Source organism: Pantoea sp., from assembly GCF_028283705.1.
In the GTDB taxonomy this organism is placed as follows: domain Bacteria; phylum Pseudomonadota; class Gammaproteobacteria; order Enterobacterales; family Enterobacteriaceae; genus Pantoea.
This window is the reverse complement of sequence record NZ_JAPWKD010000019.1, coordinates 230,069-286,770: the sequence shown is the minus strand read 5'-3', so window position 1 is coordinate 286,770 and position 56,702 is coordinate 230,069. Positions and strand designations below refer to the sequence as shown.

Annotated in this window: 58 protein-coding genes and 1 pseudogene (2 of these 59 running past the window's edge); 35 read left to right on the top strand and 24 right to left on the bottom strand. The window is 52.6% G+C overall.

Annotation, left to right across the window (positions count from 1 at the left end; translation table 11 throughout):
* Nucleotides 1–774, bottom strand: the start of a protein-coding gene (gene iolD / locus PW844_RS17580) for a 3D-(3,5/4)-trihydroxycyclohexane-1,2-dione acylhydrolase (decyclizing) (protein WP_299454497.1). It extends 1,071 nt beyond the left edge of the window; 774 of the gene's 1,845 nt are visible here — the first part of the coding sequence; its start codon is at nt 772–774; its stop codon lies beyond the left edge, outside the window.
* Nucleotides 775–921: 147 nt separating this feature from the next.
* The gene (locus PW844_RS17575; RefSeq protein WP_299454494.1) at nt 922–1,860 is read right to left on the bottom strand and encodes a MurR/RpiR family transcriptional regulator; all 939 of its coding nucleotides are present in this window, start codon (nt 1,858–1,860) and stop codon (nt 922–924) included.
* 426 nt (nt 1,861–2,286) lie between these two features.
* Here PW844_RS17575 and PW844_RS17570 point away from each other — a divergent pair, with 426 nt between their 5' ends.
* The 9 genes from PW844_RS17570 (at nt 2,287) to PW844_RS17530 (ending at nt 11,785) form a co-directional block, all read left to right on the top strand.
* The gene (locus PW844_RS17570; RefSeq protein WP_299454491.1) at nt 2,287–3,720 is read left to right on the top strand and encodes an NAD-dependent succinate-semialdehyde dehydrogenase; all 1,434 of its coding nucleotides are present in this window, start codon (nt 2,287–2,289) and stop codon (nt 3,718–3,720) included.
* 9 nt (nt 3,721–3,729) lie between these two features.
* Nucleotides 3,730–4,548: an aldolase/citrate lyase family protein gene (locus tag PW844_RS17565; protein WP_299454488.1), complete on the top strand. Its 819-nt coding sequence runs from the start codon at nt 3,730–3,732 to the stop codon at nt 4,546–4,548.
* Nucleotide 4,549: 1 nt separating this feature from the next.
* Complete coding sequence (locus PW844_RS17560) at nt 4,550–5,542, top strand: hydroxyacid dehydrogenase (protein ID WP_299454485.1); 993 nt, start codon at nt 4,550–4,552, stop codon at nt 5,540–5,542.
* 32 nt (nt 5,543–5,574) lie between these two features.
* Nucleotides 5,575–6,570 carry an inositol 2-dehydrogenase gene (iolG, locus tag PW844_RS17555; protein ID WP_299454483.1) on the top strand — a complete coding sequence of 332 codons (996 nt, stop codon included), beginning with the start codon at nt 5,575–5,577 and terminating at the stop codon, nt 6,568–6,570.
* Nucleotides 6,571–6,582: 12 nt separating this feature from the next.
* Entirely contained in the window at nt 6,583–7,698 is a 1,116-nt protein-coding gene (locus PW844_RS17550; protein ID WP_299454480.1) for a Gfo/Idh/MocA family oxidoreductase, read from the top strand.
* A 262-nt stretch (nt 7,699–7,960) separates the two neighbouring features.
* Nucleotides 7,961–8,887, top strand: coding sequence for a substrate-binding domain-containing protein (locus tag PW844_RS17545; RefSeq protein ID WP_299454477.1), 927 nt, complete (start codon nt 7,961–7,963; stop codon nt 8,885–8,887).
* A gap of 70 nt (nt 8,888–8,957) precedes the next feature.
* Nucleotides 8,958–10,010 (top strand): sugar phosphate isomerase/epimerase, encoded by a 1,053-nt coding sequence (locus tag PW844_RS17540; RefSeq protein WP_299454475.1) that lies wholly within the window; start codon nt 8,958–8,960, stop codon nt 10,008–10,010.
* A 10-nt stretch (nt 10,011–10,020) separates the two neighbouring features.
* The gene (locus tag PW844_RS17535; RefSeq protein WP_299454472.1) at nt 10,021–11,193 is read left to right on the top strand and encodes a Gfo/Idh/MocA family oxidoreductase; all 1,173 of its coding nucleotides are present in this window, start codon (nt 10,021–10,023) and stop codon (nt 11,191–11,193) included.
* A gap of 34 nt (nt 11,194–11,227) precedes the next feature.
* Nucleotides 11,228–11,785, top strand: coding sequence for a hypothetical protein (locus tag PW844_RS17530; protein WP_299454469.1), 558 nt, complete (start codon nt 11,228–11,230; stop codon nt 11,783–11,785).
* A gap of 52 nt (nt 11,786–11,837) precedes the next feature.
* Here the strand turns inward: PW844_RS17530 and PW844_RS17525 are convergent, their stop codons facing one another.
* Entirely contained in the window at nt 11,838–14,243 is a 2,406-nt protein-coding gene (locus tag PW844_RS17525) for a membrane-bound PQQ-dependent dehydrogenase, glucose/quinate/shikimate family (protein ID WP_299454467.1), read from the bottom strand.
* Between the two features lie 369 nt (nt 14,244–14,612).
* Between PW844_RS17525 and PW844_RS17520 the strand changes: the two genes are divergently transcribed.
* The 5 genes from PW844_RS17520 to PW844_RS17500 all read left to right on the top strand — a co-directional run bounded on the left by PW844_RS17520 (nt 14,613) and on the right by PW844_RS17500 (nt 20,275).
* On the top strand, nt 14,613–15,620 hold the full coding sequence (locus PW844_RS17520; protein ID WP_299454465.1) for a LacI family DNA-binding transcriptional regulator: 1,008 nt from the start codon (nt 14,613–14,615) through the stop codon (nt 15,618–15,620).
* 127 nt (nt 15,621–15,747) lie between these two features.
* Complete coding sequence (locus PW844_RS17515; protein WP_299454462.1) at nt 15,748–16,998, top strand: MFS transporter; 1,251 nt, start codon at nt 15,748–15,750, stop codon at nt 16,996–16,998.
* A 14-nt stretch (nt 16,999–17,012) separates the two neighbouring features.
* A complete protein-coding gene (locus PW844_RS17510) occupies nt 17,013–18,086 on the top strand; it encodes a sugar phosphate isomerase/epimerase (protein WP_299454619.1) in 1,074 nt (357 codons plus the stop codon).
* A complete protein-coding gene (locus PW844_RS17505) occupies nt 18,079–19,221 on the top strand; it encodes a Gfo/Idh/MocA family oxidoreductase (RefSeq protein WP_299454459.1) in 1,143 nt (380 codons plus the stop codon). Before PW844_RS17510 ends, PW844_RS17505 begins: the two co-directional genes overlap by 8 nt.
* A 73-nt stretch (nt 19,222–19,294) precedes the next feature.
* Entirely contained in the window at nt 19,295–20,275 is a 981-nt protein-coding gene (locus PW844_RS17500) for a LacI family DNA-binding transcriptional regulator (RefSeq protein ID WP_299454456.1), read from the top strand.
* On the opposite strand, the gene PW844_RS17495 is transcribed toward PW844_RS17500, so the two are convergent.
* Both PW844_RS17495 and PW844_RS17490 read right to left on the bottom strand, forming a co-directional pair.
* Nucleotides 20,276–21,127 (bottom strand): sugar phosphate isomerase/epimerase, encoded by an 852-nt coding sequence (locus PW844_RS17495; protein ID WP_299454453.1) that lies wholly within the window; start codon nt 21,125–21,127, stop codon nt 20,276–20,278.
* Between the two features lie 789 nt (nt 21,128–21,916).
* On the bottom strand, nt 21,917–22,975 hold the full coding sequence (locus tag PW844_RS17490) for a YeiH family protein (protein ID WP_299454451.1): 1,059 nt from the start codon (nt 22,973–22,975) through the stop codon (nt 21,917–21,919).
* 263 nt (nt 22,976–23,238) lie between these two features.
* On the opposite strand from PW844_RS17490, the gene PW844_RS17485 reads away from it, so the two are divergent.
* On the top strand, nt 23,239–23,985 hold the full coding sequence (locus PW844_RS17485) for a GntR family transcriptional regulator (RefSeq protein WP_299454448.1): 747 nt from the start codon (nt 23,239–23,241) through the stop codon (nt 23,983–23,985).
* On the opposite strand, the gene PW844_RS17480 is transcribed toward PW844_RS17485, so the two are convergent.
* From PW844_RS17480 to PW844_RS17465, 4 genes are all read right to left on the bottom strand, one after another.
* Nucleotides 23,972–24,967, bottom strand: a complete 996-nt coding sequence (locus PW844_RS17480; protein WP_299454446.1) for an Ldh family oxidoreductase — start codon at nt 24,965–24,967, stop codon at nt 23,972–23,974. The genes PW844_RS17485 and PW844_RS17480 overlap by 14 nt on opposite strands.
* Entirely contained in the window at nt 24,964–26,286 is a 1,323-nt protein-coding gene (gene dctA, locus PW844_RS17475) for a C4-dicarboxylate transporter DctA (RefSeq protein ID WP_299454443.1), read from the bottom strand. The genes PW844_RS17480 and dctA overlap by 4 nt, the downstream gene beginning before the upstream one ends.
* Before the next feature lie 98 nt (nt 26,287–26,384).
* Complete coding sequence (locus PW844_RS17470; RefSeq protein WP_084879402.1) at nt 26,385–27,554, bottom strand: UxaA family hydrolase; 1,170 nt, start codon at nt 27,552–27,554, stop codon at nt 26,385–26,387.
* A gap of 2 nt (nt 27,555–27,556) precedes the next feature.
* Complete coding sequence (locus tag PW844_RS17465; protein ID WP_084879401.1) at nt 27,557–27,841, bottom strand: UxaA family hydrolase; 285 nt, start codon at nt 27,839–27,841, stop codon at nt 27,557–27,559.
* A 390-nt stretch (nt 27,842–28,231) separates the two neighbouring features.
* On the opposite strand from PW844_RS17465, the gene hisD reads away from it, so the two are divergent.
* Genes hisD through PW844_RS17445 form a run of 4 tightly spaced genes read left to right on the top strand, consistent with a single transcriptional unit; the run spans nt 28,232 to nt 32,673 of the window.
* The gene (hisD, locus tag PW844_RS17460; protein WP_299454425.1) at nt 28,232–29,545 is read left to right on the top strand and encodes a histidinol dehydrogenase; all 1,314 of its coding nucleotides are present in this window, start codon (nt 28,232–28,234) and stop codon (nt 29,543–29,545) included.
* 9 nt (nt 29,546–29,554) lie between these two features.
* Entirely contained in the window at nt 29,555–30,301 is a 747-nt protein-coding gene (locus PW844_RS17455) for an SDR family oxidoreductase (protein ID WP_299454423.1), read from the top strand.
* A gap of 29 nt (nt 30,302–30,330) precedes the next feature.
* Nucleotides 30,331–31,659 (top strand): MFS transporter, encoded by a 1,329-nt coding sequence (locus tag PW844_RS17450; protein ID WP_299454422.1) that lies wholly within the window; start codon nt 30,331–30,333, stop codon nt 31,657–31,659.
* Nucleotides 31,660–31,665: 6 nt separating this feature from the next.
* Entirely contained in the window at nt 31,666–32,673 is a 1,008-nt protein-coding gene (locus PW844_RS17445; RefSeq protein WP_299454420.1) for an alcohol dehydrogenase catalytic domain-containing protein, read from the top strand.
* 100 nt (nt 32,674–32,773) lie between these two features.
* On the opposite strand, the gene PW844_RS17440 is transcribed toward PW844_RS17445, so the two are convergent.
* The 3 genes from PW844_RS17440 to PW844_RS17430 are packed head-to-tail and all read right to left on the bottom strand — an operon-like array spanning nt 32,774 to nt 35,091.
* Complete coding sequence (locus PW844_RS17440; RefSeq protein WP_299454418.1) at nt 32,774–33,418, bottom strand: isochorismatase family cysteine hydrolase; 645 nt, start codon at nt 33,416–33,418, stop codon at nt 32,774–32,776.
* A 3-nt stretch (nt 33,419–33,421) separates the two neighbouring features.
* A complete protein-coding gene (locus tag PW844_RS17435) occupies nt 33,422–34,213 on the bottom strand; it encodes an N-formylglutamate amidohydrolase (RefSeq protein WP_299454415.1) in 792 nt (263 codons plus the stop codon).
* A 26-nt stretch (nt 34,214–34,239) separates the two neighbouring features.
* Nucleotides 34,240–35,091: a MurR/RpiR family transcriptional regulator gene (locus PW844_RS17430; protein WP_299454413.1), complete on the bottom strand. Its 852-nt coding sequence runs from the start codon at nt 35,089–35,091 to the stop codon at nt 34,240–34,242.
* A 183-nt stretch (nt 35,092–35,274) separates the two neighbouring features.
* On the opposite strand from PW844_RS17430, the gene PW844_RS17425 reads away from it, so the two are divergent.
* The 3 genes from PW844_RS17425 (at nt 35,275) to PW844_RS17415 (ending at nt 39,525) form a co-directional block, all read left to right on the top strand.
* Nucleotides 35,275–36,639 (top strand): glutamine synthetase family protein, encoded by a 1,365-nt coding sequence (locus PW844_RS17425; protein WP_299454411.1) that lies wholly within the window; start codon nt 35,275–35,277, stop codon nt 36,637–36,639.
* 88 nt (nt 36,640–36,727) lie between these two features.
* On the top strand, nt 36,728–38,194 hold the full coding sequence (locus PW844_RS17420; RefSeq protein ID WP_299454409.1) for an APC family permease: 1,467 nt from the start codon (nt 36,728–36,730) through the stop codon (nt 38,192–38,194).
* Nucleotides 38,191–39,525 carry an aminotransferase class III-fold pyridoxal phosphate-dependent enzyme gene (locus tag PW844_RS17415; RefSeq protein WP_299454408.1) on the top strand — a complete coding sequence of 445 codons (1,335 nt, stop codon included), beginning with the start codon at nt 38,191–38,193 and terminating at the stop codon, nt 39,523–39,525. Before PW844_RS17420 ends, PW844_RS17415 begins: the two co-directional genes overlap by 4 nt.
* A 44-nt stretch (nt 39,526–39,569) precedes the next feature.
* Here PW844_RS17415 and PW844_RS17410 read toward each other — a convergent pair whose 3' ends face one another.
* Complete coding sequence (locus tag PW844_RS17410) at nt 39,570–41,618, bottom strand: helix-turn-helix domain-containing protein (RefSeq protein WP_299454407.1); 2,049 nt, start codon at nt 41,616–41,618, stop codon at nt 39,570–39,572.
* A gap of 105 nt (nt 41,619–41,723) precedes the next feature.
* On the opposite strand from PW844_RS17410, the gene PW844_RS17405 reads away from it, so the two are divergent.
* The 3 genes from PW844_RS17405 to PW844_RS17395 all read left to right on the top strand — a co-directional run bounded on the left by PW844_RS17405 (nt 41,724) and on the right by PW844_RS17395 (nt 45,523).
* Nucleotides 41,724–42,977 (top strand): MFS transporter, encoded by a 1,254-nt coding sequence (locus tag PW844_RS17405; protein WP_299454404.1) that lies wholly within the window; start codon nt 41,724–41,726, stop codon nt 42,975–42,977.
* 13 nt (nt 42,978–42,990) lie between these two features.
* Nucleotides 42,991–44,385: a M20 family metallopeptidase gene (locus tag PW844_RS17400; protein WP_299454402.1), complete on the top strand. Its 1,395-nt coding sequence runs from the start codon at nt 42,991–42,993 to the stop codon at nt 44,383–44,385.
* Between the two features lie 70 nt (nt 44,386–44,455).
* Entirely contained in the window at nt 44,456–45,523 is a 1,068-nt protein-coding gene (locus tag PW844_RS17395) for a porin (RefSeq protein ID WP_299454617.1), read from the top strand.
* 122 nt (nt 45,524–45,645) lie between these two features.
* Here the strand turns inward: PW844_RS17395 and PW844_RS17390 are convergent, their stop codons facing one another.
* From PW844_RS17390 to PW844_RS17340, 11 genes and pseudogenes are all read right to left on the bottom strand, one after another.
* Entirely contained in the window at nt 45,646–45,843 is a 198-nt protein-coding gene (locus PW844_RS17390) for a hypothetical protein (protein ID WP_299454399.1), read from the bottom strand.
* Between the two features lie 23 nt (nt 45,844–45,866).
* Nucleotides 45,867–47,159: a site-specific integrase gene (locus PW844_RS17385; protein ID WP_299454397.1), complete on the bottom strand. Its 1,293-nt coding sequence runs from the start codon at nt 47,157–47,159 to the stop codon at nt 45,867–45,869.
* A 47-nt stretch (nt 47,160–47,206) separates the two neighbouring features.
* Nucleotides 47,207–47,446 (bottom strand): excisionase family protein, encoded by a 240-nt coding sequence (locus PW844_RS17380; RefSeq protein WP_299454395.1) that lies wholly within the window; start codon nt 47,444–47,446, stop codon nt 47,207–47,209.
* Nucleotides 47,447–47,498: 52 nt separating this feature from the next.
* Nucleotides 47,499–47,843 carry a hypothetical protein gene (locus PW844_RS17375; RefSeq protein WP_299454392.1) on the bottom strand — a complete coding sequence of 115 codons (345 nt, stop codon included), beginning with the start codon at nt 47,841–47,843 and terminating at the stop codon, nt 47,499–47,501.
* Entirely contained in the window at nt 47,836–48,228 is a 393-nt protein-coding gene (locus tag PW844_RS17370; RefSeq protein WP_299454389.1) for a chromosome partitioning protein ParB, read from the bottom strand. Before PW844_RS17370 ends, PW844_RS17375 begins: the two co-directional genes overlap by 8 nt.
* Nucleotides 48,221–48,903, bottom strand: a pseudogene (locus PW844_RS17365) (hypothetical protein). Before PW844_RS17365 ends, PW844_RS17370 begins: the two are co-directional and overlap by 8 nt.
* Nucleotides 48,896–49,312, bottom strand: a complete 417-nt coding sequence (locus tag PW844_RS17360; RefSeq protein WP_299454386.1) for a hypothetical protein — start codon at nt 49,310–49,312, stop codon at nt 48,896–48,898. Before PW844_RS17360 ends, PW844_RS17365 begins: the two are co-directional and overlap by 8 nt.
* A complete protein-coding gene (locus PW844_RS17355; protein WP_299454384.1) occupies nt 49,312–49,791 on the bottom strand; it encodes a hypothetical protein in 480 nt (159 codons plus the stop codon). The genes PW844_RS17360 and PW844_RS17355 overlap by 1 nt, the downstream gene beginning before the upstream one ends.
* Before the next feature lie 10 nt (nt 49,792–49,801).
* On the bottom strand, nt 49,802–49,963 hold the full coding sequence (locus tag PW844_RS17350) for a DUF1317 family protein (protein WP_299454381.1): 162 nt from the start codon (nt 49,961–49,963) through the stop codon (nt 49,802–49,804).
* A gap of 1 nt (nt 49,964) precedes the next feature.
* Complete coding sequence (locus PW844_RS17345; RefSeq protein ID WP_299454378.1) at nt 49,965–50,768, bottom strand: hypothetical protein; 804 nt, start codon at nt 50,766–50,768, stop codon at nt 49,965–49,967.
* Nucleotides 50,769–51,431: 663 nt separating this feature from the next.
* The gene (locus PW844_RS17340) at nt 51,432–52,100 is read right to left on the bottom strand and encodes an XRE family transcriptional regulator (RefSeq protein ID WP_299454375.1); all 669 of its coding nucleotides are present in this window, start codon (nt 52,098–52,100) and stop codon (nt 51,432–51,434) included.
* A gap of 133 nt (nt 52,101–52,233) precedes the next feature.
* Between PW844_RS17340 and PW844_RS17335 the strand changes: the two genes are divergently transcribed.
* The 10 genes from PW844_RS17335 to PW844_RS17290 all read left to right on the top strand — a co-directional run.
* Complete coding sequence (locus PW844_RS17335; RefSeq protein ID WP_299454373.1) at nt 52,234–52,464, top strand: YdaS family helix-turn-helix protein; 231 nt, start codon at nt 52,234–52,236, stop codon at nt 52,462–52,464.
* Between the two features lie 31 nt (nt 52,465–52,495).
* Complete coding sequence (locus PW844_RS17330) at nt 52,496–53,032, top strand: YmfL family putative regulatory protein (protein ID WP_299454371.1); 537 nt, start codon at nt 52,496–52,498, stop codon at nt 53,030–53,032.
* Nucleotides 53,032–53,316 (top strand): hypothetical protein, encoded by a 285-nt coding sequence (locus PW844_RS17325; protein ID WP_299454369.1) that lies wholly within the window; start codon nt 53,032–53,034, stop codon nt 53,314–53,316. The genes PW844_RS17330 and PW844_RS17325 overlap by 1 nt, the downstream gene beginning before the upstream one ends.
* The gene (locus PW844_RS17320) at nt 53,316–53,498 is read left to right on the top strand and encodes a DUF4222 domain-containing protein (RefSeq protein WP_299454366.1); all 183 of its coding nucleotides are present in this window, start codon (nt 53,316–53,318) and stop codon (nt 53,496–53,498) included. The genes PW844_RS17325 and PW844_RS17320 overlap by 1 nt, the downstream gene beginning before the upstream one ends.
* A complete protein-coding gene (locus PW844_RS17315) occupies nt 53,495–54,382 on the top strand; it encodes a conserved phage C-terminal domain-containing protein (protein WP_299454363.1) in 888 nt (295 codons plus the stop codon). The genes PW844_RS17320 and PW844_RS17315 overlap by 4 nt, the downstream gene beginning before the upstream one ends.
* Nucleotides 54,379–54,792: a MarR family winged helix-turn-helix transcriptional regulator gene (locus PW844_RS17310; protein ID WP_299454360.1), complete on the top strand. Its 414-nt coding sequence runs from the start codon at nt 54,379–54,381 to the stop codon at nt 54,790–54,792. The genes PW844_RS17315 and PW844_RS17310 overlap by 4 nt, the downstream gene beginning before the upstream one ends.
* The gene (locus tag PW844_RS17305) at nt 54,789–54,911 is read left to right on the top strand and encodes a hypothetical protein (protein ID WP_299454357.1); all 123 of its coding nucleotides are present in this window, start codon (nt 54,789–54,791) and stop codon (nt 54,909–54,911) included. The genes PW844_RS17310 and PW844_RS17305 overlap by 4 nt, the downstream gene beginning before the upstream one ends.
* Nucleotides 54,908–55,738: a ParB N-terminal domain-containing protein gene (locus PW844_RS17300; RefSeq protein ID WP_299454354.1), complete on the top strand. Its 831-nt coding sequence runs from the start codon at nt 54,908–54,910 to the stop codon at nt 55,736–55,738. Before PW844_RS17305 ends, PW844_RS17300 begins: the two co-directional genes overlap by 4 nt.
* Entirely contained in the window at nt 55,738–56,373 is a 636-nt protein-coding gene (locus tag PW844_RS17295; RefSeq protein ID WP_299454351.1) for an MT-A70 family methyltransferase, read from the top strand. The genes PW844_RS17300 and PW844_RS17295 overlap by 1 nt, the downstream gene beginning before the upstream one ends.
* Before the next feature lie 202 nt (nt 56,374–56,575).
* Nucleotides 56,576–56,702, top strand: partial view of a hypothetical protein gene (locus tag PW844_RS17290; RefSeq protein WP_299454348.1) — the beginning only. The gene runs 137 nt beyond the window's last position; 127 of the gene's 264 nt are visible here — the first part of the coding sequence; the start codon lies at nt 56,576–56,578; its stop codon lies off the right edge, out of view.

The following is a 56,702-nucleotide window of genomic DNA, read 5'->3' as shown; positions in this document are numbered from 1 at the left end:
AATACCATGCGCCTGGGCAAATTTTTCCAGTGCGTTCTCTGCCTGAGAGTAACGAACGCCACCACCGGAGATGATTAACGGGCGTTTAGCGCGCAGCAGACACGCTTTCGCTCTGGCAAGTAATTCCAGGTCAGGACGCTGACGCGGCATGTGATGGACACGAGGTTTGAAGAACTCTTCAGGATAATCACAGGCCATTTCCTGCACATCCTGGCAAACGCCAATAAAAGCGGGGCCACAGTCACCCGGATCCAGCATGGTGGCAACCGCCTGTGGCAGTGAAGAGATGATTTGTTCGGGCCAGGTAATGCGATCCCAGTAACGAGTAACTGTTTTAAACGCATCATTCACGGTTTGAGTCGGGTCGGTAAAGTGTTCGACCTGCTGCATCACCGGATCCGGGACGCGGCGGGCAAAACTGTCACCACAAATCATCAGCACCGGCAGACGACTGGTGTGCGCCACGCCCGCTGCAGTCAACAGATTGGTAGTGCCCGGACCAATCGAGGCGGTGACAACCATGATCTGGCGACGCACCATCGCTTTGGCGAACCCCACTGCCGCGAATGCCATCGACTGTTCATTCTGCCCGCGCCAGGTGGGAAGGGTGTCCTGCACGGCTTCTAAGGCTTCACCGAGACAGGTCACGTTGCCGTGGCCAAAAATTCCATAGACCCCGGGGAACAGCGGCACGCGTTTCCCGTCAACTTCCGTAAACTGATTACTCAGGTAGCGAACTATTGCCTGAGCTGTCGTGCAACGAATCGTAGCCATAATGTCACTCACTCTCATTGGACGCCCGAACACAGCATCATGGTTGTAATCAACAACATTCTTTGCCTTTTTATTTAAGTGGCAATAAAAGTTGCAAAATCAGATCGTCATAAGTCCTTCCCATGAGGGCAAAAGAACAACATTTATTCAGGCGCGGGTGCGTTTGCGGCTGCTTTCGGTGCGCTGTTCCCGTTCTGTAATGGTTTCAATGCGTGGCTGCGATTTTTCCGGTTGCAGAGCCGCTGCCAACGCCATGGCGATACTTTGTGCCAGACAGACCGGGGCTGCCAGTGAACGCGAGAAGCTGTACTCCTCCTCGGGCACGGTAAACAGCACGCGCGCATCCTTTGCCAGCGGTGACAGATTGCTGTCCGTTATCGCCACCACGGGTATGCCACGGGTGAACACCTCATCTGCGATGGCAATAACCTCTTTGGCGTAATGACGAAACGCAATCGCCAGCAGAACGTCGTTGTCGCGCATATTTTTCGCCATTTGTGGCGCCAGGCCACCCGATGTATCCAGCAGGATCACCCGACGATTCAGCATGGTAAAAAGATAACGCAGCAACAGGGCGATCGGTTCCGAACGAAGCTGGCCGATGATGTAGATGGTTTCCGCGTCTTTCAGTAACCGGGCGGCATTATCCAGATCGGCTGCTGTCACGTTCTGGAGCAGTTCCTGCAAGGTGGCAATATCGCGAATCACCAGGCTCTGGAGAAAACCCAGGCTGCCTTTTTCTTCATTTTTTCTCAGGTCGGCTTCCAGCGCATTTATGCGCTCGTTATAACCGGGAGCAGCAGTCGCCAGCCGTGACTGGAAAACGCTTTGCATCTGTTTAAAGCCGCTGTAGCCAAATACCTGCGCAAACCGCACCAGTACCGAAGGGTGCAAACCACACTTTGCCGCCACGGCGTTGATGGATTCCAGTGCCACGGTATTGGGGTTCTGCGTGATGTAACGGGCAGCCTGCTTATGCCTTTCCGACAGCTTTGGATACTGCGCCGTTATTTCATTAACGATTTGCTCATAGGTTTCATGCGGTAACGAATTCGCGGTGGGCGGGTCTTTACGCACTTTGGTCATTTTTCGTTTTACCTCTAAGACTCGGCCTGTTTACGCGTCAGCATGGTCACGCAATAAAAATTGCAAGTGATGCTGGAATGCAATTAGTTCTAACGCATTCCCGGACGCGGTGGAAAATTTCTTCGTAAAATTTGTGATTCCACTCGAAAAAATCATTTTAATTTTTTCTGAATTCTGAACGTGTTTCATGATGTTTTTATATAACACCATGAAAATAAACATAAAAAATCACTTGCATTTACCGGCTGGTAAAGAATTTAACCATATTGCAATTTTTGTTGCCATGATTCTACTATTGCAACCATCAGTGCTGCGAGAGCGTCTTCAGCGAATTTTTGGAGATGGTCATCAGTCGTTGCAACGTCATTCAGGTACAACCCGGCGCACCTGCCAGGCCTGAATCAAATGCCGGAGGAAAGATAAATCATGTACGAACATTTTGGACAATTTATTAATGGCAAGTGGTGCAACGGTAACGGCAGGGAACCGGTCAGCGTTGTTGATCCGGGTAATGGCAAACTACTGGGTTCCATTCCTTCCGCATCAACAGAGGATACGCTGGCGGCGTTGAGCGCAGCGGAAATCGCGTTGGAGGGCTGGAAGCATACCCCGGCATGGACCAGAGCCGATCTCCTTGAGGCGGTGGCGCGCGAGATGACGGCAGCGGCAGCGGAAGCTGCCGTGGTGATTTCTAAAGAAAGCGGTAAACCGCTGGCGCAGGCAAAGCGCGAGTGGGAGCTCTCCATCGACCAGTTTGTCTGGTATGCCGGTGAAGCGCGTCGTATTTATGGCCGCGTGGTGGAAAGCCGGGTACCCGGCGGGCGCTGCGAAGTTTTGCATGAACCTGTCGGTGTGGTGGCCGCCTTTACCGCATGGAACTTCCCGGTGGTGCTGGTGGCACGCAAACTGGCTCCGGCCCTGGCGGCGGGTTGTACTGTGGTCCTGCGCCCTTCGAATGAAGTGCCCGGTTCCGCCATGATGATATTTGAGTGTCTGCGCAAAGCCGGTTTACCCGCTGGTGTAGCTAATCTGGTCGTCGGACCAACTGCGGATACCTACGAACCCCTGATTACTTCGCCGGTGGTGAAAAAAGTCTCGCTGACCGGTTCAACGCAGCTGGGCCAGCAGATGATTCGTGACTCTGCTGCCACCATCAAACGACTCAGCATGGAGCTGGGCGGGAATGCACCGGTTATTGTCTTTGACGATGCCGATTTGGAAAAAGCGCTCGATTTATCCGTGGCGACCAAGTTTGCCAACTGTGGTCAGGTGTGCGTGACCTGTGACCGCTTTTACGTGCATGAAAGTCTCTACAGCGCATTTGTTGAGGGATTTGCCAGCCGGGCCAGCAAACTGCAAGTGGGTTACGGCCGGGATGAAGGCACGGCGATGGGCCCACTGATTAACCCCCGTCGCTTACAGGCGATTGAAGCCATTGTTGCCGATGCGCGGCAGAAGGGGGCCAGTGTGGTGACCGGCGGACATCGTATTGAACTCAACGGCGGTTATTTCTATGCGCCAACAGTTATCGCCGATGTTCCTGACGATGCGTTGGCGATCGCCGAAGAGAACTTCGGTCCTATTGCCGCCATCACCTCTTTCAATGACAGCGAAGATCTGTGGGCACGCGTCAATAACTCCTCTTTTGCCCTCTCTGCTTATGCCTTTACCCGCGATCCGGCGCGTATTCGGGAAACCGTTGCGCGTCTGGAGTCGGGCATGGTCGGCATTAACAGTTATGCACTGGCGGCAGCAGAAGTCCCGTTCGGCGGGATCAAAGCCAGTGGTATGGGGCGTGAAGGCGGTTCTGAAGGTATTCACGACTATATGAACGTCAAACTGGCCCAGATCGTGGTGTAAGGAGCGGAAATGAAACTGAACAATATTAAAGCACGCTGGAGCGAAGGCAAAACCGTCCTTAACGGCTGGCTGAGTATGGCTAACGCCTTTTCTGCGGAGATCATGGCAGAGCAGGGTTATGACTCCCTGACTATCGACCTGCAACATGGTTTTATCGGCTATGAAGAAGCCAAACCGATGCTCCAGGCGATGCGCGCCAGTGGCGTTGCGCCGATGGTCCGGGTGCCGTGGCTGGAACCCGGCATCATTATGAAAGCGCTGGATGCCGGTGCATGGGGGGTGATCTGCCCGATGGTAAATACCGCTGAACAGGCGCAGTCGCTGGTGTCCTGTGTACGTTATCCACCTACCGGCAGTCGCAGCTTTGGGCCAACGCGCGTCTCAATCTCCGCAGGGGCCGATTACGGCCAGTATGCCGACGACCATGTGGTGTGCTTTGCCATGATCGAGACGGCAGAAGCGGTGAACAACCTTGAAGCGATTGTCGCGACTCCGGGACTTGATGGGATTTATATCGGTCCGGCTGATTTGACCCTCGGTCTGACGGGCCGGAAATATCGCACTGGCTTTGATCGCGAAGAGCCCGAAATTGTTGAGGCGATTAAGCACATCCTTGATGTTGCCCACCGCGCCGGGAAAAAGGCAGGTCTGCATAACGGCACCCCGGCTTATGCCGCCAGAGCGGCGGAGTGGGGCTTCGATCTGGTCACCGTCTCCAATGACGTACAACTGCTGCGTGCGTCCGTTGCGGCCAGTGTGCAGAAATTTCGTGAGCTGAATGAAGGCGCAGCACGGAATAGCCAACCAACCCAGCCTGGAGGCTATTGATATGCCACATGTATTGGTTGCCGGAAAAATTCATGAAGCCGGGTTGGATATTCTGCGTAAAGCACCGGGCATCACCCTGACGCTGGTGCCGCAAGTCAGTGTCGAAAGTTATGCACCTCACCTGCCACAGGCTGATGCGTTATTGATCCGTACTCAGCCTCTGACAGCGAAAGAGATTGCGCTGGCCAGTCAGCTGAAAATGGTTTCACGTCATGGTGTGGGTTATGACTCGGTTGATGTTAACGCGCTGACGGAGCGCAACATCCCGTTGGCGATTGTGGGTGACGTGAACTCCCTTTCCGTTGCGGAGCATACTTTGTCAATGCTGCTGGCGGTGGCAAAGCGGATCTGTTACTTCGACCGCAGCATTCGCGAAGGGCAGTGGAATCGTCGCAACAGCTTTTCCGCCGTGGAAATCGCGCATCGTACTCTGTTTATTCTGGGTTTTGGCCGCATTGGCCGTGAGGTGGCGCGGCTGGCAAAGAGCTTCCGCATGGAAGTAACGGCTTACGATCCTTATCTTTCCGACGAGGTGTTTGCTGAGCATGGTGTGAGGCGGGTGACTGAGGTCCATGCCGGGCTAAAAACCGCCGATGCCGTGACGGTGCACCTCCCGCTCAGCGGTGACAAACCGTTAATCGGGCGTGAGGAGCTGGCGATGATGAAAAGTGGCGCGATGCTGATTAACACCGCACGCGGCGGCATTGTCGATGAAGATGCGCTGGCGGATGCCTTGCAGCGTGAGCATCTGGCGGGTGCGGGGCTGGATGTTCTCAAAGAAGAACCCGCCAGCCTGAGTTCTGCGCTGTTGCAGCAAAGCGATCGGCTGATTCTCAGCCCCCATTCGGCGGGGTTAACCGAAGAAGCGGCGATGCGGATGTCGGTATCCGCCGCCACCAATATTGTGAATTACTTCAACGGGCAACTGGATAACCATCTGGTTGTAAATCAGCAGGTTCTGGCGTTACAGGACCTGATGAGTCAGTTGCCCTGATAACCCTAACTTCCCTCTCTCTGGAGAAATTCATGATCAGAATCGCGATCCTGGGTGCCGGTCGCATTGGCCAGGTCCATGCAGCGAATGTGGCCCGACATCAAGACGCAACACTTGCCGTGATTGCCGATCCCTTTATCGCCAATGCCCAGGCGCTGGCGGCAACGTGGGGCGGTGCGGCGATTTCCGACCCGCTGGCAGCGATTGCGGACCCGGACATTGACGCGGTGGTGATTGGCACACCGACTCACACCCATGTGGAGCTGATGCTGGCGGCCGCCAAAGCGGGTAAGGCGGTGCTGTGCGAAAAACCGGTCGATCTGGATATCAGCAAAGCACTGGCAGCAGATAAGGCGCTGGGTGAACGGCGCAATAAGGTGATGCTCGGCTTCAACCGGCGTTTTGACCCGGGATTCAGTGAAATCAGGCAGCGGATGCAGCAGGGGGAGATTGGTGACCTGCACCAGGTGATTATCACCAGTCGCGACCCAGGGCTGGCACCGATGGGTTACCTCGAAACCTCGGGTGGCATCTTCCGCGATATGGTGATCCATGACTTTGACCTGGCGCGCTGGATGCTGGGGGAAGAACCGACCGAAGTTTTTGCTGTCGGCAGCCGCCTGTTTGAACCGTCGCTGGAGAAACTGGGTGACTACGACACTGTGATGGTGCAGATGCGTACGGCCTCTGGCAAACAATGTCAGATCAACTGTAGCCGCCAGGCGGTTTATGGCTACGACCAGCGCATGGAGGTGTTTGGTTCCGCGGGCATGTTGCTGAATGACAACCTGCGTGAAACCACGGTGCGTCGCTACAGCGCAGACGAAACCGAAACGCGTGGCCCGCTGCTTAACTTTTTTATGCAGCGCTATACCGACGCCTATCGGCTGGAGATGGCCGCCTTTATCGCGTCAATCAAAGAAGGCTCGCCGCTGCCGACCTCGGTGTTTGATGGCTGTCAGGCACTGAAGTTGGCTGACGCGGCGCAGCTTTCCGCCGATACCCACGCTGTTGTCACGCTGAATTAAAAGGAGAGAACCATGCGCAAACTCGGAGTTGGTCTGATCGGGACCGGATTTATGGGCAAATCCCACGCCATGGCGTGGCGGGCTGCGGCGTCATTTTCCGGCGAGGTGCAGCCGGTGCTGGTAAGCGTGGCGGATATTGACGGGGCAGCGGCAGAGAAGGCGGCGCAGCAATATGGTTTTCAGCGCTGGACTACTCACTGGCAGGATCTGATTGATGATCCTGAGATTGATGTGATTTCCATTACCTCGCCCAATCGCTTCCATGCGGAGCAGTCGCTGGCAGCGATTGCTGCCGGTAAGCATGTGCACTGCGAAAAGCCACTGGCACCAAATAGCGAGATTGCAGAACAGATGTATCGTGCGGCGGAAAAGGCCGGTGTGGTCACGCAGGTCGGTTTTAACTACATCAAAAACCCGTTGCTAAAACTGGCGAAAAACATGATTGCGGCGGGTGAACTGGGGGATATCACCGGTTTTCGCGGTATTCACGCGGAAGACTTTATGACCAGCCCGCAAGTCCCCTGGTCCTGGCGTCTCGACCCGACCGGAGGAGCGGGAGCCGTTGCGGATTTAGGCAGCCATATTCTCGGCATGGCGCGCTTCCTGCTGGGGCCGATTACCGGGTTATTCGCCGATCTGGATACGGTGGTGAAATCCCGCCCGGAACATGCTGGTTCAAGCGTGATGAAAGCGGTTGAAGTGGATGATATCGCGCGTCTGACGGTGAAGTTCGCCCGTGGCTGTGCCGGACAGATTGAAGCCAACTGGGTTGCATCCGGGCACAAAATGCAGCTGGGTTTTGAAGTGACCGGTACGCGCGGCTCGCTGATTTTCAATCAGGAACGCTTCAACGAACTGCAATTCTTCCAGTTCGGTGGCAACGAAGCGCAGAACGGCTTCAGAACGCTGGTGGCGGGACCTGAACATGCACCTTATGGTTTGTTCTGTCCGGCGGCAGGGCATCAAATCGGTTTTAACGATCTGAAAACCATTGAGATGCTGGAGTTTATTCAGTCAATCAGTCAGGGCAATGCCATTGGCCCGGATTTTAAAGAGGCTTTTGAGATTCAGAAACTGGTAGACGCAGCGGTGGCGTCTTCACGCGAGCGCAGCTGGATTTCAATATAAGTCACGTAGAGGTGAGAAGGCAGGACGCTCAGGCGAGGCAGGATGCCTCATTTATTCTAATCAGGAGAACAGTTTTATTTCCTGAATATCTGGCCATTATGTGTATCTGATAAAAAATCAGTGTTCTTCTTTTTTATTTATATTTTTATGGGAGATGTGCTGAGAAATTTGCAGTAGAAGTAAACCCTACGTAATAGCAGTAAATAATAAAATCATCGCGTCAGTGAATAGCTGATATTAACGACTATTGTGGAAGGCTATCATGAAGAAAATCATCTTACTCTGTCTGACTCTACTCACTCTCAGCCCTTCTGTGTTTGCTTTACAGGTCGGCGTCAGTATCGCGCAAATGGACGATGTATTTCTCTCGCGGCTGAGAGGTTACATTATTGAGCACGCGAAAGAATATCCGGATATGAAATTACAATTCGAAGATGCGCAGGGTGCCGTCGATAAACAGCTCAGTCAGGTACAAAGTTTTATTAGTGCCAAAGTCGACGTGATTATTGTCAACCCGGTCGATACTCAGGGTACCAAAAATATGACGGATGCTGCCCGGGCAGCAAAAGTTCCTCTGATTTATCTCAACAGGATGCCAGCGGATTCAAAAATGGGTGATGGCATTAGTTATATAGGCAGTGACGAAATTGAAGCCGGTCGTCTGCAAATGGGCTACCTTGCCGAGATGGTTAAAGATCGTAAAAGCGTCAATGTAGCCATTATGAAAGGGCTGCTGAGTAATGATGCAACCCGCTTCCGCACCCAGGGCGCGAAAGAAGTCATTGCCAAACATCCCAACATGCATGTGGTGATGGAAGACACCGCCAAATGGATGCGCGAAGACGGCATGAACCTGATGAACAACTGGATTCTCACCGGCCAAAAGATCGACATCCTCTCAGCGAATGCCGATGAAATGGCCATCGGCGCGGCAATGGCGATTAAAAGCAATGGCCTGAACATCGGCAAAGACATTCTGGTGGGCGGTACCGACGGCGGCCCGAATGGTTTGCAGGCGATCAAAACCGGCTTGCTGACAGTGACGGTGTTCCAGGACGCGAAGTCACAGGCTTATGGTGCCGTGGATATGGCAGAGAAAGCAGCCAAAGGCGAAACCCTTAAAGACATCAACTTTATCCCGTTCCAGCTGGTGACACCGCAGAACTACCAGAAATTTATGACCCATTAATCGTTGTTCCTTTCTGTGTCCTTCGCACCTGTGAAGCCGGCAGGTGCATTTTTTTCAATCAGGAGTCGTTATGAAAACAATTAAGGGTCCTGGCGTTTTTCTGGCGCAGTTTGCCGGAGACAGTACGCCTTTTAATACGCTGGCGGGGATGGCTGCATGGGCCGCAGAAAAAGGATTTAAAGGCGTCGAGATTCCGAGCTGGGACACCCGCCTGATTGACCTGCGCAAGGCGGCTGAAAGCCAGACCTATGTTGATGAGATACTGGGAGTATTAAGCGAACACGGCTTAACCCTGACGGATTTGGCCAGCCATCTCCAGGGGCAGCTGGTGGCACTGCATCCGGCATTCGATCTGCCTGCCGATAGCTTTGCGCCGCAAGCACTGCGCAACAATCCACAGGAACGGCAGCAATGGGCGACTGAGCAGCTGTATCTGGCTGCGAAAGCCTCACGCCGTTTTGGTCTAACCAAACACGTTACCTTCTCTGGCACCCTGTTGTGGCCTTACCTCTATCCCTATCCCCAGTGGCCGGAAGGGTTGATTGAAGAAGGCTTCAGTGAGCTGGCGCGCCGCTGGATGCCGATCCTTAATGCCTTCGATGAACAGGGCATTGACCTGTGCTACGAAATTCACCCGACGGAAGATCTGCATGATGGCCTGACATTTGAGCGTTTCCTGGAGAAAACCGGCAATCATACGCGTTGCAACATCATGTACGACCCGAGTCATCTGGTGTTGCAGGGGATCGATTACCTCACTTACATCGACCACTACCACGAACGTATCAAAGCCTTTCACGTTAAGGATGCGGAATTCCGCCCGAGTGGCAAAACCGGGGCCTACGGTGGTTACCAGCCGTGGACCAGCCGCGCCGGACGCTTCCGATCGCCGGGCGACGGTCAGACCGATTTTGCAGGCATCTTCTCAAAACTCACCGGCTATGACTTTGATGGCTGGGCGGTGCTTGAGTGGGAGTGCTGCTTCAAAAACCCGGAAGATGGCGCGCGGGAAGGGGCGAAGTTTATTGATGAACACATTATCCGCGTCACCGACAAGTCCTTTGATGACTTCTGCAAATCCTATGCAGATCAGTCCCTGAATAAAAAAATCCTCGGCATTTAAGGAGCCTCTTATGAGTAAATCATCCCTGCAAGGCCGACGCATTCGTCTCGGTATGATTGGCGGTGGCGAAGGTGCCTATATTGGTGGGATCCATCGCTTTGCCTCCCGGCTGGATAATGAGTATGAGCTGGTGGCTGGCGCATTTGATGTCAATGCCGAACGTGGGCATGCTTTTGCGGCGCAGCATCATATCGTGGCAGATCGCTCCTATGACAACTACACCTCAATGATTGCCGCCGAAAAAGTGCGTGAAGACGGGGTTGATGTGGTGGCGATCTGCACCCCCAATTTTACCCATTTCCCGATTGCACGCGCTTTTCTTGAGGCGGGTATTGATGTCATTTGTGAAAAACCACTGACGACCACGCTCGATGATGCCGAAGCTCTGGCGGAGGTGGTGCGCACCACCGGCGGTTTTCTCGGCGTCACCTATACCTACTCCGGCTATCCGATGATTATGGAAGCCCGCCAGCGTGTGGCTCAGGGGCTGATTGGCAATGTGCGCACCGTGCAGGTGGAATATCCGCTGGAGTGGATGGCGACCGGGGTCGAACTGAAAAATAACCAGCAGGCGGCGTGGCGTGTTGATCCAAAGAAAAATGGTCGTGGCGGTTCAATTGGGGATATCGGTACCCATGCCTACCATCTCGCCGGTTATGTTACCGGGCTGAAGGCGGAGAGTGTGATTGCTGACCTGGCCACCTTTGTCGGAGGACGTGCGCTGGATGATAACGCCCATGTGATGATTCGGTACGAGGGTGGCGCGCGCGGGTTGTTGTGGTCGTCTCAGGTGGCGATTGGTTGTTCTAACGCATTGCGTCTGCGTGTCTTCGGCGAAACCGGCAGCCTGATGTGGTATCAGGAACAGCCCAATGAGCTGGTCTACACGCCGCTGGAAGGTTATACGCAGATTATCAAACGCGGTCGGGAAGATCTGGATGATCTGACCAAAGCCCGTACCCGCACGCCGCCCGGGCACCCGGAAGGTTACATTGAAGCTTTTACCAATCTCTACAGCGGGTTTGCTTCTGCTTTGCGCGCGCGCGATCAGCAGCAGGAGATTGAGGGTATCGGCGCCGCTGTGCCACAAATCTATGACGGGCTGAAAGGTGTGGCGTTTGTCGATGCCGTGGTCGATAGCCACGAACAAGGTACCGTTTGGGTGAAGCCCAAATATCGCTAAGCATCAGCAACTGACTGAAAACGGAGACTCCCCGATGCATACTTTACCTGTTCAGCATGGTGATCCTGATTCTGCTAAAAGGATTGAAGGGCGCTTCAGACAGTTGGCAAAGCATCAGGGAGTCAACGCGAATCAGCTAAAGCTGAATCTGATGGAGCACTATCTCAATCAATGGCGCTGTAAGCTCGCTCTGACAGCGATTAACGTCTGCGTTCTTGACGATGCCTTCCGGCGTAAAATGCGCAAACCTATCCCTGTCTATCTTAGTGTTTCCGGGCTGACGCTCATCACCAGTCATCAGGGCATCGCGGTTAGATTGCCCTGTTATGTCAGTCCCTATGAGCATTGCCGCATCATCTCGCTGGAAAAATACCGTGGTTGTCCTGATGCGAATGGTATGAATTTTAATGCAATGCTGTTACCGCAATCTTTGTTCGCGGAAGGGCTGGCGTGGGAAGGTTATGTGCAGATTTTTGACCCGATTTATCATCAGGAGATGCAGCGCAATCGCTTAATTGAAAGCGTGAAAGCTGACCTTTATCATCAGGTGCAACAGGGGCTGGAGCGCTATCAACGTGAACTGGAGCAATAAATAAGGCTGTTCCGGGGAACAGCCTTAGGTCTCACATCAGCGTAGTGATGAATTAATCCTTTTTATCCGGCAGGGCATAGGCAATCACATAATCACCCCGGTTGGCATTGGTGCCGGTGCGGGTTGCCCCTCCGGCGACCACTACGATGTACTGTTTGCCATCTTTACCCATATAGGTCATCGGCGCACCCTGACCACCGACGGGCAGACGTCCACGCCACAGCTCATGACCCGTGTTATTGTCAAACGCGCGGACATAGTAATCCAGAGAACCGTGGAAGAATGTCAGGCCTCCTTTAGTTACCAGCGGGCCACCCATGGTTGGCATACCCAACGGGATATTCACTCCTGGCGTGATGCCATGCACAGGCGCGTCCTGAATACTGCCTACCGGCACCTGCCAGCGGGTTTTTCCCGTGGTGAGGTCGATAGCTGTCATGCTACCAAATGGCGGTTTGAAACAAGGCACACCCAGCGGTGACATAAACATTGAGCGTTGCACACCCCAGGGCGTACCTAATTGCTCGGAGTATTCCCCTTCGGTACTGGCCTTCAGTCCTTTACGTTCAGCCTCTTCACGTTTAATGAACTGGCCCCATTGCGCCATGCGGATATCGTTAACAATCAACGTGCCGGTAGACATATCCAGTGCGCCGCCACCCCAGTTAAACCCGCCGTAATAGCCTGGATAAATCAGGGTACGCTGTTTATCGGACAACGGGGTAAACGGACCTTCCCAGCGCATTTGTTTGAACTGGATACGGCAATAAAGCTGGTCAAAAATCGATGCGCCCCACATATCGCTCTCTTTCAGCGGCGTAGCACCGACAGAGATGGCTGAGAAGGGTTGTGTGTCAGCAACTTTCATACCCGGCATGGCATCGGTCGCGACCTTGCGGTATTCAACTGGAACCACGGGTTTACCGGTGCGACGATCAAGAACGAAGACTTCGCCACGCTTGGTTAACTGAATAACCACCGGCGTAACCTGGCCATCTTTACCAGGTAGATCGTACAGAATCGGCTGGGAAGAAACGTCATAGTCGAACTGGTCAGCGTTGGCGGTGCGGAAGTGCCAGCGCTCTTTACCGGTTTTCATCTCAACCGCAACGATGGAGTCATTATATTCTTCAGAATAGCCATGGCGGTTGCCGTTCCAGAAGTCAGGCGTCTGGTTACCTGTCGGGAAGTAGGCGAGACCCAGTTTCGGATCGTAGGAGGCAGTACCCCAGAAGTTAGGTGACTCTTCGGCGTAAACTTCGCCATCTGGCAGCGGCGAGCTGTCTTTTGCGCCACGTGCCGGATCCCATGCCCATAACAGCTTGCCGCTACGAACATCATAGCCACGTACTACGCCAGAAGGCTCACCGGTTTCGAGGTTGTCATTCAGATGACCACCGACCATGATGATGCCATCAGCAACCAGCGGTGCAGAGGTCGGGAAGAAGTCTCCCGGCGCTCTCGGGCCAAGGCCTTTCAGCAGGTCGACGAAACCGTGGTCACCAAAATCGTCACACAGCTTACCGGTTTCAGCATCGACGGTAAAAATGCGCGCATCAATGGTGGTGCCGACGATGCGCTTGCGGCAGGCTACTGTTGCCACAGGCAGGCTGTGATCGTCAGCATTTATCGGCAATGTCGTCAGATCCGCATAACCAATACCACGACAGCGTTTCCAGGTGGCATTGGCACCGCCAATTTTAACCTGCGGGTCATAACGCCACTTTTCTTTACCGGTTTCAGGATCAATAGCGATGATCTTATTGAAAGGGGTACACATATACATTGTTTCACCCACCTTCAACGGTGTGGTCTGGTATTCAGCACCATCGATCGCCAGATCCCCGGTGCGATAAGTCCAGGCAACTTTCAGGTCTTTGACGTTGGTGGTGTTGATTTGCTGGAACTGAGCAAAACGCTGCCCCAGGGTGTTTCTTCCCCAGGCGCTCCAGTCGTTGCCACTGTTATCTTCTGCGGTTTTATCGATCACGGTAGGTGGCGGGGTGCCTGCTTCGACTTCGACCTCCGGATGTACCCGGAACATATTGGCAAACATCGTGATCAGCGCGACGAAAATGCTGAGCGACACCACGTAAGACACATATTTATTCAGGGCCGGTGAGCCACTGTTGTTCTTCAACAGCGGTGAGAACAGCGTTGCGAGTAAAGCAATAATCAGGAATGCAATGGTGCGCGGGACTAATTGCCAGAAATCGCTGCCGACTTCGGAGAAGGCCCAAATCAGGCTGACAATAAGCAGCGCCCAGGAGAGATAGACGGCCCAGGCTTTCGCGCGGAAAAAACCTAACCCTGAACCTGCCATGGCAATTCCTGCCGGAAGATAGAACCACGAACCACCCAGACTAATCAGATAAGCCCCACCTGCGGCTAAAGCCAGGCCGAGCAGGATCAGACCGATCCCCACCAGCCGGATTAAAATGCTAATACTACTCTTCATGTTTAAAAATACCCTTGCGTTTAAAATACACATCCTTAATAAGGATGTGATGAGAATTATGGTTAATGTTTATATTGCTCCCTGCTATATTTTAAAGACGCAGCGGCGCGCTCCTGTTGTCAAAGGCAACGGAGTTTCTGCGAAATAAATAAAATTGATTGTTGCCTTGCTAAGGTTGGATATCAGAGATGTAATTTATACATGGCTTTAACCCTGATCTTAAAGGCAGCAAACAAGGTTGTTCGCTGACTACAACTTAAGTCATCGTTTTCGTCTTAATAAAAATTTATTAAATTAAGTAACACGGCAAGACAATATCATGTACATTTAGGTAACAAAAGAACTTAAAGACCTCAAAAAAACCTCAAAATGAAGTTTACCATCAAACAAATTGCTGCTCAGGCGGGTGTGAGCAAAGCGACCGTCGATCGTGCACTTCACCAGCGTGGCGCAGTCCATGCGCAAACAGACCGCCGTATAAAACAGGCAATTAGAGATCTGGAAGTGCAGGAACGCACCAGTCTGGCGGCAGGCAGAACCATCCCTTTTGATGTCATTCTGCATACACCTGAACGCTTTAGCCGTCTGGTATGTGATGCACTGATTGATGAAATGAGTCGCTTCGCGCCGTTTCAATTAAAGTTACGCTTTCATTGTTTTGAAACCATCAGTACCAATGAAATGAAAAAACTGATGCTGCGCTGTGCGAATGACAGTTATGGCATCATATTAAAAGCAGAAAATAATAAGGTCATTTCCCGTACTATTGAGGAATTACAAAAACATCGTGTGCCTGTTGTTACCATGGTAACCGATGTACCGGAAAGTAAACGTCTCTGCTACGTAGGTATGGATAATATTTCCGCAGGTAAGACTGCGGCTTATTTAATGTCCCAGTGGGTAAAACAGGAAGCTTTTGATGTCGGTGTTGTATTAAGCAGCCAGAATTTCCTGGGAGAAGAAGAACGGGTTAATGGTTTTTGTCAGGGGCTGAAAGCGATGGCGCCGGAAATTAACCCGATACGCATCAGTGAAGGCTATGGCGTTGATGAGCCAACTTTTGCGGTGGTGTCTCAGGCGCTCGCTGAACATCCTCATCTGCGCGCTGTTTATTGCGTAGGAGGGGGTAACGCCGCCATATTACGCGCTTTTCAGAGCGCGAATCGTCCGATTGAAATCTACATTGGTCATGATGTGGATGAGGAAAACCGGGAATTGCTGTTGCAGGGTCAGCTTCATGCGGTCATCCAGCATGATCTCAGGCAGGATGCCCGACTGGTGTTCCAGACATTATTGATTTTTCATGGTTTCCTGCCAGCCAGCGAGCAAAATTTTGCCTTCTCAAAAGTCAATGTGGTCACGCCGTGGAATGTGTAGCCTGACCCGCGACAAAATCTCTTTGTGATGCATCTCGCAATTGGGCCGAAAAATCCTGATAAGTAGAAAAGTAATCGATTACATTTTGCAAACTGACTTTTGTAATCGATTACTTTATGAGGCTACCATGGTTTCATCAATCGCAGGTTCTGTTGCAGGCGCAACACAGCACAGGGCATTAGTTCCTCGCCTCGCGCTGATGATGTTTCTTCAGTTTTTCATCTGGGGTACCTGGTCCGTGACGCTCGGGCTGGTGATGACCCAGCACAATATGGCGGCGTTAATCGGTGATGCGTTCTCTGCACAACCCGTTGCCTCCATCCTGTCACCCTTCGTGCTCGGGATGCTGGTTGACCGCTTCTTTGCGTCGCAGAAAGTGATGGCGGTACTGAATCTGCTGGGGGCGGTCATCCTGTGGTTTGTGCCGCAGGCGCTGGAAAACCAGAGCGGGGGACAACTGATCTCATTGTTGTTCGTGTATACGCTGTGTTTTATGCCGACCCTGGCGGTGGCTAATAACATCGCCTTCCATAACCTGGCGAACAGTGAGAAAAGTTTTCCCGTGGTGCGCGTATTCGGCACCATTGGCTGGATTGTGGCGGGTATCTGCATCGGGGTAACGGGCATTGCGGCCAGCGCGGCCATTTTTAATCTGGCGGCGATTTGTTCACTGTTACTGGCGCTGTATAGCCTGACGTTGCCGCATACACCGGCTCCGGCGAAAGGCCAGCCGCTGGCCTTGCGCGACCTGTTGTGTGCCGACGCTTTTGCCTTGCTCAAAAAAAGCCACTTCCTGATCTTTGCCATCTGCGCCACGCTGATATCGGTTCCTCTCGGGACCTACTATGCCTACACTGCGTCCTTCCTGGCGGATCTTGGCATCAGCAATGTCAGTACGGCGATGTCGTTCGGTCAGATGTCAGAAATCTTCTTCATGCTGGTTATCCCGCTGCTGTTCCGCCGCCTCGGTGTCAAAGTCATGCTGCTGGTGGGGATGTTCGCCTGGTTTGTGCGTTATGCCTTGTTTGCCTTCGGCGTCAATGAAGAACTGCGCTGGGTGCTGTACCTCGGCATCCTGCTGCATGGTGTGTGTTACGACTTCTTCTTCGTGATTGGCTTTATCTACACCGACCGTGTGGCTGGCGACAAAGTGAAAGGCCAGGCGCAGAGCCTGATCGTGATGTTCACTTATGGCGTCGGCATGTTACTGGGCTCGCAGATCTCCGGTGCGTTGTATAACCGCCTGATCAATCAGGGCAGTGGTGACGTGGTGGCGAATTGGCCAACATTCTGGTGGATCCCGGCGATTGCCGCCGCGGTGATTGCCATCATTTTCCTGCTTTCCTTCCACTATAAAGATGCTGAAGTGGCTAAATAACCTGAGAGGTGATGATGAAAACATTAAAAGGGCCTGGCGTATTCCTTTCCCAGTTTATAAGAGACCAGCCACCTTTTAACTCCCTGCAGGGTCTGGCGGAATGGGCCGCCAGCCTGGGTTTCAGGGCAGTGCAGATTCCCTGTAACCACCCGGCAATCTTTGATTTAGCCACAGCCGCAGAAAGCCAGGTTTATTGTGATGAGGTGAAGGGTATCCTGGCGCAGCATGGTTTGGTGATTAGCGAGCTGTCAACGCATCTTGAAGGGCAGTTAGTTGCGGTGCATCCGGCGTATCAGCAGGCATTCAGTGATTTTGGTCCGGTGGAACTGCGTCAAAACGATAGCGCACGCCAGCAATGGGCGATGGCTCAGGTTAAACGCGCCGCCGTCGCGTCAGCGAAGCTGGGATTACATGCGCATGCTACCTTCTCGGGTTCGCTGGCATGGCCCTATTTTTATCCGTGGCCTCCCAGGAAAGCTGCGTTGATTGACGAGGCTTTTACGGAACTGGCGCGTCGCTGGCAGCCGATCCTCAATGTGTTTGACGAACAGGGCGTAGACCTGTGCTACGAATTGCATCCCTCCGAAGATTTACATGATGGCGTCAGCTTCGAACGTTTCCTCGATGCGGTGAACAATCATCCGCGCTGCCATATCCTTTATGATCCCAGCCATATGCTGCTGCAACATATGGATTATCTTGGCTTTATCGATATTTATCATCAACATATTCGTGCCTTCCACGTTAAGGACGCCGAGTTTACTCCCTCAGCCCGAAGTGGTGTCTATGGTGGTTATCAACCGTGGCTGGAAAGAGCCGGACGGTTCCGTTCACCGGGTGACGGGCAAATCAATTTTGCCGGGATTTTCAGCAAACTGGCGCAATACGATTATGCAGGCTGGGCGGTGCTGGAATGGGAGTGTTGCCTGAAAGATAGCGAAACCGGTGCCAGAGAAGGGGCTGAGTTTATTAAACGTAACATCATCCCGGTGGCGGACCGCGCCTTTGATGATTTTGCTGAGACTGCCTCGGATCGGGCAGAAATTAAAGCCATGCTGGGAATGGCGGGAGATGCCACACATGATTAAAGCCGCCATTATCGGGGCCGGTTTTATTGGGCCCGCGCACCTGGAAGCCATCCGTCGGCTTGGCGATGTGGACGTTGTGGCGATTTGTGATGCTTCTCTGGAAGAGGCACAGAAAAAAGCACAGCAACTGAACATCCCTTTTGCCTATGCCGATGTGGCTAAATTGTTGGAACACCCGGGATTGCAGGTAGTTCATAACTGCACCCCGAACCATCTGCATGCCAGCATTAACCGCCAGGTAATGCTGGCCGGGAAACATATCTTTTCTGAAAAACCACTGTGTATGACCAGCGTTGAAGCGCGGGAGCTGCTCGCTCTGGCAAACGAGAAAGGCGTGATCAATGGCGTCAGCTTCGTTTACCGACAGTTCGCCATGGTACAACAAGCGGCCAGTTTAGTCCGCTCTGGCAGCACCGGACGGGTGTTTGCCACCCATGGCAGCTATCTCCAGGACTGGATGGTGCAGCAGACAGATTTTAACTGGCGCACCGATGCTAAAATTGGCGGAATTTCCCGCGCGGTAGCCGACATCGGCTCACACTGGTGTGATACGGTGCAGTTTGTGACCGGGCAGCTGATTACGGAAGTGATGGCCGACTTCGCCATCGTCTGGCCGGTTCGTCATGCTCCACGGCAGCAGCAGGCGACTTTTGGCGCAAGCGGAACGGCGGAGTACGATGAAAAGCCGATTGATACCGAAGACTATGCCAATGTGCTGTTGCGTTTTGCCGATGGCAGCCGTGGCAGTCTGACGGTATCGCAGGTGAGTGCCGGTCGTAAAAACCGCTTGTATTTTGAACTGAACGGCAGTGATCACTCGGTGGCCTGGGATCAGGAAGTGCCACAACAGTTGTGGCTGGGATACCGGGCCAAACCCAACGCGATGTTGAGTGACGACCCGTCGCTGATGAGCCGTGATGTGGCTGCCAGTGCCCACTTCCCGGGCGGGCATATTGAAGGCTGGCCGGATGCGTTCAGAAATATGCTCAGTCGATTTTATGGCGCGGTGCGCAATGGATCGTCCGGGGGAGACAGCTATGCCACTTTCCGCGAAGGGGCACAGATCATGCTGGTGATTGAAGCCATGATTCAAAGCCATCGCGAACAACGTTGGGTGAAAGTCGCGCCGCTATAAATCAGGCATGATTGAGCCGGCCAGTTGTATGATATCCTGCGATTAATTGTGTTTTAACGAATATGTGGGCGTCATGTCGATTCAGAAAATTGCTCGCCTGGCCGGCGTTTCAGTGGCAACCGTATCACGGGTTTTGAATAATCAGGGCAGCGTGAAAGAGCGCAACCGGATCAAAGTCCTTGAGGCGATTGAGCAGAGCAATTACCAGCCAAATTTACTTGCCAGACAGCTGCGCACCGCCCGGAGCAGTATGCTGCTGGTCATGGTGTCCAATATCGCCAACCCATTTTGTGCGGATGTCGTTAAAGGCATCGAAGCCGAAGCCGAAAAAAATGGTTATCGCATCCTGCTGTGCAACTCCGGTTCCGATGTGGAACGTTCCCGTTCCAGTTTGCAGCTGCTCTCCGGCAAGATGGTTGATGGCGTGATCACCATGGATGCGCTTGCCAGCCTGACCGAGCTGACCACGCTAATCGGCGATGCGCCCTGGGTTCAGTGTGCTGAGTATGATGACGCCTCTGCGGTCTCCACCGTGGGTATCCATGATCGCGATGCTTCTGTCTATGTCGTGCAACAGTTTTTGCAGCGGAAATGCCAACGCGTTGCGATGATCAACCATGATTTAAGCTACAAATATGCCCGGCTGCGGGAAGAGGGCTATCGCCAGGCGCTGACGGATGCGGGTAGCGCCTGGCAGTCGGTGGTATATGCCGCCGATCTCAGTTATGAAGCGGGCAGAAACGCCATGCAGGCATTGCTGAGCCAGGGCGAACGCCCTGATGCGGTGTTCGCCGTTTCCGATACGCTGGCAGCCGGGGCATTGCGGGCCATCCAGGATGCCGGGTTGACGGTGCCTGACGATATCGCCGTTATTGGTTTCGATGGCACGGAATTAAGTGAGATGACTTACCCGAAATTAAGCACGGTCCTGCAACCGTCACGGGAAATTGGCCGGCAGGCAGTGCGTCTGCTGCTGCGGCGTATTGATGAACCCGGTAGCGCGGCGGAGAAAATCATTCTTGACTGGGAATTCCTGCACCGCGCATCGAGTTGATTATTTCACGCCCGCAGGGCTGAGTTGTTGCTGAAGGAATTTATTTGATTCGGTAATGATAGCTTCCGCTTCGTTGCCAGGTTTATCGTGCTCGACGATATACCATTGCACGCCTGCGGCTTTCGCTGCTGGCATGATCTCGTTCCAGGCCAGCAACCCTTCGCCCGCTGGCGCGAAATTCATCTGATCGTCGCGAATACCGATGGGCGCGTTATCTTTTGCATGGATCGCAAACACCCGACCTTTATAGCGTTGCAGTATCACTGCCGGATCCTGGCCGCCTCGCGAAGCCCATGCTGCATCCAGTTCAAGCTTAAGATGCTCTGGGTTGCTGGAAGACATCAGGATATCCAGCGCGGTCTGACCGTCGTACTTCTTCATTTCAAAATTATGGTTATGGTAAGCGAGGGTCATGCCCTGGGCTTTTAACTTTTTGCCAATGGCATCTAAGCGTTGCCCCATCTGTTGCCAGCTCTGCTTACTGTCCGGTCGAACGTCAGGTTTGATCCACGGCATCACCAGCGTGGTATTACCGATGGCTTTGTTAAAGGCCACGATAGTGGCGGAATGATTTTCCAGATCGTCCAGTTGCACATGATCGGCAATGGGCTGCAAATGATATTTGCTGAGCAGACGTTTCATTTCATGGGCCGTCACACCCTGATCGCTCACCAGTTCAACAGCATGGAAGCCAGCACGTTGTGCCAGCGCAAACTGCTGTTCCAGCGTGCCATTGTTACGCACCGTATACATCTGCAGTGCGATCGGTAAATCCGTGGTGGCTGCGGTGCAGCTTGCGGCAATGATCAATGAAAGCGAGATAACGGCAGTTCCGGTCAATGTGTTCTTCATAAGTAATCCATCCCATAAATTTAAAGTAATCGATTACATTTTTGATTGATATGAAAAGTAATCGATTACAAATCGTACCAGCGTTGCGTGCTTTTACAAAGTGGGGCAAGGGAAAGCTATTGATTTAGCGCCGATTTTGTGGGTCTTGTCACAAATTTTCGCGTTTGATTGCAGGTATGCGAACCGCTTTGCCGTTCTATGCCGGACGGGATGCGATTGTCAGGTAGACCGATGCCCTAATTAAATTAACTTATCTCAAATCTTTTGCGAGAAATATGTCTACCGTTGCTCATTATTGATAAGAAACTCTATTCTTTTCAGTAGAAAAATAAGTCATGATTACCAGATTAGCGAAATTGAGATGTTTTTCTTACGAAAACTTTACACTGATGCACACTAAAATCGGTGAACTTATAAAGAAATAAGTGGACCAACGTTTGGGTTCTGGGAATTATTATTTCTAATAAACAAAATGTTTTACTAATAACGTAATGGCATGGATTTTTTTATTTTTTAAATGAGGAAGCATATGGAGTATTTGGGATTACCTCCGGAGAATGGACTGAATGCAGCATTTATAATACTGGTTTGTATCATTCTCTTATGGATACTCTTTTGGTGAACAAGGGCATTAGGGTGACTGAGACTTCCTGATTAGTTTTTGTTTAACAATCAGATATGCTGGCCAGTTAAGGCCAGCGTTGTTGGTTAACATCCGGGAATAAGGCGAGGGGAATGGCCGAAAATGTTTATGGCGTGATTAACTATCATCTTTACTGAGAATATCGATTAACTCATAAATTGATGAACCAACAGGTTGATGGCACCACCGCCTAATACTAACCACACAAACAAGATTAAACCCAACATAAACGGTCTTGCACCGGCATTGATCAGCTGACGTGCGCTGGTGCTTAATCCGAGTGCCGCCATCGCCATTGCCAGTAACACATTATCCAGCGTATTGATGCCTGCAACCATCGGCGCGGGCAAAAAATGAAACGAATTAAATAGCGCCACCAGAATAAAAATCAGGGCAAACCAGGGGAAAATAATGGGTTGTTTTGCCGTGCGGGATTCCCCGCTATCCCGGCTGATAAACACACTCAGCAGCAGCAGGAAAGGGGCCAGCATCATGACACGCAGCATCTTGGCGATTACTGCGGCGTTCTCGGTTTCCGGGCTGACTGCGTGCCCTGCGGCAACCACCTGCGCCACTTCATGCATGGTGGAACCGGTATAAATGCCAAACTGGGTCAGCGAAATGCCTGGGATATATTGCGCAAATTCATGCCAGATAAGCGGATAAAGAAAAATGCCCAGCGTACCGAAAATCACCACGGTAGCGACCGCCACGGCAACTTTGGCAGGCTCAGCCTTTACTACCGGGGCGGCTGCCAACACCGCTGCGGCACCACAAATGCTGCTCCCTGCACCAATCAACCAGGCAGTTTTGCGATCAATACCCAGCAACCGCGAACCGATCACACTGGCAAAGATGAAAGTACTGCTTAACATCAACACATCGATGATGACGCCACTCAATCCCACGTCCATCACCTGCTGAAATGTCAGGCGGAAGCCATAGAGGATAATCCCCAGTCGCAGCAATTTCTGTTTAGCAAATTGCACACCCTCATCACATTGCGGATGCAATGCGGGATAAAAGGTATTCCCCACCACGATACCGACGATGATTGCCAGCGTCAGCGCCCCCAGCCCCAGGCCCGACATCACCGGCTGGTTACCCAGCCATGCAGTGGTGAAGGCAATCACCGCCGTGAGTGCCAGCCCGGGAATGAAGCGTTTAAGATCCTGTTGATAACGAGCTACTGATAATTCGGCCATGTTGTCCTCCTCTCCTCTACAGGACTAAGGATGAGACCTTTCCAGCCGAATGAAAAATTGATTATATCGTTATAACCAATCTGAATATCAGGTAATCAACGTACGCAGCGGGTTTGTTAATTTATTAAAATAACAAGATAGTAAATTTGATCGCCAATTCTGTTCCCCGATCACTTTTTTACAGCACCAGGATGGTGCTAACTCCTGTATATGTCATAGTAATCCTACAGGCATTCGCTGTGCCGGATTGTGGAGGAAGGTAAATGAATCAGGACATCTCATCATCCGCTGAAGTGAAAGCGGCGATTTTTCAGCCGCTATATCTGCAAATCAGCCAGCTGCTGCTGGAAAGAATCGCCTCCGGCGAATGGCCCGCAGGTACCTATATTCCCAGCGAAGCGAGTCTGGCGGAAACCTACAACGTCAGCATTGGTACACTCCGCAAAGCGCTCAATGAACTGGTCAGTAACAATGTGGTGATTCGTTATCAGGGCAAAGGCACCGTGGTGGCGGCCCATGATTCAGACAGCGCGTTGTTCCGCTTCTTCAATGTTCTCAGGGCAAATGGCGAGCGTTCGCTGCCGTTGTCACGTGTGCTGGCGCGCCATTTACGTACCGCTTCTGAGGAAGAAGCTACCGCGCTGGCTATTACGCCCGGCAGTAAAGTGATTCATATCTGGCGTGTGCGCGATCTGGATGGCGCTCCTGCCATCCTCGAGCATGTTTATATTGATGCCGCACGCTTTCCCCATCTGGATCGGGAACCGGAAATCCTGCCCAACACGCTGTACCAACTGTATCAGCAGAAATTTGCCTGCACGGTGGCTAACGCCCATGAACAGATAAAAGCGGTGAATGCGGGACCGGATGAGGTCCTGCATCTTGAGGCGACAGAAGGGGAAGCATTGTTGCGTATCTACCGCGTTGCGCTGGATTTTCAGGATAGGCCGGTTGAGTACCGTGTCTCCACTGTACTCACCCGCCACCATGCCTATTTCAACCAGCTCTGATGCGCAGTTGTTCCAGCAGCGACACTGGCAAACTCAGCGTGTCGCTATTTTGCCGCGCAGCGGCCTGGCGTCGCTCCCCGGGCAATCTCACGTGGGGCTGCGTCAGCATCGCACTGAACAACATTTCCGTATGCTGAACATAGCCAGCGGAAAAGAAAGCCGGATTCAGCAGTAACAGCAGCTGTGCGATATGCGGGGAGCCACCCTCCGTATTAAAGAACGAACTGGCCTGAAAACCGTAATGGCTGCCCGTCAGTCCGGCGGTGAGCAATTCAACCATCAACGCCAGCGCCGCACCTTTGGCACCGCCTGCGGGGGCCATACTGCCCGCCAGTGCCGCATCAGCGTCAGTTGTTGGATTGCCGTCACGGTCGATCGCCCAGCCTGTGGGGATGGCTTCCTTTTTCTGACTCGCCAGCATGATCTTGCCGCGTGCTACTTCGGACAGGGAGAGGTCAATCACCAGCGGTTCGCCGCTGGTGCGTGGTGAGGCGAAAGCGATGGGGTTGGTGCCATACAGTGGCACATTGCCGCCCCAGGGGGCCATTGCTGCCGGACCGTTACTTAACGCCATGCACACCAATCCCTGGCGGGCCGCCTGTTCGGCGTAATAACCGGCCATACCAAAATGGTGAGAATCACCGATAGCCACCGCGACCACACCAAACTCCTGCGCCAGCACCATTCCCCGGTCCAGACCGAGCTGCACGGCGGGAAACGCCAGGCCGGAATCCGCATTGACATTGACCACGGCGCCGCGTTGCGTGATCGCCGGGACAGCGCGGGGGTTCAATTTGCCGCTCTCCAGCTGGTCGAGGTAATAGGGCAGCCGGGCGAAACCGTGTGACGCGATTCCGGCACGTTCCGCCGCCATCAGTGCGGCGCAGGTGGCATCAGCCGACTGGCGGTCAACGCCTGACTGACATAACGCGCGTCGGGCAAGTGCTTCCAGCTCGGTCAGCGCCAGGGTTTCATGGCTCATCGCATCGTACTCCTGTCTATCTGTGTGGTTGACAATGGTTCCTCTGCCGGGGAATCCACTGGCATGATCATTTTTTCCGGCCCCAGACGCAGCTGCTCCTGCGCCTGAGCCAAATCCAGTTTTTGTTCCCAGCGGGCGATCACCAACGTAGCGACCACGTTGCCGATCATGTTGGTCACGGCGCGCATTTCATTCAAAATCCGGTCAATACCCAGCACCAGAGTAATCCCCGCCAGCGGGATGATGTTATGGGTTGCCAGGGTGGCGGTGAGTGCAATCAATGCCGCGCCAGCCACCCCTGCGCCACCTTTCGACGTCAGCAGCAGGATCAACAGCAAGCCAATTTGCTGCCATAGTGTCAAATCGGTATTGGTAGCCTGCGCAATAAACAACGAAGTCATCGTGAGATAAATCGCCGCGCCGTCAAGATTAAATGAATATCCGGTCGGTAGCACCAGGCCGACAATGGCGCGATCGCAACCCAGTTTCTCCATCTTGATCATCAGACGCGGCAGGACAGACTCGGTGGTGGAGGTGCCCAGCACAATCAGTAACTCTTCGCGAAAATAGAGAATTAACCGCCATAGACTCACGCCCACCAGTTTACAAATCAGCCCGAGGACTCCGCCAATAAACAGGAAACTGGTGATGTAGAGGCAGATTATCAGCATGCCGAGATGTTGCAGCGAAGTCAGACCATATTTGCCGACGGTAAAGGCGATGGCACCAAAAGCGCCGATCGGCGCGAGCCGCATAATCAGTTCGACAATGCGCATCAGGACTTCACCGCACTGTTCAATGGTTTTGGTGATAAAGGCGCTGCGTTGTGAAACCAGCGACAACGCGATACCGAACAGCACCGAGAACAACAACACCTGCAACAGATTGCCCTGCGCAAAGGCGCCTATCACCGAGTCCGGAATGATTTGTTCGAGAAAGCCTTTGCTGTGTTCACTAACGTTAACGTAGTGACTTACCGCACTGCCATCCAGCTTGCTGGCATCGACATTCATACCGGCACCGGGTTTCATGACGTCCGCCACCACCATGCCAATGACCAGTGCCAGCGTGGTTACCACCTCAAAGTAGATCAGCGTTTTGCCGCCAACCTTACCGACCTGCTTCAGGCTTTCCATGCGCGCAATGCCAATCGCCACGGTACAGAAAATAACTAATGTCACGATCATCTTGATCAGACGGATAAAGGTGTCACCGAGGGGCTTCATCTGAACGGCAAAATCAGGAAAGGCGTACCCCACAGCAACCCCGGCGACCAGGCCTATCAGGACCTGGACATAAAGGTGCTTGAGCAATCGCATCTGGTTGTCCTCGCGAAGCCTGGCGGCTGCAAACCGGCGTCCGGCAGGCCGCCGCAGGCGAGTGGAAATCACGCCCGCCAGAGAAGGCGGGCAGGGGGTTAAGCACTTTCGAAAATACGGGTAAGCACAAACTCCCGATGTCCCAGCGCTTCAGCCGCCGTCAGGCGACCATTCGCCGTGCGCAGCAGACACTCCAGCAACGCATCGCCAGCACCGTCGAGGTTCATTTCGCGTCGCAACACGGCTGAGACATCGACATCAATATGTTCAGACATGGTGCGCACCGTACGCGGGTTGGCGCAGACTTTGATCACCGGCAGGATCGGATTGCCAATAACGTTGCCCTGGCCGGTCGGGAAGAAATGCGCCACGTAGCCACCGGCAGCACAGAGCGTCACCATCTCCGCGGCAGCCGAGGAGGAATCCATAAACCACAATCCTGGCCCGGTGGGGGTTTCCGCTTTATCCAGCACCCCATCCACGCGGCACTTTTTCCCGATCTTCTGAATATTGCCCAGCGCTTTTTCTTCGATGGTGGTCAGGCCGCCTTCGATATTGCCTTTGGTTGGCTGTGACTCAGACAGGTCACTGGTTTTCCAGCGATCGATCATCGCGCTGTAGCGATCAAACATGAACTGAAACTTCTGACGCACATCGGCATTGGCGCAGCGTGCCGCCACCAGATGTTCGCCGCCGGTCAGCTCGGAGGTTTCACCAAACAGCAGGGTGTTGCCGTTTTCATACAGACGATCAAACAAATTGCCAACGGAAGGATTCGCGCCGCAGCCGGAGGTGGTATCCGATTCACCGCATTTAGTCGAGACCCATAACTCGCTGATGTCGCAGGTTTCGCGTTGCAGCTCCGAGGCATATTGCGAGAATTCACGCGCTTTGCGGGAAGCCGCGCAGATGGTGTTGTGATCGCCGTTTTGCTCGATCCAGAATCCGGCGACGGGTTTGCCCGTGGCCTGGATGCCGTCCACCACTCGCTTTGTCCAACCCGGCTCGATCCCAATCACGATAACGGCGGCAACGTTGGGATTGCAGCCGGTGCCGATCAGGGTGCGAAAGTGCAACTCCAGGTCTTCACCAAACTGCAAGCGTCCATAGGGATGCGGCAGGGCGATGGTACCTTTAATGTTATTCGCCACCGCTTCTGCCGCTGCATTGGAGATATCATCCACCGGCAGCACAATGACATGGTTGCGAATGCCAACGCGACCATTGGCGCGACGATAACCTGCAAACTGGCGTCCTGTGATTTCCATAATTACCACCTTTTGGTTTTGACGTTATGTACGTGGAGATGCTCGCCCTGCTTAATCGCCGCAACGACCCGGCCAATGTCTTCGCCATATTTAATGACGGTGTCATTCACCGCCAGATCGCGAATTGCCAGCTTATGGCCGATGGGAATGGCATCCTTAACCGCAAACTCAATGGTTTTGTTTTGATCCATGATCCATCCGGTCAGGGTCTGGCCCGCCTCGATACCTTCCACCACTACCACCCCGACAGAATCACCATCATCGTGTACGACAAAATCGATACTCATAACTGCCTCCGTTAGTGCACAACAAATGAACTCATATATATGACATATATTAAATGACCTGACGGAGCAAAAATTATCTTCTCCCGACATCTGTTTTTGGGAGGCGCTTCACGAATAGCGGCTGAACATCGCGGGAAGAGAAAGGAGAGAAGGAGGTAATCAATTAAATCGATGATTGATAATGCTTTATTTTCTATGCATCGAACGATGTGACTAAAATGTGATCACGCCTGAACTTCCGGCGACTGAAGCCGATCGTGATCACTTTTTGTTCACATGCCTTTTGCAGTTACCGGCATAGCTCACTATAGATAGTTCTAGTCATATATATGACAAAGGAGTCCGCACCTTCGCCTATTGTCGGAAACCTATCAATCTCTGGAGACGCGTATGTCAGTTACCTGGTTAAAAAAAGCAAGTAAAACGCCGGAATCTAATACTTTTGAAGCCCGCCGCGTGGTGGAGGAGATGCTTGCCACCATTAAAGAACAGGGTGAAGAGGCGGTTCGCCACTACGCCAGCAAACTCGATAACTGGTCTGGTGACATCATTCTGACGCGGGAGAATATTGCTACGCAGATCCGTGCCGTCCCTGCTGACGTGCGTCGCGACATCGATTACGCCATCGATCAGGTTTACACCTTTGCCTGCGCGCAACGCGCTTCGGTGCAAGACTTTGACGTTCGCCTGCCCTCCGGGCTGGTGGCGGGACAGAAAGTGTTGCCGGTGACAACGGTCGGTTGTTATGCCCCGGCAGGACGCTATGCGCATATCGCTTCTGCTTATATGAGTGTGGCAACGGCGAAAGCCGCCGGGGTGAAAAATATCATCGCCTGTTCAGGTCCTTACCTGGGACAGTCGATCCATCCCTGCGTTCTCTACGCTTTTCAGCGGGCTGGAGCTGACACCATTATGACGCTGGGCGGAGTGCAGGCGATTGCTTCGATGGCGTGGGGATTATTTACCGGCAAAGCGGCGGATGTGGTGGTAGGGCCGGGGAATAAGTTTGTAGCTGAAGCCAAACGCACGCTGTTCGGTCAGGTCGGTATTGATGTGTTTGCTGGTCCCTCCGAGGTGGCGGTGATTGCTGATGACAGCGCGGATGCCGATATCGTTGCCAGCGATCTGGTGGGACAAGCCGAGCATGGTCATGAGTCCCCTGCATGGCTGTTCACCACTTCACGCCCGCTGGCGGAAGCGGTGATGCAGAAGGTGCCGCAGCTGATTGATCAACTGCCACCGGTGGCCCGTGATGCGGCCAGCTGCGCCTGGCGCGACTACGGCGAAGTGATTTTATGTGACAGCTGCGCAGAGATGGTCGACATTTCCGATCGCTACGCCTCGGAACACCTTGAAGTGCATACCCGCGACCTGGACTGGTGGCGCGATTCCCTTAGCTGCTATGGCTCGTTGTTTCTCGGTGAAGAAACCACTGTCGCCTTTGGCGATAAATGCAGCGGACCCAACCATGTTTTGCCGACCAAAGGTGCCGCGCGCTATTCCGGTGGGTTGTCGGTACACAAATTCCTCAAGACGCTGACCTGGCAACAGATGGCGCGCGAAGCGGTGCCGCAGATCGCCGAGACCACTGCGCGTATCTCCCGGCTGGAAGGGATGGAAGCGCATGCGCGCACGGCGGAAGTGCGGCTGGAGAAATACTTCCCCAGCGATACCTTCCAGCTCGGCATGCCGGTGACGCGCTAAGGAGATCCTATGCATCCTGCAACGTTATTCGATTTACAGGGCAAAACCGCGCTGGTGACGGGCGGGGGGAGTGGCATCGGTGCCGCGATGGCCGAGGCGCTGGTGGCCGTTGGTGCACGGGTGATTCTGGCGGCGCGGCGTGAGGCGCAGCTGGCTGACGTCGCCCAGCGGCTGGGTAGTTCAGCACGTTATCTGTGCGCCGATATCACCCGGCAGGCCGAACTGAGCGAGCTGGCTGCGGATTGCGGCGCGGTGGACATCCTGGTGAACGCCGCCGGGGTGAATCTGCGTCAGCCGTTTGAAGAGGTGAGCGAGTCCGCCTGGGATCAGCAACTGGCGCTGCATCTCAAAGCGCCTTTCTTTCTGACGCAGGCTCTGGCACCCGGCATGGCACAGCGTGGCTGGGGGCGCATTATCAATATCGCTTCGCTGCAATCCTCACGAGCATTTGACAACAGCGCGCCGTATGGCGCAGGCAAGGGCGGCATCGTCCAGCTAACCCGCGCCATTGCTCAGCGCTGGGGACGTCAAGGTATCACCTGCAATGCCATCGGTCCCGGTTTCTTTCCCACGGCCTTAACCAGTCCGGTGTTTGCCGACGATGCCCTGCGTGAACGGCACGCCGCCCATACCTGCCTGGGGCGTAATGGTGAAATGACGGATTTGCATGGCGTAACGCTGTTTCTCGCCAGCAACGCCAGCGCCTATATCACCGGGCAAACCCTGATGGTCGATGGCGGCTATAGCGCCATTTGATCCTTTCCTTCAGCGCAGAGGAACACATCATGCAAAAACCTGCTGCCGGTAACCTGCGACGCGTCACCCTGTCGAGCCTGTTTGGATCGACCATTGAATGGTATGACTTTTTTCTTTACGGCACCGTAGCCGGGATGGTGTTTAACAAACTCTATTTCCCGGAAGGTGATCCCTTTATTACTACGCTGCTTTCCTATGGCGTGTTTGCGATTGGTTTTCTCACCCGACCACTGGGGGCAATTATCTTTGGTCATTTCGGTGACACGTTGGGCCGCAAGAAGATGCTGATATTGACTCTGGTGATTATGGGTGGGGCGACGGTATTTATCGGGTTGATACCCAGCTATCACCAGATTGGCCTGTGGGCACCCTGCCTGCTGATTCTGTGTCGTTTAATCCAGGGCATCGGCCTTGGGGGCGAATGGGGTGGTGCGGTGCTGATGACGTTCGAGTCCTCCCCGGAGAAACATCGTGCATTTTTTGCCAGTATTCCGCAGGTGGGGATGTCGCTGGGGTTATTGCTGGCCTCCGCAGCCATTGGGTTGGCGTCGTTGCTGCTGCCCGATGAAGCCTTTATGTCCTGGGGCTGGCGTGTGCCATTCCTGCTCAGTGGCGTGTTTGTCATCATCGGGACTTATATCCGCAAAAACGTGGCGGAAACGCAGGATTTCCTCAAGGCGCAGGAGGAACAGAAAAATGCGCCCAAACGTATCCCGCTGGTGGAGTTATTTCGCAAAAACACCGGGGTGGTGTTCACCTGTATGGGGATGCGTCTGATTGATGGTGTGTTCTTCAATATTTTCGGTGTCTTTTCGCTGACCTGGCTGACGCAAACGCTGCACATTCCGCGTGATCAGGCGATTGTTGCCATTCTGGCGAGCGCGCTGGTGATGAGTTTCTTTATCCCGTTCTGGGGCTATATGGCCGACCGCTGGGGGCGTGCGCGTATCTTTGCGATGGGGGCCACCTTGTCGGGACTTTCCGCCTTCCCGGCTTTCGCCCTGATGTATAACCATCCGGATAATATCTGGCTGGTCTGGACTGCCATTGTTATCCCGTTCGGTATTTTCCATGCGGCGGTGTTTGGCACGCTGTCATCGGTCTACTCGGAATGTTTTGACGCATCGGTGCGCTATACCGGGATTTCGTTCGCCTATCAGATCTCCGGCGTATTTGCCGGTGGTTTAACGCCGGTGCTGGCCACCATTTTCTCGGACATGCTGGGCGGCAAGCCCTGGTTAATCTGCGCCTATGTGCTGATTATCGGCCTGACCAGCGCCGTCTGCGCCGTTTACCTGTGGCGTCGCACTCATGGTGCAGGCAGCATCAATCTCCCCCGTTCTGTCCTGATTAAGTGAGGAAGCATGAAAGCGCTTGTCTATACCCGCCCGCTGGGCGTTGAAATCCAGGAACGGCCTTACCCGCAGTTGCCGCAAGGGGGCGATCAGGTGGTGATTCGCATTGCGGCAGCGGGCATCTGTGGATCAGATATGCATGCGTTCCACGGCAAAGATCCCCGTCGCCAGCCCGGTCTGGTGCTGGGACATGAGTTGGCTGGGGAAATAGTTGAGAGCCAGTCAGCGCGTTTTCAACCGGGGCAGCGGGTGACCGCCAACCCGTTAATCACCTGTGGGCAGTGCGAATATTGCCGCCAGGGGCGTGACAACCTGTGCAGCGACCGCCATATGATCGGCATGGACTGGCCCGGTGCCTTTGCTGAATATATGGCGATTCCGGCGCGTTCAGTGGTGGCATTACCAGCGGGTATCTCGTTGCAGCACGCGGCGATCACCGAACCGGCCGCCACCGTGGTGCACGCGCTACGCCTGACCCAGCGGGCATTGCAGATGCCACTGGCAGAAGCTAACGCGCTGGTGATCGGCGGTGGGGCAATTGGCCTGCTGACGGTGCTGGTGTTGCGCGCCTGGGGATGCCGTCAGATAACTCTTGCGGAAACCAACCCGTTACGCGCCGAAGCGGCTGAGCGTCATACCGGCTGTGTCAGCATCAACCCGATTGAGACGCCGGTAGAAGCGGCAAGTCAGCAGCTGGTCATCGATGCGGTAGGCGCTGGTCCAACACGGAAACTGGCGGTGCATGCGGTGAAACCCGGTGGGGTGATTATGCACATCGGTTTGCAGGATTGGGACAGCGAGATTGATATGCGCAAAATCACCCTGAGCGAGATTACGCTGCTGGGAACTTACACCTACACCATGGAAGATTTCCATCTGACGTTATCGATGCTGGAGCAGGGCGCATTGGGCGCGTTGGGCTGGGTGGAACAGCGGGCGTTGCATCAGGGGGCGAATGCTTTCGATGATCTGGAGTCGCAGCGCGTCTCTGCTGCCAAGATTCTGCTGATTCCCTGAATACCTCCGTTGATGTGTAGCGGCGCGATTTATCGCGCTATTTTCCTCGGTGCACCGACTAAAAGGCGCGCGATAAATCGCGCCGCTACAGCATATGCCATTACGCTGACAGCTCGCTTAAAAACGCGTCTGTAGTGATTTGACGGCAATAGCCTTTGATCGCAGTAAGCGAGTTCTGCTGACGCTCGGGGGAGAGTGTCGCGCAGGCATCCGTCACCAGCGTCACCAGATACCCGAGGTCACAGGCATCGCGCACCGCGCTTTCGATGCATTGGTCGGTGAGGAATCCGGCAATCACCAGATAACGGGTGCCGAGGTTGCGCAGCACGTAATCAATATTGGTGGAGATAAACACGCTGGAGGAGCTTTTGGGCAGAACGATTTCATCTTCGCCAGGCGCGATAGCATCTAACACCTGTGCATCCCACGAGTCGCGCGGGACATTGAAGCCGGTAATTTTGTAATCCAGACTGCGATCGCGGCCATCTTTGGTCAGGCTCTCGATCACCGTATACATCACTTCAATTTTTTCGGCACGGCAGGCCGCCTGGATCTTTTGCATATTGCCCAGGGTTTCGCGCTCGATGATGTCGAAGAAATAACCAAACTGTTCATTCTGTTGCGCGGCAGACATACCCACATATTCACCGCCGTCACGACGGGCATTGTAGTTTTGCACATCAATAAAAAGCAGGGTGGCGGATTCTTTCTCGATAGCAATGTTGCGACTGGTTGGATGAAACATCGATTACGCTTCCTTTTTAAATTGATGGCTGACAATGTCTTCCCAGCACTGGGTGAAAATCGGTGCTAAATCTTCAGCCCACATTTTTTGTCCCGCTGGCTGGCTAATCAGGTCCTGGCGCAATTCAATTTCGACATAGTGCAGATCGTTCTTCACCGCATGCTGCGGCACGGCGTAATCCGTTTCGTCGGACACCGAATAAGGTTGGTTATCGCCCACCGTCCAGCGCTGGCTTTGTTGCAGCTGTTCGAGGATCGCCAGCGCATAGTCAGCCTTGTGCTGGTATAGCACGCCAATTTCCCACGGACGTTGCTCGCCGTGAAACACCGGGGTGAAGCTGTGCATCGCCAGTAAACAGGTTGGGATGCCGAGTGCCTTGCGTTCTGCCAGGATGTCCCGAATCGCCGCATGATACGGCGCAAAGATTTCCGTCTGGCGCTGGTCGCGATCGTGCTGACTCAGCGTCATATTGCCGGGCACCAGGGTGGCTTCTGAGAGGGTGGGGATCGAGCTGGGAATACCCGGATTGCGGTTACAATCAATCACCAGACGCGAATAGATCTGATGGACCAGCGGAGCATTGAGCAACTGGCTCAGGTGGCGGGAAACCGCCAGAACCCCGATATCCCAGCCAATGTGTCGGTCAATCTCCGATTGTGGTAAGCCCAGATCACCCAGGCGGCGGGGGATGCGTTTCCCGCCATGATCACACAGGATCAGAAAAGGCGAATGACCGGTTCGATTCTCGACGACAAAGGGTGTGGGTTCATCTGGAAAAAGCAGTGGTGCGCTCACGTCTAACGTTACCTCATCTGGAAAAGTCATTTAGATTTTGCATTCAATGAAAGGGGGCCCAGCGCTTCCCATTGTTTCAGCCGTTCCACGGTTTTATCGCCCTGATGTTCCATGATGGCGGCGATAATCGTGTCGATCAGCACAATCCCAGCCGAATAACCGTCAAACAACCATGGGGTTTCGACATGAATGGGCAGGACCACTTTGGCAAGAGAAGCAATAGGGGAAAGTTGCGTGTCCGTAACGGCAATCAGCGTGGCACCCCGCGCCACAATCTCCTGCGCCAGCTGATACATATCCTGTTGATAGCGGCGAAAATCAAACAGCACGAACACATCATTTTTATTGGCATCAATGATTTGCTGAATGCGTTCGTGATGATTTTCAGAAAGCACATCGACGCCACGCCGTACCTGTTGCAGGTTGCGCCCGAAATACATCGCCAGTGACTGGCTGATGCGCCCGCCACCCAGAATGACATGATGTTCCCTGGCACCGATTAAGCGGGTTGCCTCGGTGATTTCAAACTCGGGGATATCACGCAGCGAACACTGAATGGCAAGCACTGACGATTTGATGGCTGCCTCGATCAGTGCCGAAGGGCTTTCATTGGTCACCCAATTATCCAGGCGCTGCAACGGTCCTTTTGCCTGTTCGGAAAGCTCATCCCGTAACGCCTGCTGAAAATCGACAAAACCACCAAACCCCATACGCCGGGCAAAACGCACCACCGAGGGCAGACTGACGCCGGCTTGATCAGCCAGCGTTTGCACTGTTCCTAAACCTGCCCTGGGATAATCCGCCAGCATCGCCCGCGCTATTTTTCGTTCAGCAGGGCTGAGTTCCGCCATGCTGTCTTTAATTTGTTGTGCCAGCACACCTGCTCTCCTTCACCACACCTGTTCGCGGCATTGCCACAAAGACAGTGCCACAACCAGCGTGATTCAGCTATACGAATTTAATATATATTACACATATTGATTTTAAGTTGATTGTGTAACATATATAAAAAAATCTCAAGCGCGGTCACCAGTAAATAGCAGACGGGAGTTCTCGGTGTAATGGATAAAGTTGCGGCAGTAGAAAATAATCAATCCATTGATTCTCAATGTGAAAGTCTTATCGCGAGTGGTGTTGCCACTTTATTTGCCACCCTGGTGGATTCCGCTGGGGTTATTCGTGGCAAATCCATGCCTGCCACTCGCCTGAGAACCATCAGCCAGTCTGGTGTCGGGGCATCCCCTTCCTGGGCGTTATTTTGCGCTGACAATGCCATCGCCTGGATCCCGGCATTTTCGGCGGTAGGCGACGATCGCCTGCGCGCTGATCTTACGGCGCTGGTGAAGCTGAAGGATGGATTTTGCTGGGCGCCCGTGGATGTCTTTGAACAGGAGGGCGACCGCGCAGCGTGGTGTTCACGCCAGTTTCTGCGCAGCCAGGTTGAAGCGTTGCAGACGGCAGGCATTGAGACCCTGGCGGCGGGTGAGCTGGAGTTTTATTTACTGCCGGAGGACGCTGACGCGGCCACCGGTCACTGGCATGCCTATGGCATGGGCGCATTACTGGACAGGGAAGCCGTGGTTAACGATATCGTTAATACACTCGGCGAAGCGGGTGTCGGCCTTGAGCAGTTTCATGCCGAATACGGTACCGCCCAGTTTGAATTGTCCCTCGCTCCGGCGAATCCTCTCACCGCCATTGATCGGCTGGTTCTGACCCGCATTCTGCTGGGCCGTATCGCGCGCAAACATAAGTTAGCCGTCAGCTTCTCGCCGAAGCCGTTTGAAGGCGGGGCAGGCAATGGCGCGCATTTGCATTTCTCCTTTACCCGTCAGGGCAAACCGTTACTGGCCGGTGGTGACTGTGCGTATGGCATCACGGCGGAAGGGGGGAGTTTAATTGCCGGGATTGTCCACTATCTGCCTGAAATGGTGGCGTTACTGGCTCCTTCGGTACTTTCCGCCGATCGTCTTCAGCCGGGACACTGGTCGGGTGCTTATGCCTGCTGGGGGCTGGAAAATCGCGAGGCGGCGGTGCGCTACTGTGCGGCAAATCCGGCGAATCCCTACGGTGCGCATCTGGAAGTGAAATGTATTGATCCTTCGGCGAACCCCTACATCGCCTGTGGCGCGGTGCTCGGCATGGCGCTGGCAGGTCACACGCAATCAATGTCGCTACCCGAAGCTACGCAATCCGCCCCCGCCGATTTCTCTGAACAACAGCGCAGCGAGAAACAGATCAAACGCCTGATTTACTCGCAGGCCGATGCCTTAACCCGGCTGGAACAAAGCGAGCTGGCCCGGGCGTTGTTCCGCCCGGAACTGCTGGGCGCTTTGATTGCTGTGCGTCGTCATGAACACGAAAGTTATGGCCACCTGCCATTAAAAACCACAACCGAGAAGTTCCGCTTTGCCTGGTCCGTCTGACGGACCCTTGCACCATTTTTGCCTGACCAACACCGGGGAAACCCATTAACAACTCGCTAAACAATCACGTTGTATGAGGGTGAGAGAGATGAATAATGCACCAAATAAAAAGCGAAATTTAAAACTTTGGGAAGCGCTGGCCCTGTCGCTGGGTATGGTGGGACCGACCTTAGCCATGTCCGGCAATGCGCAGGGATTAATTGATTCAGTTGGGAAAGCACTGCCTATCGTATTCGTGCTGGGTCTGGTGGGGATTGCGCTCATTGCGTATGGTTTTATCCGCCTGACGCGCTTTTATAACCATGCCGGCAGCGCCTATGGTCTGGTGGGTAAAACCATCGGGCCGCGCGCGGGATTCTTTTCCGGTTTTGCCATCATGGGAACCTATCTGTTCTTCTCGATTGCCACCCTGGCGGCCTTAGGGGCATTCACCAATGCTTTCCTGCAGGCGCTATTTCCCGCCTCGCACATTGAGATCCCGTGGATTGTCACCGCGGCGGTTGGGGTGATTTTTAGCTGGATTCTGAACTCGCGTGATGGACAGACCGTGGCGCGCGTGCTGATGGTGATTGAAGGGGTAGGGATCGTCCTGATGCTGGTGCTGGCTGCGGTCATCATCATCCATCAGCCAGCGACCACGGAGCAACATGCTTCGCTGTTTAGCCTGAATGGAGTGAGCTTCCAGGCGGTGATGGCGGCGGTGGTCGCGGCGTTCCTCTCCTGGGCGGGTTTTGAAGCCTGCGCCACGCTGGGTGAGGAGACAGAAAATCCGCAACGTAACATCCCGCTGGCGTTGCTGGGTTCCATCGTGCTGACCGGGATTTTGTTTGTCGGCATGATGTATGTGCAAACCCTGGGCTTCGGCACCAGTGAGGCCGGACTGAATGCCTTTAAAAATTCCGCCAACTCACTGGGTACGCTGTCGCAGACCTATGTTGGAACGGTATTTTCGCTGTGCATGTTGTTCACCGCCATGATGTCCGCCTTTGCCGCTAATCTCTCCGCCGCCGCAACTTCCAGCCGTTTGTTGTTCGCCCTGGCCCGTGACGGCTTTGGTCACAGCTGTTTTGCCGAGGTATCAAGCAAAACCCATCAACCGCGTAATGCGCTGACGTTAGTGTTAGTGGTGAGTCTGCTGGTGGACGTTGCTGCATGGCTGACCGGCAAACCTTCAATGGGCACGGGCAACAGCGCGATTGATGCTTACTTCTACTTTGCAGTGATTGGCTCAGTGTGTCTGATGATTACCTATCTGATGATTGAGTTAGGTGTCATCAACTTCATCACCCGCATGGGTCAGAACATCCCTAAATGGGAGCTATTATTGCCGGTACTGGGCATCGTCATCATGGTTGTCTCCCTCTATTACAACGTGGTAGGCCAGGAAGATTTATTTAGCCCGGCGCTGGTGGCGTTCTACTGGTGCATTGCCGGACTGATCATCATTATCTCCGCGCCGCGTCTGGTACGAAATATTGGCTTGTCGCTGTCGGAAGAGTTTTCCGCTCCGGCTGAACCCATCGCCACTGCTATCGCACAAAAGGAATCAGTATGAGTCAGGCTATTTTTCCGCCGGAAGCTGAAGCGCTTTATCAGCGCGATGCGCAATCGATTGCTGGCATTGAGAAGCTACGTTTTTTCCCGCTGACCGTTTCATCAGGTGAAGGATGCTGGTTAACCGAAGTGGGGGGACGGAAACTGCTCGATCTATCGGCGACCTGGACTGCCTGTGGCCTGGGGCACGGACATCGGAAAATTACCGAAGCGATGATGAAAGCGGCGCAGACCCCAGCCGGGGCTGGGGGGCTGTCAGCGGTGCATCCTGATTCAGTCGGGCTGGCCGAAGATTTACTGGCAATCACCCCGGGCAAAGGGGATCGCTGTGTCTACCTCGGCCACGCTGGGAGTGATGCCAACGATGTCGCGCTGCGCGCCTGTCGCCTGGCATCGGGCAAACGCAAGGTGGTGGCTTTTGCTCATGGTTATCATGGCGGCATTGGGCTGGCGATGAAGGTATCAGGAGTACATATTTCGGCAGGCAGCGCCGCCGATCCCGATCTTTACCTCGCGACTTATCCCAATCCCTTCCGTCCGCATAGCGCAGGCAAAGACCCGGTTAAGGCCAGCGTTGAGGCCAGTCTGCTCGAAGTGCAGGCCCAGCTGGAGCAGGGGGATGTCGCTTGTGTGATTGTCGAACCGATCTTATCCGATGGCGGCATGGTGGTGCCCCCGGCCGGTTTTCTCGCCGGATTACACCAGTTATGTATCAACGCTGGCGTACCGCTGATTTGCGATGAGGTCAAAATGGGGCTGGGCCGTCCCGGGCTGCTGCATGCCTTCCAGCATGAGAACATTGCACCGGAAATTGTGACCTTCGGGAAGGTGCTGGGTGGCGGTTTGCCGCTCTCGGCCACGGTTGGTCCCAAAGAAATCCTCGGCGGACCAGCCGCCCATGCTTTGTTAACCACAGCGGGCAATCCCATCTGTACTGCCGTTGGGCGTGCGGTGCTGAATGTGTTGGAAACGGAGGAATTGCCGCAGCGCGCAGCCCAGTCCGGGCAGTATTTTATGCAGATGCTGCGTGACCTGGCGAAGGACCTCCCGGTTATCGGCGATGTGCGTGGTCATGGTCTGGCGATTGGTGTGGAGTTGGTTGCGGCCGATGGCAGCCAAAGACCGGATCGCATCCTGGCGCAGAAAGTGGTGTATCAGGCCTGGAAAGAAGGGCTGGTGGTTTATTACGTCGGCGGCAATGTGCTGGAGATTACGCCACCGCTGATTATTACCACTGAGGAAATTGATTACGCCATTGAGAAGCTGGCACTGGCAATTCACAAAGCTCCTCAGGTATCGGATGCCGAAATCAAGGCTTATGCCGGCTGGTGAGTAATGTGATGGCAGATGGCCATTAACCTGGCCATCTGTACGCATCAGGAATAAATCCGGTTCATATGACATGACAGGCCTATCATAAGAAAATCATCTGGATTGGCAAGGCTCAGATTGGTGAGCGTTTCAAATTTCCGCAGCCGTTGGTAGAGCGTATTAATATGGATATTCAGCTCCTTCGCTGTCAGCACGGTTGACTGGCTATTTTTCAGATAAGACTGCAAAGTTGCAATTAAAACGGCCCCTTTATCACCGGTGTTCAATACCGGAGAAAGGACATCGTTAACAAATGTTTTGAGTTCTTCACTGTTATGTTTGGTAAATAATCTTTCAATGCCGGTGTTGCTGAAATTCAGAATGCCGGGCCGCTGACGGGTTTTGAGTACATCCAGAGCGGTTCCTGCCTGCTGATGACTTATCACGATATTTTCTTTGGTTGTGATGGAGCTTAAGCCCACCTGAAAATTGTGCTGAAGATAGTGGTCCTCACCTATTTTCTGTTCCAGCATACTCAGTTTTCCATTTGTCTTTTCTGAATGGAATACCACCACTTCATCATTTTCAACATAGAAGGCTGAATGATTAAGCCCTGTCTTGTCGACCAGATGGTTTTTGATCGTGATAAAGGTCAGGTCATTCAACTCGGTGTTAAATGGCGATAATCTGATGCTCATTATCCAGTTTTTAAAATGAAAACCGTTATCCAGCAGGCTGCGTTCATGTCTGGCAGATAATCCATAGCGGATGACCTCCTGAAAAATAAACGCGATCTTTTTGTGAGCGATAATAACGGCACTGGTTCGCTTCATGATCTCCATCACGACGAAGTCACGAATGCGGGCTGCGATCACAGAATTCAATTCATCAATGTCGTAGCCATTGATAATGATAAAACCCACCAGGAAGTCATCATTAATCAGCGGATAAATAAGACATTCCCCCTCGGTTATCACGTTACTGGTGTTGTCATGCGCTTTATGGAGGTGAGATAGCGTATCCCAGCTATAGTGCTGGCTTCTGGCGTTGAAATAACGGTGACCAAGAATATCGATATAGCTCATGGCTGAGCTCACCCGAGCGGAAAGCTGTTCGATGAACTCATCTAATCTATTGAACTTTGTCGATAAATTTATCATGTCAGCATGGAGGTCCACGCTCACCTTCAACAACCTGTTTTGTTTTTCGAGTTGTGATTTGAGCGTTTCCACTTCACGCAGACTGGCGGCTTTTTCATCGTACAAACGGGCATTGCGCCAGGCTAATGCCACCTGGGAGGCGAAGGTTTCCAGTAAAGAAACTGCCAGCGAGTTAAATACCGAATGCCGTTTCAGGGATAATATCGTCAATGTGCCATAACAGGTTTGTTGATCTAACACCGGGACACATAACAGGGCATTGGCGATCGGGTTGTTTTTCATGATGGTTTCACGAACCGTTGAGTGCTCCGTAAAACTATTTAATATTTCTTCTCTGGAATTAACTAAAATCGATGATCGGCTTTCAAAAGCTTTGCCGGAAATGGATTGTTGTGGTGTAACGGCGTATTCATAATAATTGTTCTCAAACCCCAGCATCGCAACCGGAATCAACAGGTTCTTTTCTTGATCATAGATACGAAAGATCGCCGCATCACTGTGCGGAATGGTTTTAAGGGCGCCCTCAATCACATGCTGTAAAATGACTTCATGCGATAAACCAGAGGCCAAATGCCAGGTATTATCGCTGACTTTTCTGAACATAAAATTCTGATATTTAATCACACCAGAGAGAAAGTAAACTTTGATGTCATTGATTAATGCATGCACATAGCCATTCTCAGACTCGTTATCAATGTTTTTAATGTTTATCTTTAGTGAATCAATATACAGACAGACCGCTTCTATGATGATCTCACGGGGAAGGATTTGATGGCTAAGAATATATGATTCGTTACGCTCATCAATATTTTCGTCAGCATCTTTCAGCGCATCATCATAACGCCGTGCCGAATGGCTGACATTAACCTGCGCCTGCGGATAATAGCGCTGCACAATTGAGGTTATTGCCGATGCATGATCCGGCACGGGAACGCTATGTGTATCTTCATACATAAAATAAACCTTTATGGTGTGTGTTCGAACATAGTTATTTTTCACTTTTTTTGCAAGGGTAGCAAGGCCGAAGAAATGGTATCGCTATCCACTTGAGGGTCATCTATGTCTGGCTTCATTACAGAGAATAAAAATAAAGTCATTATCTTCATATTGTTTTTGTGTTGGGTTGTGGGCTTCATTGATAAAACCGCGATAAACATTGCCATCATTCCGATTAGCGGTGAATTCGGACTGGCCTCTGATGAAACGGGCATGATTATCAGTGGCTTTTTCCTCGCCTACTCAATCACGCAACTGATTGGTGGCTATCTTGTCGATCGGCTGGGTAGCAAAACTATTCTCACCGGTGCGGTAGGTCTCTGGTCCGTCGCCACCGCCTGTACCGGAATGGCGACCGGGATCCTCGGTTTGGTCGTGTCACGTTTCTTTGTCGGGATGGGGGAAGCGGTTTTCCCTTCGGGCAGTTCTGTCGTCATTGCCCAGCAATTTGATAAAAGCAAAATGGCAAGAGCCAAGTCTTTCCTGCAATCCGGTGCATCGGTTGGCTTTGCCGTGGGGTCCGTGGTCGTCACCACGCTGATTGCCTTCTTCAACTGGCGGATGATGTTTTTCGTGCTGGGGATTCTCGGCATGGGTCTGGCACTGGTGCTCTGGCTGGTGCTGCGTTCGTCAGCGGATCACCAGGCAGCGTCCCCGGCTGCCAGCCCGGCGCGGGATAAGATCTCGGAAAAAAGACGCTTGCTGGAAATCGTTACCCGCCCGCTGACATGGCAAATCGCCGCCTGTTATTTCTTCACCAATATCGTGTTCTGGGGGCTGCAATCATGGCTGCCGTCCTACTGGATTAAAGTGAAGGGCATGAGCATGGTCGCAATGGGGGCATGGTCGATGCTGCCACCCACACTGGGTTTTATCTCGTTTCTGGCTTGCGGCTGGTTGTTGGATCGTTTTTTCCAGGGGCGGGAAAAGTTTCTGATTGCGATCGGCTCCTCGGTGTCTGCGCTGTTTATCTGGCTGATGTTTAATGCCTCTTCAGTGCCGATCGCCTTTGCCTGGTTATCCCTTTCCAACATTTTCCTTAACGCGATCAGCATCAGCGTCTTCGTCACCATCATCAAGCAATACCCGAAAGCATCCGTCGGGACTGCGACCGGCCTGATTAACTCTGTGGCGCAGATCGGTTCGTTCCTGTCCCCTCTGGTGATCGGGTATCTGTTAAAGCTGACCAACCAGAATTATTCCACGGCCTTTCTGATGATTATCGCCTGCGCCGTGGTCACCTGCCTGATTGCGCTTTCAATGACCCATTCGAACAGCACGGTACAGAGTGAAACCCGTTCAAATCCATCGCATTAATAAGAGAGGCCCTATGAATTATTCAGCCATTATTCAGGACACGCTGAACCAACAACGTGAAAAGATTATTTCGGTAAGCGACCAGGTGTGGGAATTTGCGGAAGTCCGTTATGAAGAGTCGCAGTCGGCCGCGCTGATTGCGCAAACCCTTGAGGATGCGGGTTTTGAAGTGAAGCGCCAGGCTGGCGGCATTGAAACCGCTTTTGTGGCGACTTTCGGGACCGGCCAGCCGGTTATTGCCTTCCTGGGCGAGTTTGATGCATTGCCTTCCCTCAGCCAGCAGGCAGAATGCAGCTATTTTTCGCCGGTGGTGCCGTCCGGTAACGGGCATGGTTGTGGGCATAATTTGTTAGGCGCGGGAGCCTTAGCGGCAGCCCTGGCCACCAAAGCCTGTATGGAACAAACCGGGCTATCCGGGACGATTAAATTCTTTGGCTGCCCGGCGGAAGAAGGCGGGGGTGGTAAAGCATTTATGGCACGCGCTGGTCTGTTTGAGGGGGTCGATATTGCTTTCACCTGGCACCCCTGGGATGAAAACCTGGCGTATAACGCACGTATGCTGGCGACCAATCAGGTGAAATATCTGTTTAAAGGGAAGAGTACCCATGCGGCCTTTAGCCCGCATTTGGGACGCAGCGCATTGGATGGCGTCGAACTGATGAATGTCGGTGCGAACTTCCTGCGCGAACATATTATTCCCGAAGCGCGACTGCACTACGCTATCACCAATGCCGGTGGCAACGCGCCGAATGTGGTGCAATCTGAGGCGCATGTTCTCTACAAAGTACGCTCCCCCAAAATGCATGAAGTGCGTGATATTACCGAGCGAGTGCATGATATCGCCCGGGGTGCAGCGCTGATGTCAGGCACCCAGGTGACGATTGAATTTGATGCGGCTTCTGCCGATCTCATTCCTAACGTGACGCTGGCTAGCATCATGGACGAAGAACTGAACAAAATCGGGCCGGTGGCCTTTAGCGAGGATGAAAAAGCCTTTGCTGCATCGATCCAGGCAACCTTTTCTGATGAGGAAAAACGCAAGGTTGCGAAAAGAGGACGGGTGTTATCCGAGGATATTACCCCTTTACGCCGCGACCCTGATTTCCTCAATGGCTCCACTGATGTTGGGGATGTTAGCTGGCTGTTGCCGGTCGGGCAGGTTTATATTGCGACCTGCGCATGGGGCACGCCACCGCATTCCTGGCAAATGGTGACACAGGGCAAAACCTCTTACGCACACAAGGGCATGCTGCTGGCGGGCAGCGTGATGGCAGCCTCAGCCGTGCGTGTATTAACCAATCCGGCGATTATTAACCAGGCCAAAGAAGAACATATCTTGCAACTGGAAGGTGAGACATACCATTCATTGCTGCCGCAGGATGCGCAACCCCGTCCATTAAACCGTTAATAGTGCAATTGGGTGGTATCTCGCCACCCCTTTTTAAAATAAAAATGATGAGGCATTAATAATGAAGATGATGAAATATACACTGCTTGCGGTGGCTGTTGTTCTGCCTGCAATCTCTCAGGGAGCAGAAATTTATAATAAAGACGGCAACAAACTGGATCTTTATGGCAGCGTGCGAGCCAGGCATTATTTCAGCGATGATACCAGCGTTGATGGTGATAACAGTTATGTGCGTCTGGGTTTTAAAGGGCAAACAAAAATTAATGATAAGCTCACCGGTTATGGTCAGTGGGAATATAATATTCAGGCCAACCATTCCGAAGCGGAAGGTGATGAGGGCAATAAAACCCGTTACGGATTTGCCGGACTGAAATATGGCCCGTGGGGTAGCATCGATTACGGCAGAAATAACGGCGTGTTATATGATGTTGCCAGCATTACGGACTATGCCCCGATTTTTGACCATCTGACAGACAGTTACACCGATGGTTTTATGACCGGCCGCGCCACCGGGGTGCTGACTTACCGCAATACAAATTTGTTTGGCTTGTCTGATAAGGTCAGCTTTGCCTTGCAGTATCAGGGGAAAAATGGGGCAGGTAGTAATAACAGCGGCCGCACCGTCTATACCTCGAATGGTGAGGGTGCAGGCGCGTCAGTCAGTTATAGTTTCGACTGGGGTGGCACCGTGCTGGCAGCTTATGGCAACTCGCATCGTACAGCGGCGCAGGAAGCCTTAGCATATGGCGAGGGTGATCGGGCCGAAATGTGGGCGCTGGGATTCAAATATAATCCAGGCCAGTTTTATGCTGCGATTAAATATTCTGAGGGCCAGAATATCACGCCTATTAGTGGCTATGGTTTTGCCAACAAAACCCAGAACTTCGAAGTCTATTCACGCTATGTTTTCGAAAGCGGTATCGTCCCCGGCATTGGCTGGTTCCAGTCTCAGGGGAAAGAGATTGAAGGTTATGGCGATGTCTATTTGGCCAAATATCTGGATGTTAACGTCGCGTACTTTTTAAATAAAAACTTTCTTGTCTACACCGACTATAAAATCAACCAGCTTGATAAGAATACCCCGTTCGGGATATCCACCGATGATAGCTTTGGCGTCGGGATGACTTACCAGTTCTAAGGCATATTGCGTAGCGGCACGAAGTATTGTGCGTCTTTTTACAGGGTTTCTGCTGCCAAAACCTGCGCGATAAATCGCGCCGCTACCGATAAGTGCCTTCTCCCAACGCTGCCCGCAGGATTTCAAAGCAACGCATTCACCCAAATCCATACCGGCAGCGTGCCCATCGACAGCAGGGTGGTCAGGCAAATCGCGGAACTGGTTATCTGGCTATCCTGCTGCGAGCGTGAAAACCCGAGAACATTAACGCCGGAAGGATTGGCGGCCATCAGCACCAGCACCCCGCGTGGCATTCCGCTGATATGCAATAGAATCAGCAATAACTATATGATTTAAAACGACATCAACCGGCACCCCTTGCCCCTTGGGGCATGTATGGGACATTCTCTTTAAGCCTCTGGTTGATATACTCAACCTGACTGGCACTGCATTCAGGCATCCACGCTCCATAAACGCTGTAAACCATCTGTGCACTCGCATGCCCCATCTGTGAAGCAATAAACGCGGGATTGGCACCGGCTGATAACAGCCAGCATGCGTAGGTATGGCGTGACTGGTACGCTTTGCGGTATCTTAATCCTGCCCGTTTCATTGCCGGTTCCCATATACTTCGTAATGTTCCTACCGCGTAATGATGCCTGCCAACCCCGCCGGGTGAGACCAGTTGAGGGCAAAAAAGAAAGGTGCAGGGGTGAGTGGTTGTCCGGCCATACTCCCGCAGTCTTACTTCTGTCAGGTGTTGCTTACCCAATCGGGTAAGTTCCGCCTGATCCTTCAGTGCACTCAGTGCCGGACCGACAAGATGTATTACTCTGTCTGTACCTGCATCAGTCTTTGGCAGTGTAAACATCCCTCGCGATGTCAGATTTCGCCTCACCGTTAACGTTCCGGCTTTCAGATCAACGTCTTCCCACGCCAGCGAGACCAGCTCCCCATGCCGGACGCCGGTATAAAACGCAAGCATCCACAAATTTCTTGTCTGGCGGTTCGGGCATGCAGATATAAACCGGCTGAATTCATCCCGGGTCAGCGGGTCCGGCTCTGCTTTAGATTTTTTCAGCGGCCTGATGCTGCTGAACGGGTTAACGTCCAAATAGCCGTTGTCAGCAGCGAACTGGAACATGCCACCTATAGTTGTCATGTAAAAATTGACAGTAGGCACCGTTCTTCCCTTCACCGGCTGCAGGCGGGAATGCGTGATAACCTGAACACCGGTCAGCAGATCTTTCCTGATGAAAAGCAGGTCTTCTTTCGTAACGGCTGAGGCAAGTTTTTTGCCGCCGATACGTGGCACCATATTTCTCACCACGGAGCAGTAACGATGATGTGTGTTGGCGCTGATATCCATTTTTTTCAGGTCCAGCCATTTTTCTGCCAGAGCACTGACGGTGATTTCCTTTTTTTCAACGCCGAACCGCTTCAGGTTTACTGACTGCGGGAACTGAGCCGCATAGTTAAAACTGCCCATCTTTATTGCAAAGCACACCGAGGACCGTAGCTCCCCGGCGACTTTACGGTTTTTGGCCGTATCGGGCACGCAAAGATTTTCCCTGACGCGCTGGCCGTTGTACTGAAACCATATGCGGAGTGATCCGCCATGATTTTCTACGCCTGTCGGATATGTTTCTTTACCCATTGATTCCTCCAGACGTCCAGGAGCCGCTCAAGAATATCGCGTTCATGTCACTCAGTCACTTCTGGCAGCTTCTGTCTTCCAACCCAGGCATCAACAGCTTTTCGGTTATACATGCATTCGCTGGTGGGCTTAGGGGCATCTTCCGGTGATACGTGCTTGTATTCGCGGCCCAGGAGCCATGATTTCTTTCTGGCACGTGCGATTGTTCCTGGCTTTAGGCCAGTAAGTGCAATCAGCAAATCTTCAGTTACCCACTCGTTAGGTTCCAGTTGAATAATGGTTGTCATATTTTTCTCCATACCTGACCTGCTGCAACAGGGAATTAATTACCGTGACATGTCACGGTGTGATTTTTAATTTCATTTCGTGCCAACCAAGGCGGCACCAACACGCATCTTCTTTTCTAAAGCAGCAATCTTGCACAGGCAGCTGATCACCGCACTTACCACACTTTCGTTTACTGATGGATTTAATCAAGCCGCGTGCCCGTGTATCATCCTGGCGAATCAGCAGCGCGATATACTCATTCACTTCATAAGGTTCGCGTCCTGGCCTGCGGGTGGCGCAATTACGCGCCAGCATTTCGAGTTCCTGGTTATCCAGGGTTAATTCAACTTTCCTGCTACCGGCAGCGGCCTGTCTGTCGCGCTGGTCCTTTTTGCGTTCTGCGGGTGACTTAGCCATGACCGAGCACCCACTGATTATTTACATGTACCGCAAGGGGATGGGATGTGTCCGGCAACACTAAATCCTCAACCACTTCCCCGGTTTCAACAAAATAGTAATGGCTGTCAGTGATGTTGTTTATGAAGTGGGCTTCCCGCTCTTTCTCCGGCATCGCATTAAGAATCCGCAATGCTTTCTTGCCTACAGGCCGGTAATCGGGTGTGGCCCCAACGAGTTTTGCAGCAGCATAGTTGTGATGCCCGTCCATCAGGACCGTGTATTGCTTTCCGCGCAGCACAATTGGATACACGGCCACAATGAAGCGCTTAAAGCGTGCAGCCTTGTCTAAGACCTTTGCCTTGTTGATGTAACGCTGGCAACTGATTAAATCCCCCTTAATCATGGCTTGCACCCTCCACGCGCTTAAACTCAATGACCCACACCCACGGGTTAGCCTGCCAGCTTTCCTCTCCGTAGATGGATTCCCACAGCCAGGAGAACACTTCGTGTGCGTCATGACTTGCAGCACCGAAATATTGATCCCCCTGATTTATGCAATACCGGCCAGTGGCAGGTAGCTTAATCAGCCCTTCACGCGCTGCATCATTCTGACTGATCGACTGGAGGCGCTGCACTCCAACATTGGTGATCTCCAGCGTTATGCGAGACGCCCAGCGTGGCATGTGGATGGACGCCAGCGGAAAGGAACGTGCACATCGCTTTCAGGGCTGTAGATGCCTCTGACACCATCCACCACTTCAATATCTAAACGGCGCTTATTGTCAGCTGCATACCAAACGCGGTCGTTAGGATAGTAATTTGCAAAATCGCTACTCCACGTCTCACGCACCCACAGGCGATCACCTTTCAAACCGAAAGGGCAGGCAATGTACATGTCTTCATTGCGCACCATCGTTTTGCCTGCATTAAACGGAATCCAGAAACCCGGCTTGCCGTACTCATCTTCTTTCGGGATAACTTCAGGCTGCTCCCGCATTATCCGTCGCGTCTGCGTCTTGCTGCCGTTCAGAACTGCCCGAACCATGTCGGCGTTGAAAATAATTCCGCGTTCACGCATGGCTGGACTCCTTTCCAATAATTGGCAGTAATGCTGCCTGCTCACGAACGGCTTTGATAGCTTCGTCCGTATACCCCCAAATATTTCCGTCAGTGATGTTGCGGCGTTCTGGTCCAAGGTAGTACGGGTGAATCTGCTCACCTTTGACGATGTAATCGCGCATCATTTCCACGAAATAACGTAACGTTCCGCCATGAGTAAAACCGCGCCATTTATTAGTCCAGGTGGTTTTATGGGTAAAGATCAGTTTCCCGCTGTATTCATCGAGAAACCAAACGCGCCCACGCTGATCAATCAACAATTGCGCTGTTTTGCCGGTGCAATCACTGAAGAAAAAGCGACGACCATGTGCCGCGATGATCTGAATAAGCTGGTTTGCATGTTCAAGACGCTCTTGTTTGGTAGCCATCACTCACCATCCTTAGCTGGCTCTGGCTTGATAAATTGCGCATAAGCCAATACATCAAGGTCAGACTTTTGGTAGTAGTAATCAAAATCAGGGTGAGAGCAGAGGTCATGCCAACCTTCAGGCCAGTACGCATCGCCGTCTGGTGTACACATATCAGAATCACCGAATGATTCATCATCGGGCGCAGGACAGTTGAAGAAGGTCAGGTCAGTAACGTGCAATGATCCATCTTTTAGTCTATGAGTTACCCAGAACCGCTCACTACTGCCTTCAGCGACGGCTGGCGTACCGGAGTGCCAGATAACTTGAGCATCCAGCTTCTGTTGCAGTTCATCGCCACGCACCACTGCAACATCAAGGCGTGTTGAAATATCAGACACCAGCTTTGCTACTTCCATCAGTGGAGAATCAGTGGAGAGGGCATTAGCTAAAGCGTGCCCGGCTTGCACCAGTTCTCTGTTTGTTTTTTGGTTAGTCATGCTGGTGGCCTCAGTGAACGGTTTTACTGGCATTGTTAAGGTGCTCTGCTGCGTTTTGCGCCGCTATAGGGTTTTTAATCACTGCGCCGTCAGGCAAAAGCCAACCGTGAAACAGGCCGCTATAGGGAAGGGTGATCATCCCGACGATGATTTGATCGTGTGGATGCTGCATATCAGTATTCCCCTGGGTAGTAGATATCGTCGGCTTCGTCATCGAGCACCAGCAAGCTATCGCCGTAATACAGTGCTCCTACCAGTCTTTCGAATTGGGACCGGAACTGGACCGCTCTCTTGCCCAGCGTATCGCTATATTCCAGTTTGCCGGTATATAGCGAATAGACTTCGTGTCCGTCCTGCATGAGCGGTTCTGCATCGCGATCGCGGCTTGCCTTGACGAGGCTAAAGCCGAGGTGGGTATCGCACTCAAAATATTCCGTTTTAGTGCGACGATGGGAATAGCGACCTGGTTCCTCTGCTGGCTCCTTGCACAGGCCAATCTGGAAATATTTGCCGTATTCGCTGTCGGTTTTGACGATGACCTCCGGCCGCCCCCATTGTTCGTGCGCAGCTTCTTCCTGGTGTTCTTCAATGAACGCAGCCCAAAGGTCAGATGCTTTGATGAACTTAGGCACTTTATCCTGTTCAATGAAATCCTTAACCAGCTGTTGCATATGGCTCACAGTGCGTTCACTGACGGCGTTCGCGTTCCATTCATCCTGAAGAGATCGGGCCAACAGCAGGTTGTATCGCGACAGATCAGCCATTTCGCTGATGTTGCCTGGTAACGCTTCTTCCAGAGCCTTTTTTACTGCATCTGGGAATTTGCCCCAGCGGAAAACATCTTTAATGGCGTCTTCGTATAACTTACGCACATGGCTGTGGACCATTTCACCGAATTCGTCTGAAGCTTCGAAGGCGCGGCAATGGTCATTAATAGACTTAGCCAGGCTGGCAGACATATTGGTTTCGTTGCTCATATCTTTCTCCATACCGATTTTTAGTTGCACGAATCCCTTGCCATTGATGGCAATAAAACAAAAAGGGATTCACTCAAATTGGCTGACAGGTACTGCAACACCTGCCGCCGTAATTCTCCATGCCTGAAAGGATGTGTGGTGCCGGGTGCCTCCCGGTGCCCTGATTAAGCTGACAAACCACAGGGCGGTGACTTTTAGACTTGACGCATCGCACGATAACGATGATTGTCAGTTTTACCGCGTGCGCTGGCCGCATTCACCACAACGGTAAGAGCACTGTCAGGACGCTTCAGGCGCTATACCCGCCATCGGCCAATGCTCTAACCTGTTGTGTGCCACACTTCGCAGTGGCCGCGCCGGTCACCCGGTCCGTTCGTCATTTGAGCTACTTACGCGTTAACCGGGCGCTAACCGGCTACTCAGTGATGCCTTCGCCTCCTCTCCCTCACTACGCCGCCGTGGGAGCATCCGCTTTGCTACTGCATGATCATCACCTCTCTTTATGCCACCAGAACAGCTGATGAATTGATTAAACTATATGTTTATAATTGAGTCAACATTGTGTTGATAAATATTTTGTTTACTTTGCGGTGGGGATGCTAACTTTTTTAAAAAAGGCACAAAAAAACCGGCGCGAGGCCGGTTATGTGAAAGGGGGCGGGATTACTCTTTTTCTACATCATCAGCAGAGATAAAACGGGTTGCTTTGATGATTCCAGAAACAAAATGCACTTTATCAACCTGCTTCACCGGTAAAGTGAATGGCTTATGATCATTGTTGATACTGGTGAACTGATAGTCACCAGCTCTATTGTAATTCAGTATCTTAATCATGTTGTGTCCGTCAGCCGTTCTGATGAACACTTCATCGCCAGGATGAACTTTTGTATTTGGTTCGATAACTACGAATTCACCTGACTGAATACGTGGCCACATGCTATCACCACGAACTCTTACACCATAAGCCTCACGGTCATCGCTATAGATTCTTAACCAGCCCGCGTGAAACTCCATCATATCAATAAGCCCATCCATGCCCAGAACAGCGTCACCTTTAACAGGTATTAAACCATTCATTATATTGCCGACAACCTCGACATCATGTGTCAAATTCTGCTGATTTGTCTCGTAGGGCTGATCACTTTCTCCAAGTATCCATGACAGGTTCAACCCCTTATCTGTGGCAATTTTCTTAGCTGAGTCTTTACCTATTTCACCACGTTTGAACCAGCCGTTTACAGCCTGCGGGGAAACTTCCGCAATTCTTGCAAGGTCAGCTTTGGTTAAACCAGTGAGTCTAAGTAGCTCATCAAGCCTTTCTGTCTTGCTCATAGATGGTTTCGCACTGTTCATTTTCATAAGTTCATTGTAAACGTTATGTTTACACATGGGAATAAACCTTAAGTTGACTAGCGTATAAACTTATTGTTTAATCTGTGTGTCGAATATAAACCGGAGATGGACAATGGAAGCATTGAATAAAGCGATTAAGGCGGCAGGCTCCGCACGCGCTTTGGCTATAAAACTCGGCGTTTCCCCAATGACTGTTAGTTACTGGCAAAACCGCTCATCAGGTGTTGTACCAGCTGAGCGCGTTATCAGTATCTTCCAGATAACTGGCGTTACACCTCATGAACTCAGACCAGATATCTACCCAAGCCCATCTGATGGTGTGGCTGATGTTAAACAACTCTGACTAACCCTGTAACTACCAAAGGAAAACCGAAATGGTAGACACACTCAAAACAGCAATCCGCTTGATGTGCAAGGCACACCCCGCTGGCCGTTTGGGCATGGCTTACGACTTAGGCATGACCATTGACCAGTTCCACAACCACCTTTACCGCAAATGCCAGAGCCGTTTTTTCACGGTAGATGAGCTGATGAAGATGGAAGACCTGTCCGGCACTAACTACCTGGCTGAACACTTCGCGTCGCGCCGTAGGCTGACGCTGGTGGACATTCCCTCAATGCAGAACGTCGATAAGGTCGATCTGTTTGATATCGAACTTAAGACCGACGCGGCTGATGGTGAGTTGGCAAGCGCAAAACTTGCCGCTGTGTCTGATGGGGTGATTGACAGCCATGAGCATAAAAACCTGTCCGAACTGTTTCACAAGAAAATCCGCCATCAGATTCATGGCTTTATGGGCTTTCTCGCACTGTATGGAGTTGGGGTAAGCGATCACTCTGTAGATATGTTTGTTGCCAGCAACCGCAAAGCTGATGTAGCGGGAATGCATTTTGAAGCGCCGGAGGCGTGATGGACATTTTAAGAATGGCAGAAAGGTTGACGCCCAAGATTGCAGTCCTGGGCGTCGATTTGCGAGTAAATCATCCGGCATGGAGAAGTAATCGCATGGTCATTGTAAGCCAGAAAAAACCAACAAAGCAATTTCGCTGCCGTCTGGTAGCTGGCGCGCTGAGGTATGAACAAATCATAACCGGAGCTGATGGAGTGAACAACTACCAGGAAGTAAGTGCAATGGTAGTCAAAGCCGCATGGCAGGAGTTCTATCACCGCCCTGAGCATTGCGGGGTGAACTGATGGAAACCGAAATCATTAAGCAATGGGTTGAGCATTACAAAGACCCTCGCGGTGTGGTTGTTGAAACAATTGGCGTTGATGTAGTCAATCACCGCGTTTTGTTCAAACGACCCGGTTATGAACATCCCTGCATGCAGCCCCGCGAGTTATGGGGAAAGAAGTTCAGGAAGGTAGCGCCATGAGTTTACTGCTAAAGGTCAAACCGCTGGTGGTTAGTCCAGAGCTTGCAACCCGCATTGGTCTTCCTGAAGCAATCGTGCTTCAGCAGATTTGCTACTGGCTGGAAGAAACGCCATCAGGCATCGAAAAAGACGGTAAAAAGTGGGTTTATAACACGCATGAGCAGTGGGGGGAGCAATTCCCATTCTGGTCAACTGACACCGTGAAGCGTGCATTAAATAGCCTGAAAAAGCTGGGTCTTATCTACGTCGAGCAACTGAATAAATCGAAGCATGATCGCACCAATTTCTATGCGATTAACTACGAAAGCCCGCTGCTTACCGATGAGTGCAAATTGCCCTCATCGAATAGTGCAAATTCACCCTCATCGATGGGGGATAAGTTGCCCTCATCGAACAGGGCAAATACACCCTCATCGATGGGGGGCAAATTGCCCTCATCTCTTACAGAGAATACAACAGAGAATACTACAGAGATTACAGGTAAAGACTCTTGTCAGGTTGCTGCGCAACCCGACCGGGAAGTTGTGATTACCGATCTTGCTAAACAGGTTTTAACTCACCTGAACCAAACCACCGGCTCAAAGTTCCAGGTCAGTCGTTCGTCACTGGAGAATATCCGCGCCCGTCTTGCTGAGGGTTACGAACCCGATGAGCTGAAACTGGTTGTTGATTACAAAAACGAACACTGGCGCGATACCGATCAGGCTCAGTACCTGCGACCGGCAACGCTGTTCATCCCGAAAAACTTCCCTGGTTATCTCCAGTCGGCAACGAAGTGGGACAAATCAGGCCGCCCGCCATGTGTGAATGGCAAATGGCAGCGTGATGTTAACCAGACCGCAAGTGTTGATTACGCGCATCCAGATGGCTGGCGGGGGGCATGATGAACACTGAAACCTTAATCCTGATGCACCTGCTCAACCACCAGGGGAACACCCCGTCACAGATTGCTGAAGCTATCGGCAGAGCAACAACAACCGTCAGTGTGGCGTTATCGAAAATGATTGGTGCTGGCGACGTGTGGCGCGATGAATATTTCCGTTACTTCAGTGCCGTTCCTGATGCTGAAGAGGATCAGAAGTTCGTAGAGCTGAGCGACAAAGCATACAGCCTACAGGACAAAAGCTGGTGGAATCGCGCCGCAAATGTCTGGCTGCTGGCCTTTGATGCCACTAAGAATCCGGGCCTGCGTGAAAAGGCAAAATCGCGTCGTAAGGAATGCATTGAAATGGCGAACTGGATAAGACCGAAGCCTGAGCCTGATTACCCGGAAAGACGGAGTAAGCACCCATGAAAGCAGCCATACAGCGCCACTACCGGCGCAACGAAGATTTCTACCGTGGAACCCGCTTTGCGGTCCTGATGATAACCGTTCTGATTTTCGCCCTGGCATGGGAGCTGACACACAAATGAGTAATTTACTTCAGGTTTATAAAAACAAAGACGACAACGAAACAAACATCACTGTCCGCAAAACTTACCTGCTGGGCGTGGACGAACTCTACATTGAGCCGGGTTACAACGTTCGCGATATTAACCAGGAGCAGGTTGAAGCGTTACGCGATGCGTTTATCGCTGGTGAGTATGTCCCGCCTGTTGCCGTTCAGGTGACAAATGAGGGCGTGAAGATAATCGACGGTCATCACCGCTGGCATGGCGCGAAGCTGGCACAGGCAGCGGGTCATGACATCCGACTGGAGTGCAAAGACTTTGTAGGCAGTGAAGCCGACCGCATCGCCTTCATGGTCACAAGCAGCCAGGGCAGGGCACTGGAACCGCTGGAACGTGCCGCCGCGTACCAGCGCATGATCAATCAGGGGTGGGAACCGGCAGAAATTGCGAAGAAGGTAAAGCGCTCATTGGCAGATGTTGATCATCATCTCCAGTTACTGACGATGGGTGACGGCCTGAAGGAGATGGTCAAAACCGGCGAAGTTGCCGCGACGACCGCTGTAGCAATGGTCCGGGAGCATGGAACCAAAGCCGAGACGGTAGCCAAAACCCAACTGGAGAAAGCCAAAGCCAGCGGGAAGAAGAAACTGACCCGTTCCGCAGCTATGCCGCAATTCAGCGCCACCCGCGCCCGTCGCCTAGTTGAGCTTATGAGCAAAGCTGACTTTTCCAGCGATGCGTTTGGCGATGGTCATTGGTATGGCTTCGATGATGAAACCATTGATGAGGTGCAAAACATCCTCACTGAATACCGCGCGGCAACTGAGCTTAACGGGGAGGCTGCGTAATGCCTTACCAACTCAACTACGCCGATCCTCCGTGGCCCTACAACAACAGCATCAGCAATGGTGCTGCCACTGATCACTATCAGACCATGTCTATGGCTGACCTTAAGCGCCTGCCCGTGTGGGGGCTGGGGGCTGAAAACTCAGTTCTGGCTATGTGGTACACCGGCACCCACAACCAGGAAGCGCGAGACTTGGCTGAATCATGGGGATATCGCGTCCGAACCATGAAGGGGTTCACCTGGGTGAAGCTGAATCAACTGGCCGAGAAACGCTTTAACCGTGCGCTGGTGGATCAGACCATTCACGACTTTACCGACCTTCTGGACATGCTCAACGCAGAAACCCGCATGAACGGTGGCAACCATACCCGCAGTAACACCGAGGACGTTCTGATTGCCACACGCGGTACTGGCCTGCCACGCGCCAGCGCATCGGTTAAGCAGGTTGTGTATTCATGCCTGGGCGAACATAGCGCGAAGCCGTGGGAAGTGCGCAACCGCCTGGAGCAACTTTATGGTGACGTGTCACGCATTGAATTATTCGCGCGTACCGCCGCCGAGGGCTGGCATTGCTGGGGCAATCAGTGTGACAGCAATGTACAACTGGTCATAGGAAGCGCTAACTATACGGAATAATAGATAACTACAAAAGCCGCCTCCCGTGATTATTGCTTCACGGGAGAAGACTATTGTCAACCCGCCAACTTTGACAGTACACAATCAGTAATGATTATTTAATATTGGGATATGAAATGTTGTAGATTAGACGCAACTTCATGTCTCAGAGAGAACTTTTGGAATTATCGGTTTACGAATTAACTCAAGGTGGAGTGATTTTATGGGCATGTCAGAGGAAAAGTACAATACGATGCGTCGCATGAAAAACGGTGCAGAATACAATTTGCGTGGCGATAAAGTTGTAGGAGTAGAAGTAAGAAAAGGCCCCAGATACGATAAACGGAAAG

Coding starts and splice junctions, on each gene's coding strand:
- PW844_RS17380 (WP_299454395.1), bottom strand. CDS start 47,446: ATGACAACCATTATTCAACTGGAACCTAACGAGTGGGTAACTGAAGAT.
- PW844_RS17485 (WP_299454448.1), top strand. CDS start 23,239: ATGAATCAGGACATCTCATCATCCGCTGAAGTGAAAGCGGCGATTTTT.
- PW844_RS17505 (WP_299454459.1), top strand. CDS start 18,079: ATGATTAAAGCCGCCATTATCGGGGCCGGTTTTATTGGGCCCGCGCAC.
- PW844_RS17465 (WP_084879401.1), bottom strand. CDS start 27,841: ATGAGTATCGATTTTGTCGTACACGATGATGGTGATTCTGTCGGGGTG.
- PW844_RS17450 (WP_299454422.1), top strand. CDS start 30,331: ATGCAAAAACCTGCTGCCGGTAACCTGCGACGCGTCACCCTGTCGAGC.
- PW844_RS17530 (WP_299454469.1), top strand. CDS start 11,228: ATGCATACTTTACCTGTTCAGCATGGTGATCCTGATTCTGCTAAAAGG.
- PW844_RS17560 (WP_299454485.1), top strand. CDS start 4,550: ATGCCACATGTATTGGTTGCCGGAAAAATTCATGAAGCCGGGTTGGAT.
- PW844_RS17345 (WP_299454378.1), bottom strand. CDS start 50,768: ATGAGCAACGAAACCAATATGTCTGCCAGCCTGGCTAAGTCTATTAAT.
- PW844_RS17375 (WP_299454392.1), bottom strand. CDS start 47,843: ATGGCTAAGTCACCCGCAGAACGCAAAAAGGACCAGCGCGACAGACAG.
- PW844_RS17335 (WP_299454373.1), top strand. CDS start 52,234: ATGGAAGCATTGAATAAAGCGATTAAGGCGGCAGGCTCCGCACGCGCT.
- PW844_RS17490 (WP_299454451.1), bottom strand. CDS start 22,975: ATGGCCGAATTATCAGTAGCTCGTTATCAACAGGATCTTAAACGCTTC.
- PW844_RS17385 (WP_299454397.1), bottom strand. CDS start 47,159: ATGGGTAAAGAAACATATCCGACAGGCGTAGAAAATCATGGCGGATCA.
- PW844_RS17400 (WP_299454402.1), top strand. CDS start 42,991: ATGAATTATTCAGCCATTATTCAGGACACGCTGAACCAACAACGTGAA.
- PW844_RS17310 (WP_299454360.1), top strand. CDS start 54,379: ATGATGAACACTGAAACCTTAATCCTGATGCACCTGCTCAACCACCAG.
- dctA (WP_299454443.1), bottom strand. CDS start 26,286: ATGCGATTGCTCAAGCACCTTTATGTCCAGGTCCTGATAGGCCTGGTC.
- PW844_RS17515 (WP_299454462.1), top strand. CDS start 15,748: ATGGTTTCATCAATCGCAGGTTCTGTTGCAGGCGCAACACAGCACAGG.
- PW844_RS17470 (WP_084879402.1), bottom strand. CDS start 27,554: ATGGAAATCACAGGACGCCAGTTTGCAGGTTATCGTCGCGCCAATGGT.
- PW844_RS17510 (WP_299454619.1), top strand. CDS start 17,013: ATGAAAACATTAAAAGGGCCTGGCGTATTCCTTTCCCAGTTTATAAGA.
- PW844_RS17535 (WP_299454472.1), top strand. CDS start 10,021: ATGAGTAAATCATCCCTGCAAGGCCGACGCATTCGTCTCGGTATGATT.
- PW844_RS17520 (WP_299454465.1), top strand. CDS start 14,613: ATGAAGTTTACCATCAAACAAATTGCTGCTCAGGCGGGTGTGAGCAAA.
- PW844_RS17500 (WP_299454456.1), top strand. CDS start 19,295: ATGTCGATTCAGAAAATTGCTCGCCTGGCCGGCGTTTCAGTGGCAACC.
- PW844_RS17575 (WP_299454494.1), bottom strand. CDS start 1,860: ATGACCAAAGTGCGTAAAGACCCGCCCACCGCGAATTCGTTACCGCAT.
- iolG (WP_299454483.1), top strand. CDS start 5,575: ATGATCAGAATCGCGATCCTGGGTGCCGGTCGCATTGGCCAGGTCCAT.
- hisD (WP_299454425.1), top strand. CDS start 28,232: ATGTCAGTTACCTGGTTAAAAAAAGCAAGTAAAACGCCGGAATCTAAT.
- PW844_RS17565 (WP_299454488.1), top strand. CDS start 3,730: ATGAAACTGAACAATATTAAAGCACGCTGGAGCGAAGGCAAAACCGTC.
- PW844_RS17420 (WP_299454409.1), top strand. CDS start 36,728: ATGAATAATGCACCAAATAAAAAGCGAAATTTAAAACTTTGGGAAGCG.
- PW844_RS17550 (WP_299454480.1), top strand. CDS start 6,583: ATGCGCAAACTCGGAGTTGGTCTGATCGGGACCGGATTTATGGGCAAA.
- PW844_RS17330 (WP_299454371.1), top strand. CDS start 52,496: ATGGTAGACACACTCAAAACAGCAATCCGCTTGATGTGCAAGGCACAC.
- PW844_RS17440 (WP_299454418.1), bottom strand. CDS start 33,418: ATGTTTCATCCAACCAGTCGCAACATTGCTATCGAGAAAGAATCCGCC.
- PW844_RS17340 (WP_299454375.1), bottom strand. CDS start 52,100: ATGAGCAAGACAGAAAGGCTTGATGAGCTACTTAGACTCACTGGTTTA.
- PW844_RS17350 (WP_299454381.1), bottom strand. CDS start 49,963: ATGCAGCATCCACACGATCAAATCATCGTCGGGATGATCACCCTTCCC.
- PW844_RS17305 (WP_299454357.1), top strand. CDS start 54,789: ATGAAAGCAGCCATACAGCGCCACTACCGGCGCAACGAAGATTTCTAC.
- PW844_RS17570 (WP_299454491.1), top strand. CDS start 2,287: ATGTACGAACATTTTGGACAATTTATTAATGGCAAGTGGTGCAACGGT.
- PW844_RS17495 (WP_299454453.1), bottom strand. CDS start 21,127: ATGAAGAACACATTGACCGGAACTGCCGTTATCTCGCTTTCATTGATC.
- PW844_RS17320 (WP_299454366.1), top strand. CDS start 53,316: ATGGAAACCGAAATCATTAAGCAATGGGTTGAGCATTACAAAGACCCT.
- PW844_RS17395 (WP_299454617.1), top strand. CDS start 44,456: ATGAAATATACACTGCTTGCGGTGGCTGTTGTTCTGCCTGCAATCTCT.
- PW844_RS17295 (WP_299454351.1), top strand. CDS start 55,738: ATGCCTTACCAACTCAACTACGCCGATCCTCCGTGGCCCTACAACAAC.
- PW844_RS17315 (WP_299454363.1), top strand. CDS start 53,495: ATGAGTTTACTGCTAAAGGTCAAACCGCTGGTGGTTAGTCCAGAGCTT.
- PW844_RS17480 (WP_299454446.1), bottom strand. CDS start 24,967: ATGAGCCATGAAACCCTGGCGCTGACCGAGCTGGAAGCACTTGCCCGA.
- PW844_RS17525 (WP_299454467.1), bottom strand. CDS start 14,243: ATGAAGAGTAGTATTAGCATTTTAATCCGGCTGGTGGGGATCGGTCTG.
- PW844_RS17540 (WP_299454475.1), top strand. CDS start 8,958: ATGAAAACAATTAAGGGTCCTGGCGTTTTTCTGGCGCAGTTTGCCGGA.
- PW844_RS17410 (WP_299454407.1), bottom strand. CDS start 41,618: ATGTATGAAGATACACATAGCGTTCCCGTGCCGGATCATGCATCGGCA.
- PW844_RS17415 (WP_299454408.1), top strand. CDS start 38,191: ATGAGTCAGGCTATTTTTCCGCCGGAAGCTGAAGCGCTTTATCAGCGC.
- PW844_RS17545 (WP_299454477.1), top strand. CDS start 7,961: ATGAAGAAAATCATCTTACTCTGTCTGACTCTACTCACTCTCAGCCCT.
- PW844_RS17425 (WP_299454411.1), top strand. CDS start 35,275: ATGGATAAAGTTGCGGCAGTAGAAAATAATCAATCCATTGATTCTCAA.
- PW844_RS17360 (WP_299454386.1), bottom strand. CDS start 49,312: ATGGCTACCAAACAAGAGCGTCTTGAACATGCAAACCAGCTTATTCAG.
- PW844_RS17445 (WP_299454420.1), top strand. CDS start 31,666: ATGAAAGCGCTTGTCTATACCCGCCCGCTGGGCGTTGAAATCCAGGAA.
- PW844_RS17325 (WP_299454369.1), top strand. CDS start 53,032: ATGGACATTTTAAGAATGGCAGAAAGGTTGACGCCCAAGATTGCAGTC.
- PW844_RS17405 (WP_299454404.1), top strand. CDS start 41,724: ATGTCTGGCTTCATTACAGAGAATAAAAATAAAGTCATTATCTTCATA.
- PW844_RS17455 (WP_299454423.1), top strand. CDS start 29,555: ATGCATCCTGCAACGTTATTCGATTTACAGGGCAAAACCGCGCTGGTG.
- PW844_RS17355 (WP_299454384.1), bottom strand. CDS start 49,791: ATGACTAACCAAAAAACAAACAGAGAACTGGTGCAAGCCGGGCACGCT.
- PW844_RS17300 (WP_299454354.1), top strand. CDS start 54,908: ATGAGTAATTTACTTCAGGTTTATAAAAACAAAGACGACAACGAAACA.
- PW844_RS17370 (WP_299454389.1), bottom strand. CDS start 48,228: ATGATTAAGGGGGATTTAATCAGTTGCCAGCGTTACATCAACAAGGCA.